This is a genomic window from Marinomonas sp. 63XJN7_9_ISO-PGPR-S23-217 (assembly GCF_056173515.1).
This window is the reverse complement of sequence record NZ_CM149678.1, coordinates 4,600,276-4,657,946: the sequence shown is the minus strand read 5'-3', so window position 1 is coordinate 4,657,946 and position 57,671 is coordinate 4,600,276. Positions and strand designations below refer to the sequence as shown.

Below are 57,671 nucleotides of genomic sequence, written 5' to 3'. Positions count from 1 at the left end.
TTTATCCTGATCTTCGGCAAAAACCGGATTGCTAACCATCATCATGGATGCACCAGCAATAATGGATATTAACGTGAGTTGCTTAAACATACGGATCTCCTTAAATAGGTAAAAAAACCGTGTCGCCTAAGCGTTGCCTGCGATACGACATAAGGCTTAATATCGCGGATACTCCACGAATTAACCCTTAGCTCCATCATAGAAGCTTGTGTCGTCTAGGTTAGTGCGCTAAATCACGTTATGGCAATTTAAAACAAAAAAGCTCGCAACTTAGTGAAAAGGTCTCTTACTGGCTGACGCAAAAGTTTTTAGGGTCTCGTTAAAAATGAGACTGATGAGGCTTCTTATCCCAAGTCATGTCACTTTAATCCAGTTGTACTTTTCGATCTAAGAGAATCGGGCCTGTGCCTTCGGTGGCGAGTTTGTCTTGGTCGTTGTAGATGGGACACTGAGTTAAGGATAAGCAACCACAGCCAATACAGCTTGTTAGTGAGTCGCGAAGATTTTCTAGATATGCAATTCGGGCGTTTAATTCTTCATTCCAGTTTGATGCGAGAAGTTGCCAATCTTCTTTCGTCGGTGTGCGGTTCTCCGGTAGTGAGTCAAGGGCCTTCTTAATGTTATCTAACGTGATGCCGACCTTCTGAGCGGCTTTGATAACTGACACTCGGCGTAAGGTGTCTCTATGATAACGGCGCTGGTTACCTTGATTACGCCAACTCTTAATTAAGCCTTTTTCTTCATAAAAATGCAGTGTTGAGACATTAACACCGCAGCGTTTTGCCATGTAGCCTACGGTTAGTTCCTCTTTGTTCATAATCTTTCCAGTTTTAAAAATAAATGGGAAAAAGTCTAAAAAACACTTTACCTCAATATAACTTGAGGTTCTATAGTAAAGACTCTTCTACACAGAAGGCTGCTACGGTGTGTTTTTGCCTTCGTTCATTCCAACTTTATAAGGTAATTAAGGAGAAAAAGTATGAGACTGGAACATCTTAACTTAGTTGTTAAAGACATGGATGCAACATTAACCTTTTACAAAGCCGTATTTCCTCATTGGCGAATTCGTGCTCAAGGCACATCGGATTGGTATGGCGTCCAGCGCAATTGGATGCACTTTGGTGATGATTATCAATTTCTTACCTTTAACGATAATGGTGCTGGAGAAAATCGCGACCTTAAGGGTCATCGAGTTGGACTGGCTCACTTTGCTTATGTCACTAATAACCTAGAGGCTGTTATCAATCGTATAAGACAGGCGGGTTTTCAGGAGTCACACAGAGGACCAGAAAATCCACACCGGAAAAATGTCTATTTTATCGACCCATCGGGCTATGAAGTGGAGTTTGTTGAGTATTTATCTGACCTGCCTGAAGAGCGTAACAACTGTCATGATCTTGAATAAGGGGATTTTATCTGGCTGATACGAATGCATTAAAGAAAATAGAAAGCCGCAAGACAAATAGTTTGCGGCTTTTAAATACCTATAGTTGAGGAAGTCGAGCGCCTAGTACTGAGAGTCTTTTAGGACTCGTTCGCCATAGATTCCATTCTTTGGAATCGGTTTATAGCTAGAATTGGCTGCACGCATAACGCGAATGCCTTCCGCACCCGCATTACGTGCCGAAATGATATCGCCATTAGCATCACCATAATAAATCTTGATATCATGCTGTTTTATGTATTTCGTTTTTGTATATTCAGTACGACTAGATCCTGCAAAAATGACATCATGCATATTTTTGATATCAAAGGTTTTTTTCAAATACTCTGTCGTAAAATGGCACTTCGAGCCAGTACGACCCGTAATAAAGTAGATGCTATCACCACGTTGCTGGTGCATGGCAATTAACTCTTTTGCAATGTGTTTGGGCATACTGAATTTGTCCCATCCACAGTTTGCCTTATCCCAAAATTTTTGATTGCTTAAATAAGAGTAACCATTTGGTGAGAATTCTTGTTGGCCACGATAAAAGACGGGAGAGCTAAACAAGGTTGTATCATCGATATCAAAGCCAACAGCAAAAGGGGCTTTGCCTTGGAGTTCCTGTTTGAGATCCGCAACAGAAATCATGTTCACATCCTTTGGCATGCCAGCAGTGGTCATATCAATGGTGGAATAGCCTTTATGAGTACCTGGTGTTTTCGGATCAGCATTAGCCGATAGGCTAGCTATACAAGTCAGCACTAAAGTCATTGAGCGTAAAGTATGGTTCACAGTGTTCCCTCAGCATTATTGTCATAATAGGGACCTTTGCATGACTGCTGTGCATTCCAATACCGTGTTAAAAATAGACTTAAAAGGCTCGTTTATAGGGCATAAACGCTGTTTTTTGTCTATTTTGTCCCGTCTAAGTTTTACTCGCGATGTCGTGCAAAGGTCTCTAACGATTCTTATTCTATAGATAAAAAATGTGACCTTCTATCATCCTGTTTTGATTTGACTAAAGCGGAGCCAGCGGCATGGCTCCGCCTAGCATCCTTTAACGTGATTTCACATCGCTCCAAATTTGTTGGAAAAGTTGCAACTGCTTACCGTCTAGGCTAGGGGTGAACTCCAAGCGCTTCATTTGCTCCGGCGTTGGCAGGGCAGGTGGCTTACGCAGAAGAGGGTCTAGGTACTGTACAGACGCTTTATTGGGTGTTGAATACATATTGTAATTAGACAACTGAGCCCCAATCTTTGGGTTAAGGATGAAATTGATAAATTCATGAGCTAGTTTTGGATGGGGAGCGCGACGGGGAATCATCATGGAATCTACCCATACTTCAGCTCCTTCTTTCGGGATCATAAACTCTAGATCTTTGAATCCCTCAGGATTGGACTCTTTATCGGCTAGGAAATCTCCGTTGTAGGTCATCCCTACTTGAGTTACTCCTCGGGCTACCTGTTGTAGAACCGGGGTCCCATCGATAAAGCCCGTAAAGTTGCTGCGTTGCTTGGTTTTCAAAACCAACTTAGCGGCATCCACCCAGTTCTGCTGGCCAGTACAATTATAACCTTTGCCTAGATAAGCGCAGGCCGCACCAAACAGGACTTGACCATCAGAAATCATAGAAAATGGCTGGCCCTTGTTTTCTTTAGGGTCAAACAGCAGAGACCAACTGTCCGGAGCATGGGGGAAGACCTTGGCATTGTAAACAATACCCGTGATACCCCACTGATAGGGGGCTGTGTACTTCTCGCCTGGATCGTAGGAAGGGTCTTTGAAGCGGTCCATGACATTGTCTAGATTAGGAAGTTCGGCCTTATTAAGGGGCTGCACCAGACCAGCCTTGACCAGACGTGGCACGAAATAGTTAGACGGTACTATGATGTCGTATTGTGAATCGCCGCCAGCCTGCAGCTTGGCGTACATCTCATCGAGAGAACCGTAATAGCTCTGTACCACGTCAACATGGTATTTTTGCTCGAACGCCTTGATGATATCCGGATCCATATACTGGCTCCAGTTGAACAAAAATAGCTTTTGCTCTGCGGCATGCACTGTGGTTGACAGCAAGAGCGCGCTACCGAGCCCGACCAGCCATCGTTTTGCCTGATTATTCATATTAATGCTCCTACCACACTCTGTGGATGTTTGACTAAACTAAGACTCCTACGAGTCCTGACGAGGCCGGCGATGTGTCACCAGCAAGCTAATTACTGCGGCCACAATGACCGCACCAATCATAAGTGCTCCTACTGCATTGATTTCCGGTGTTATTCCTTTTTTGACGGCTCCCCAGATATAAATTGGTAGGGTCGAACTTTGTGGCCCTGCGGTAAAAAAGCTGATCACGAAATCATCGATCGATAGGGTGAACGAGAGGAAAAAGGCCGAGATTAACGCTGGCTTAATGGCCGGAATAATAAAATGCAGAGTACGCTTAAGCGGTGAGGCGTATAGATCCTTAGCCGCATCGAACAAGGTGGCATCAAGCCCTACAAAACGGGAATAGACAATCAGTGCCACAAAGGGAATCTCGAAGGTAACATGGGAGAGGACCATGGTATCAAGTCCGGGAGACAGCCATCCGGTGAGGCTGTTGAGGCGCACAAAGAAAGTCATGTCAGCGATCCCAAATACAATATCTGGCATCACAATTGGCAGGTAGATAAGGATAATTAGCCAGCCAAGTTTACGATGGCGGTGGCGGTATAGTCCATAGCCAATCAGCGAGCCAAACAGCAGGGCAATCACCGAAGAAGAGATCGCCAGTATCAGGCTGTTACTAAGGGCACTCAGTACCTGACTGTCGGAGAATAATTCCCGATACCAGCGCAGGGAAAAGGACTCAAAGGTGGCGGCACTATTGATTGAGTTAAAGGAGAATAGCACCACTACTGCGAGCGGTAGATACAGAAAAAACAGCAGTAGCCACCAGTAGATAGTCAGAGAAGCTTTAAAGGAACGTCGACTCATATGACCACCTCCTCACCACCGCCAACCCGTTTGCCGAGTCTACGCAGCAGGAAAATACCCACTAGAGTGGCTACTAGCATGAGGAGGGCACCAGCGGCGCCGTAGGGCCAGTTTGAGGCACCAGTAAACTGGGTGGCGACCAGGTTGCCTATCATCGTGGAGCGCCCACCGCCCAGCAACTCAGGTACCACGTACATGCCAAAGGCTGGCACGGCGACCAGCACGACTCCGGCCAGCAGGCCGGGCAGGGTCTGCGGAAAAACTGCTGTCCAGAAGGCCTTGACTGGTGAGGCATAAAGATCCCGCGCCGCTTCAACCAGATGGACATCGAGTTTTTCAAAGGCAGAGTAAAGGGGCAATATCATGAAGGGGAGAAAGTTATAAACTAGGCCGATGGTTACAGCAAAGTTAGACGGGAATAGTCCTAAATGGGGCGGAATCCACCCCATCCACTGGGCAAAATTGGACAATGGGGTTTCTGGGGCGAGCAGGTTCATCCAGCCAAACGCTCGGATAACCTGATTAGTCCAGGACGGCAGCACCACCGCCAGCAGCATAATAGGGCGCAAGGAGACTCGGCAGGTGGTGATGTAGTAGGCCAGCGGATAAGACAGTATTACCACAAGGCCAGTGGCCACCAAAGTCTGCCATAGAGAGCGTAGTAAAGTGTAAATATTCCCTGGGCTCCAACCCAGAAAACCGAAACCAGCCAACTGACGGAACGAGTCCAGAGTCAGCGGCATGCCGGGCTGACCGTAGGTACCGTTGGTCATGAAAGCCATACTCACTAGATACAGACTGGGCAGCACTAGAAAGATGATGATCCATAACGCACCCGGTGCCGTAGTCCATAAAAGGTGTAGCGTTTCGCGAAGCTGTAGGCGGCGTTGGGAGATAGTGAATGACGATTGAGACATGATTACTCCTCGCTGGCTACGGTGACAATATCTTCGGGACAAACACTGATCAGTACTTGTTCCCCGACATTGTAAAGCTTCTGGCCCTGGTTACTGCTCAGCGCCACCAGAGAGACTTCACCGATCTGTAAACGATATTCGATAAAGCTGCCTCGGTAGAAATGCTCTTTTACCAGTGCTGTAAACTGGTTGGCGTACTGGGCGGCATCGGGGCCTATTTCAATGGTCTCAGGGCGGATCAACACCTTGTTGCCTTGAGTTTGGGTTTCAACTTCAAGGGTTCCCAGTGGGGTTTCCAGTTTATTTGCTTGCCGAGCGGTGATATCGAACAGATTTGTATGTCCCATAAAACGTGCCACAAAGGTATTGGTGGGGCGTTCGAAAATCTCCCTGGGTGTACTCAACTGCTGAATCTTGCCAGCATTGAGTACCGCAATTCTGTCCGACATGACCATGGCTTCCTGCTGATCGTGGGTGACGAATACAAAGGTCATTCCCAGACGGCGTTGTATGCGCTGCAGCTCGACTTGCAACTGGCCGCGTAGGCCAGCATCTAGGGCCGAAAGTGGTTCGTCGAGCAGTAATACATCTGGCTCACAGACTAGGGCTCGGGCCAGGGCTATACGTTGGCGTTGACCGCCGGAGAGCTGTTCAATGCGGCGTCCCAGCAGGGGGCTTAACTTGATAAACTCCGCCATGTCTCGCACTCGGCGATCCCGCTCGGCCTTGGCCACACCCTGCATTTTAAGGCCAAAGGCAATGTTGTCTTCAACGTTCAGGTGAGGAAATAGGGCGTAAGACTGAAACACCGTATTGATGCTGCGTTTGTGGGAGGGTATTTCGGTGACATCCTTGCCGCCGATTTTTACTACGCCACTGTTGGCAGTATCCAGACCAGCCAGAATGCGCAGCAGAGTGGTCTTGCCACACCCCGATGGCCCAAGTAGGGTAAAGAATTCACCGGGTCGAATCGTTAGATCAACACCATCTAGTGCAATGTCGTGACGGTTAAAAAATTTTTTGACACCTTCTAAGGTAATGGATGAGGCTTCCCGTGCGGGGGCACCGGTTGCTAGTTCTTGCTCTTGCTTTGATGTAGTGGGGGACGCCGTTCGCTCTGTTGCCAATGTTTGTGTCATAATAAAGGGCCTATCAAATTCGCAAAACACTTAGTCTGACAACGTCAGACCTCCAAGGTGAATACTAATCTTTAAGCTTAAAAATGCAGATCCTCGTCCTACAGGAAATACCAGATAACAAATTACAGCGTTGGCCGTTGCCGAATCGCCTTACTAATTAATTTGGCTGTGGGCCCAGTGTTTGCCATGCTGTGACCAAAGCCGCCATCGGCTCACGCTTACCGGCGGGATGCTCTGACTCCATATTGTAAAAATACTACCATTCACTTTTACAGATAAGATGTACCCACTTGGGGGTATAGTTTGAGTCCCCTACCAACACTGAAAAACAGGATTTTATTGCTCCATACATTGCTAGGCCCTCTTCCTGTGGTTAAAGGATTCTGTCAAACAAAGACATAAGATTTGTTTAATGACACCCTAATCAATCCAGTTTAGTTTACAGTTATCGAATAATGGCAAAACTATGCAAGTAGAGCTATCAAATAATGGCAAAAATATGAACGCATGGCTATCTGCTAGCGATAAACACTTGAAAAGCTTGTTTTTCAACTGTCCGGCTAATTTTTTTTCGGGCACTTTTGAGTAAGTTGGTTTGTGATAGGGAGCCGAGATGTCTGTCCATATTGTAAGCGCACCAAATATGGGCGAAATCAATAGCGTTAGAGTGTGATGTTTCATCGACCCATAGGTGAGAAGATATGCCCATAGGTCGATGAAGTCTGATTCATATTGATTACTAGTTGCTTAAATCAACCATGGCTTTAACCATGCCCAAATCCGTCACTAAGGGGGGAATCGTCTCAGATAAACTTGTAAAACACAGTTTATCTGCCAAGGTTTCCGTCTTGATGTCATCAAGGTATTGCTGACACCAATGAGCCAGTTCGTCACTCGCTTCGATGCTAATGTCGATACGATTCAATACCTTGTAGCCCTGTTGTTTACGCATTTTCTGAATATGGCTGACAATCTCTCGCATGGCGCCTTCTGCCACCAGTTCTTCTGTCAGTTCTGGGTCGATGCTGATCGACACAAAACGGTTGGATGTGGTGTGCGTACCTGCTTTGGCCTGACGATAGACGTGAATCTCCTCTTGGTTAAATACCTGCCCGTCCACCTCGATTTGCCCGTGGATTTCTAGGTGCTCCAGCTCTTGCTCATTGAGTTGCGCAATGCGTGCTGCATAGTATTTCATTTGCTTGCCAAGACGTTTGCCTAAAACAGGGAAATTCGCTTTAGCGTAGAAGTCGATGTAGTCATTTTCTTGTTGGCTAAAGAATACGTCTTTGATGTTCAGCTCTGTTTGAATGTAATCCGTCAAACGGGCGATGTCGTTTAGTACCTGAGCCTCTTTATGCAATACGGTCAGCGATTTGAGCGGGGTTTTTAATTTAATTTTCAAATCGTTACGCAGTTGGCGGCCCATTACCAAGATGTGCTGAACACGAGCGACACTAGCTTCTAAGTCTTCGTGTTTTAACGCCGTATTCGCTGTGGGGTAGTCACACAAATGCACAGACTCTGGCCTATCGTTAGCTGAAAAAGGCAGCAGCTCTTGGTATAGATGTTCCGCAAGGAAGGGCGTAAAAGGTGCCATTAACGTACCAAATGTATCCAAACAAGAGTACAAAGTGTCATAAGCCTGTTGTTTGTCTTCATTCAATTCTTTTTGCCAAAATCGGGCTCGATTCAAACGGATATAGCCATTGGTGAGATCTTCGATAAACTCAAATAGCGCAGGCACCACGTTGTAGAGATGGTAGGCTTGCATCTCCCGATTGACCTTGGTTGTTAAGGTTTGCAGGCGAGACAATATCCATTGGTCTAAGATGTTATCAGAGGGTTTGTCCGATCCAGTGTCTTGCCATTGGTCGATCTCGGCGTAAGTCGAGAAGAAGCGAAAACCATTGAGCCAAGGCAACAAGACCTGACGCACCATATCTTGTACGCCAGCATCAGAAAAACGTTGCTCTTCTGCCTTTACCAAGCCTGAGTTGATCAAATAGAGACGCAAAGCATCCGCTCCGTAATGCTCCATCAGAGTATCAGGGGGCGTGTAGTTTTTGAGGCGTTTGGACATTTTCTTGCCATCTTCTGCCATCACAATGCCATTGACGATAACGTTTTTAAACGCTGGTCGCCCGAACAAACATTGGCTGAGAACTTGTAAGGTGTAAAACCAGCCTCGTGTTTGGTCCACCCCTTCTGCGATAAACGCTGCTGGGAAGTTTTGCTCAAATTGTTCTTTATTTTCAAAGGGGTAGTGCACTTGTGCATAAGGCATGGCGCCGGATTCAAACCAGCAGTCGAATACTTCCGCAATGCGTCGATAGGTGCCTGGTTCCTCTGGAAGGGAGAAAGTCAGCTCATCAACATGATCACGATGCAAATCGTCGACAGTGACGCCGGTGTAGTTTTTTAACTCTTCCATAGAGCCAAGGCATAAGTGTTTTCCTGTTGTATCGTTTACCCAGATTGGCAGTGGAGTACCCCAATAGCGGTTACGCGATACCGACCAGTCGATCGCCCCTTCTAACCATTTTCCCATTCGGCCTTGTTGGATATGCTCTGGCACCCAATTGATCTGTTCGTTGTTGGCTTGTAGCTCAGCGCGCATCTGCTCTACCTTGATGTACCAAGAGGGCACAGAGCGATAGATGATGGGCGTATCGGAGCGAGGGCAAAAAGGATAACTATGGGTGATGGTTTCCTGACGGTACAAAAGATCACGCGCTTTTAATGTTTGTATGATGGCTTTATCTGCATCTTTCACATACAAGCTCTCGAAGTCCGTCACTTCATGGGTGAAGCGGCCACGACTGTCCAAAGGGCAAACGGAGGCGTGTAGACCATTGGCTTTGCAGACGCGGTTATCGTCTTCACCAAAGGCGGGTGCCATGTGGACAATGCCCGTACCACTGCCAGTCGAGACAAAATCATCGGCAAATACTTGGAACGCGCCAGACGCGTTTAAGTGGCTAAAATAGGGGAAAAGCGGTTCATAGCGTTTACCACTCAAGTCTGCTCCCTCAACTCTATCAAGCACCTCTACATCATGGCCTTTGCACACAGACTCCAATTGCGCCTCGGCGAGCCAAAGGGTTTTGTTGATAGTGGCATCATGCACTTTGACATAAGGGATATCTGGGCCAACGCACAGGGCAAGATTTGAAGGCAATGTCCAAGGAGTCGTCGTCCATGCGGCAAAATAGGCGTCTTCCTCTACGAGTTTAAACAACACAGTGACCGCAGGATCTTGAACTTCTTTGTAGTTAGAACTGGCTTCAAAGTTGGATAATACGGTTTCCAGCTCAGTGGAGTAGGCAATGACCTTGTCGCCTTGGTAGACGAGCCCTTTATCCCACAACTGTTTGAAGACCCACCAAACGGATTCCATATACCAAGGCTCCATGGTGCGATAATCGTTGTCAAAATCTACCCATCGGCCAAGGCGCGTTATGGTCTTTTCCCATTCGCTGGCATAACGCTGAACAATGCCACGGCATTCCGCGTTGTAACGGGCGATACCCAGAGATTCAACTGCATCTTTGGCGGACATACCAAGGGATTTATCGATTTCATGCTCGATGGGCAAACCATGACAATCCCAACCAAAACGGCGCTCTACATGGAATCCTTTCATCGTAAAGTAGCGCGGGATGATGTCTTTGATGGTCGATGCCACCAGATGACCATGATGGGGCAACCCAGTTGCAAACGGCGGCCCATCGTAAAACACATAGTCAGGCTTATGTTTCGACGCGGCAAGAGAACGCTTAAAAATCTGTTTGTCCTGCCAAAATGTCAGCACAGCCTGTTCAGCATCCACGAACGAAAAACGCTCGGATGTAGAGGGATTGTCAGCCTCGGGGGCTAAATGCGAAGGGGAGTCTTGAGTGCTCATATCTGCTTCCTGTTAACACCCAAGAAGCCGAAAAAAGAAACCCGCCTCTTGGGCGGGTTTGCTTTATTTACTCAACAACGAACCCACCACTCCTAGGAATGATGATAATAATTCGTTGTTGAGTAAGGGATACGTTTTTCATAACGCTATTTTTACCTTTGATCAGAAGAATCGTCAAGGGGCTAGTTGTTTTTCTTCAACCCCAAGTAGTTCTCTATCCCTTTAATCTGGTCTTCCGCGTGGTGGTTTACGTACAGCACGGTGGTTTCTTTTCCTTCACAAATTTTCTCAATAAGAGCGAGAACGAGCTGGCGGTTCATGTCGTCTAGGCCGAGACAAGGCTCGTCTAGGATCAATAATGGTGGGTGTTTCACCATGGCGCGGGCGATAAGTAATAAACGTTGGTCGCCGTAGGAGAGTTTGTTAAAGGGTTGGTCGGCGCGGTCTTCCATGCCCAATAGTGCAAGCCATTGATCGGCGATTTTCTTTTGGTTATCGGTGGATTTGCTGTACATGCCGATGCTGTCGTAGAAGCCGGAAATAATGACGTTTTTGCAGCTGGTGCTGACGCGGTACTCCCACTGTAGTGCCGTGGAAACGTAGCCGATAAATTGCTTGATCTGCCAGATGCTTTCGCCGTTACCGCGTTGAAAACCAAAGACAAAAATATCGTTGGTATAGCATTGTGGGTGATCGCCGGTGATCAATGACAAGACGCCTGTTTTGCCGCTGCCATTGGGGCCGCTGAGTTGCCAATGTTGGCCTTGTTCTATGGTCCAATCTAGCTTATCGACAATCACAGTATCGCCGTATTTGATGGTGGCTTGCTTGAGTCTGACCAGTGGCTGGTTTGGATCGAGTTCTGGCAGTTTATTCGCTGGGTCGGCGTCTGGCACACTGAGATCGGTGGTTTTCAGATGCAGTAATTGATAAAGCTCGTTAAAAGCATTTTCGTCTTTTTTATCTACTGTTAGTTCCACTCGTCCTTTATCAACATAAGCTACATGAGTAATAAAGTCTGGCATTTCATCAAATCGGTTAAGTACCATCACCATGGGTATGGTATCGACTATGCTTGCCAAATGTTCTTGTAGCATGGTAAGCGTATTGGCGTCTAAGCCGTCGAAGGGCTCATCGAGAATTAATAAATCTGGTTTGCTGGACAAAGCGCGAATCAGCATGACTTTACGCGTTTCGCCTGTGGAAAGTTTACGAAAGGCACGGTCAAGCAATTGCTTTAAACCGAACTTTTCTACCAGTGCGTGTGCCAGCTCTGGGTCTTTGCAGTTATCGAAAATCATTTCATGAACGGGCGTGCCGAGGGAAATCACGTCCATGATGTCGGCGTCGTCTTTTTTTAGCTCTTTGGCAATCAGTTCGGCTTGGGCTTCAAAAGACACCAATCCCACATTTTGCGGAAGGCCTGTTATCGTGCCATTTTCAATCTCACCAACGCCTGCCAGCACGGCCGCCAAGGCCGATTTACCTGCGCCGTTTGTACCGGTAATTACCCAGTGCTGGCCGGGCTCAATGGTCCAGTTAATCTCGCTTAGCGTAAAGCGATCATCAAAGTTCACCGTTACCTTGTTGAAGAGAATATTGTCTAAGCGGATGCTGCCCATGGTATTTCCTAATGTTTTGTTGAGAACAAGAAAGACAAAAAAGCCGAGTTCTGAAGCTCGGCTTTTTAAATGAAAATGACGATGTTATGAGCGAAGCCAATACGAGTCTATTGTTAACAAAGTATTGGCGAGCGCAATAATCGTATTAAACGATTTTTTTCATGTCCGCCATATGACCACGTAAAACAGAGCCTACCGCTTCAACTGGATGAGAGCGAAGCGCTGTGTTTACTTCTATCAAACGAGCGTTGTCTACGCCATTGTCTTCTACAGAAAGCCCTTTACCGATGACGTCAGATTTGATGCCTTTCATGAAATCAGCCAATAGAGGCACACAAGCATGGTTGTATAGGTAACAACCGTATTCTGCTGTATCAGAGATCGTCGCGTTCATTTCGTACAGTTTCTTACGAGCGATGGTGTTCGCGATGAGTGGGGTTTCATGTAGAGACTCATAGTAAGCCGATTCTGCAATGATGCCCGCAGCCGTCATGGTTTCAAATGCTAGCTCAACACCTGCTTTCACCATAGCCACCATCAAGATACCGTTGTCGAAGTACTCTTGTTCAGAGATTTCTACGTCGCCAGCAGGAGTTTTCTCGAAGTTGGTTTCAGCGGTATCTGCACGCCATTGAAGCAAGTTTTTGTCGTCGTTTGCCCAGTCTTCCATCATGGTTTTAGAGAAATGACCGCTCATGATGTCGTCTTGGTGTTTGTTGTACAAAGGACGCATGATTTGCTTAAGTTCTTCAGCCAGATCAAATGCTTTGATTTTAGCTGGGTTAGAAAGACGATCTAGCATGTTGGTCACGCCGCCGTATTTCAATGCTTCAGTTACAGTTTCCCAACCGTATTGGATCAATTTAGAGGCGTAACCTGGATCGATGCCTTCTTCAACCATTTTGTCGAAGCAAAGGATAGAGCCAGTTTGCAACATACCACAAAGGATAGTTTGCTCACCCATCAAGTCAGATTTCACTTCGGCGATGAAAGAAGACATCAAAACGCCTGCTTTATGACCGCCAGTACCCACTGCGTAAGCTTTTGCTAGGGCTAGACCTTCGCCTTTAGGATCGTTGTCTTCGTGAACAGCGATCAGTGTTGGAACACCAAAGCCACGAACGTATTCAGCACGTACTTCAGAACCTGGGCACTTAGGCGCTACCATGATAACCGTTAGGTCTTCACGGATTTTCATACCTTCTTCTACGATGTTGAAACCATGAGAGTAAGATAGACAAGCCCCTTCTTTCATAAGTGGCATAACCGCGTTAACAACTGCAGTGTGTTGTTTATCTGGTGTTAGGTTAAGAACCACATCAGCCGTTGGGATCAAGTCTTCGTAAGTACCAACGGTAAAGCCGTTCTCTGTGGCGTTTTTCCAAGACTGACGTTTTTGAGCGATGGCTTCAGGACGCAATGCGTAAGAGACATCAAGGCCAGAGTCGCGTAGGTTCAAGCCTTGGTTAAGACCTTGTGCACCACAACCGATGACAACCATTTTTTTGCCTTTTAGCGCTTCTACGCCATCCGCAAATTCTGACATGTCCATGAAACGGCATTTGCCCAGTTGTTCTAGTTGCTCGCGTAGCGGCAATGTATTGAAGTAGTTAGCCATGGTAAACATTTCCTAGTTTTTATGTTTAATGTATCGGCCATAACAGCATGCCGATATTAAAAATGGATGACACAGCCGCCAAGCAAGATTCTGATGACGTTCTGCGAGTAGAGCTAATCTATCCTAGTAACATTTTTTCGTAAATTGATATATTCGCAATATAGTGTCCCACTTTTTGCAAACATGGTTTATGATGAGTAGTTCGTAGGCGAAGGTGTGTTATGAAGATTAGAACGATCAAGCAATTTCTTGCGTTAGCAGAAGCATTGAATTTCGGGCGCGCTAGCGACGAATGTCATATCAGTATTTCGGCCTTGTCGCGAAACATTCGACACTTAGAAGATGAGCTAGGCGTTGTGTTGTTTAATCGTGATAATCGCACGGTCGTATTGACGAAAGAAGGACAAAAGTTTCTCAAATACGCCCGTGATACCAGCCGACAATGGAATTTGATCCGTCATGAGCTGACGGACAATCCCGATGAGCTGAGTGGTGAAATCAGTCTCTATGGTTCGGTCACCGCCAGTTATAGTTTCTTGTATGAATTACTGCGCCGTTTTCGTATTGCTTATCCGGCGATTGAGATTAAGCTACGTACTGGTGATCCGGAGCATGCGATCGGGCACATTCTGGATGGTAAAGAAGACATTACCATTGCTGCGCGGCCTGCGAATTTACCCCGTGGTATGGCCTTTAAGCCCATTGCCATTTCACCTTTGTTATTTATTGCGCCACTAGATCAGCAAGTACCGAATGTACCTACCAATCCACCTACTAGGCCAGAGGCGTGGGCGAACATTCCGATGATCCTGTCGGAAAGTGGCGTGTCTCGAACCCGTGTCGATGAGTGGTTTCGTCAACATGACATTACGCCACGGATTTATGCGCAGGTAACGGGTAACGAGGCCATCGTAAGTATGGTGAGTTTAGGTTTTGGCATTGGCGTGGTGCCCAAAATTGTCCTAGATAACAGTCCTCTAGTGGATCGAATTAAAGTACTAGAGGTAAAGCCTGAGTTAGCGCCTTACGACATTGGTTTGTTTACCTTGAAGAAAAACTTAAAAAACCCGCTAGTCGAAGCATTTTGGAATTTGATGTAAAGCCTATTTTCCAATATCTCGTTAGAGAGTAATTAGAAAGAGTTATATATGTTTAAGTGGTTTAATGCCTCCATTACGAGAAAAGTGAGTAGTCTTTCTTTTGTTCTGTTGTCTTTTTTGTTTATTGTGATTCTTTATTCTGTCTTAAAGTTGCAGAAAATCAATTATGAAATGCGAGAAGTGGCTCAGATTGATGTGCCTTTATCAGACGTTGTTTCAGAGATTGAGCTTATACAACTTAAGCAACATTTATTGATGGAAACCATCCGTCAACAAAAACAAGCTCTTTTCGACCATCCATCACTGAAAAAGAAAGCCTTGCTCGGATTCAATGACTATAGCCAGTCATTGTCTAAACAATTAGTTAAAGCCACACAGGTCATTCAAAATGGTCTGAAGCGTGGTGGTGTACGAATACAAGTGGCGGACCACCAAACACTGATGAAACAGATTCGTGCATTGCATGTTGAGCGAGAGACTTTTGATCATCTAGTAAACCAGTTTTTTTTATATGGAGATACTGATTTCTCTCTCCATTGGGGCAACATAGAAAAACACTGTCAAAAACTCGATGCTCAGTCGGATATGTTATTAAAAAATATCGATCAACTAACCCTCAAGGCGTCTCTTTATACTGAAAGACAAGAGCAAGAGTTGATGATAGTGAACGCGATCTTAGGTATCGCGGCATTGTTCATCGGGACGTACTTGACCCTATATATTGTGCAGTCGGTACGGAGCCGAGTGGGTTCTATTCGTTGGAAAATTGAATCTTTACATCGAACAATAGGGGAAGACTCTGATGAAGTGGGTCGCACTGCCTATCAAGATTTAGATGAGTTTAGTGTGCTTGAAGCGGATTTGAATATTTTGACGAATCGACTTTCTAAAGAGCGTAACAATCGCTATGAAGTAGAGCGTCAATTGATTGAACTTGCCACCCGAGATAAGTTAACAGGCGCCTATAATCGTCATAAATGGGATGAGCTATTAAAAGAAGAGTTAGCGTTAGCTAATCGTGGCGGTCGATTTAGTCTTGCGCTGATCGATGTTGATTACTTTAAAAAAATTAATGACATGCATGGTCACGGTGTGGGAGACAAAGTGTTGCAATTTCTGGTGACGGAGTTAAGCAAACTCATCCGCGAGACTGACATATTGTTCCGAATTGGTGGGGAAGAGTTTGCCATTCTCCTAAAAAATACAGGTCTGGATGAGGCTGGTAAGCTTGCCGAAACACTACGCTTGAAAGTTGAAACATTCAACACACCTTCTCTTCCTAGATTTACGATCAGCCTAGGTGTAACAGGCAGCCAAGAAAACGACGATCAAGTTAGTATTTTAAAACGTGTGGACACGCTGCTGTACGAAGCGAAAGGGGCAGGGCGAAATCAGGTGAAAATAGGTTAGTTCCCCCATGCCCTATCAGGGGAGTATCAATGAGAGACTTTTGCACGACTACTGCGCTTGCCAATACTTTGTTAAAAACAGACTCAAAATGCTCATTTATAGCGATAAACTCCGCTTTCTCGTCTGTTTTTGCCGCGTCTTGGCGTCGCTCGTGACATAGTGCAAAGGACTCAATGAGAATTTCAGTTCTAGCGTTTCAAGTTGATAACAAGCCGCTTCGGTAAAGCTTTGAGCATCAAACTCTGTCCAATGATGTTGAAAGTGGCCTGCCATTTTTCTAATAACAGTGTCATTGAAGAGGTTTTTAAAAGGTTCAGACATTGGTTTCGTTTCCTTCAGCGGTATGATCTTAAATTCCACCTACATATGCCGCTATATTTGCACATACCTGTATCAGTTTCTGTCAGTATAAAAAACACTTTTTGTTGGCCACGTTGATATTCTGACAGACTGCGGTATATACTTTCTAGATCCCATTCACTCGTCAGATAAAGGAGGCCACCCATGCAAGAAATTGCATATCAATGTGAATTAGATTTCGCATTTCATCTTGGTGATCCACGCACAGCGCAAATTTGTCGTTAACGCACAGATTTCGCTGATATTACTATTCTGAACTGATACAAAACGTCTGAACATTATCAGTGCTCATCTGTGCCTATCTTTTGATATGTTGCGCATAGGTGATTTATGTCTTTAATTTCTGTTATCGAATTATCTTATCAAGCGGGTAGTAAGCACCTGTTTGACTCTTTGTCTTTTTCTATTGAATCTGGCGATCGTATTGGCCTTGTGGGTCACAATGGTTGCGGTAAATCAACGCTATTAAAACTTCTTCTTGGCGAGCTGACGCTAGACAGTGGTCAGTTGCATCGTCAGCGGGGGCTTAAGATTGGCTTGGTTGAGCAATTTTTATCCCCAGAGTTAGAAGCCATTTCGGCCCATCAATCGGTACTGGATAATATTCCGGCGGATGAACAGGTCGTTCGTGGTTATCAAGTTGATACCTTGTTACAGCAGCTTGGCTTTGACGAGGCGACCCTGCAAAGACCCTTAAACACTCTCAGTGGCGGTCAGAAAAACCTCGTATTATTTGCTCGTAGCATCATTCAAGAGCCAGAATTACTGTTGTTGGATGAACCAGGCAACCATATGGACAGTCAGGCGATGTATTGCTTAAAACGTTATTTGAGCTTGCCGGATACGCCGTCGTTTCTGATGATTTCCCATGACCGTGATTTATTGGACTCAGTGACACAACGGACTTTGTGGCTACGTGATGGGCGTTGTTATGCCTTTCATCTTCCTTATTCACAAGCCAAGGTCGCGCTTGCTGAGTCGGATGAAGCGGCCCGAAAAACGCGGGAAGCGGAAGAAAAAGAAATCGATAAGCTAAAAGCCAGTGCCAAGCGATTGGCTACCTGGGGGAAAGTGTACGACAACGAAGACTTAGCACGAAAAGCCAAGTCCATGGAAAAACGCATCGATAAGTTGGAAATCAATAAAACCTTTGTCACTCAAGGGTCAGGGTTATCGTTAAAAGTGGACAGTGAGTTTTTAAAAACCAAGCAAGTCTTTGTTTTTGAAAATGAAACCATTAGCAGTCCGGATGGTCGACCACTGTTTAGCATTGCCGATCTTAACTTTCGCCCCGGTGATCGTATTGCTCTACTGGGTGTCAATGGGAGTGGTAAATCCAGCTGTATTGAGCACTTGATAAAGGTACATCAACAAAATGTTGGTGAGCAGAGTGCCACCCGTTTTAACCCTAATGTGCGCATTGGCTATTTTGACCAAGAGCTTGAGCAGTTCAATGTTGAACTGGGAATCGCGGATTGGATCCGGCAAAACTGTACTGCCAGCCAAGAAGAGATTCGTCGTGTGCTGATCCAATGGGGCTTTCCCTACCTTGATCATGGCCGACGTGTCAATGTGCTCAGTGGTGGAGAACGGGCACGTATTTTGCTGCTAACCTTTCTGTTGGAGCAACCGAACCTGTTAATCATGGATGAACCGACCAACCATATTGATTTACAAGGTAAGGAAGAGTTGGAGTCTGACCTGACGCAAGAGGGCATCTCTTTGCTGTTTACTTCCCATGACCAGCGGTTTATTGAAAATATCGCGACGCGGTTTTGGTGGATCCACAATGGTCAGCTGGTGGAACTGCACGATAGCGATGTTTATTTCACTTCTCAGGGAGGTGACACCGGTAGTAAACCAAGAGCACTCACTGATGTGTCTCCTTTATTTCCAGAAGAGTCGGTTGCTACAGCGGCCATGGCGGAAGATGAGCGAATATTGGAACGTATTTGCGAATTGGAGCGGTTGCTAGAGGAGGATCTGGCTCGTAAACCCAAACGCCAGAAGCCCGCTAAGCAACAACAATGGCAGAAGGAATTGAATGTCTTAAACCAACAACTTGAATAGAGTCGCTTTTATTGCTGATGTAAGCAGGGCTTTTCGAGCATGGAATACCCTGCTTTAGTCGTCTAAAAACAGGATAAATGACCGTTAAGGAATACCAAGTCATTTGTGGTATCGTCCTTTGAAATGTGTCGATTGAGCGCCATATTTGTTCAACCGTCCTAACAAAAAAGGTGAGCTAAATGAGTAAATTGGCGAAAAAATCTATTGAAACGGCCTTTTCGGGCTTGGAATATCTGCCGAATCGCACACCAGAAATGGCCTTTTCTGGTGGTGCGAGTAAGGCCTTTCTTGAATTATCCCAATACCGAGATGGTGCCATTTATGTGGGGCATTACTCTGGTAACAGTGAGTGGGAGCGGCATTCCGTTGGCGATGAAATTGTCATGGCTTTAGAGGGAACGACCACGCTGGTGTTATTAATCGAAGGTCAGGAAGAAAAGCATCTGCTTAACGAGCAGGAACTATTCGTTGTCCCTAAGAATGTATGGCATAGATTTGAATCATCGACCCACCTCAAGGTGATGACTGTGACACCACAACCCACTGACCACTCTTTAGAGAGACCAACAGACTCATAACGGTATTTGGTTATCAGACGTGACAGGAGCGAATTAACATAATATAAGACCTGTATAGTGCGTATTGTTTTCAGTCCGATCTTTTTCATTTAACCCATCATAAGGTGAGCAGGTTATGTTTTCAGTGACGGATTCTTCCCATGAAGATTCTCATAACGGTTTGGCTTCTTATCAAAGTATGAAAGACAGTATTTTGCATCATTTGCGTTATACCTTGGTGCATTTGCCTCAGCAAGCTACCCCAAGAGACTGGTGGCTGGCCTTGTCTCTCGCAATCCGTGATCGTATTACAGATGACATGGTAGAAACGCAGGTGTCGCATACGCGAGAGAATGTGCGACGGGTGTATTACCTATCAATGGAATATTTGATGGGCCGAATGCTGATCAATAATGCTCATAATGTTGGTGTGTATCACGAAGCGAAACAAGCCATTGAAGAACTGGGCTTGGATTGGGAGCAAATTTGTGATGAAGAAATGGACATGGGTCTGGGAAACGGAGGGCTTGGGCGCTTAGCCGCCTGTTTTCTGGACTCGTTAGCGACCTTAGACTTACCCGCGATTGGCTATGGCATTTATTATGAATTTGGTTTGTTCAAACAAGAGTTCTTACAGGGGAAACAGGTAGAGCATCCGGATACTTGGATCAAATATGGCACCCCTTGGGATGTCATGCGTCCGGAGTATTCGCAAACCATTCAGTTTTATGGCCGCGTGGAAGTCTCCTTCGATAGCGCTGGTAACTGTCGGCCGAATTGGGTGGATACACGAAGTGTTATGGGCGTACCGTTTGATATTCCGGTCGCCGGCTATGACACGAAAACCGTCAACTTTTTGCGATTGTGGTCTTCCCATTCCACAGAAGATTTTGACTTGGAAGAATTCAACAAGGGCGATTATGTAGAAGCAGTGCATTCTAAAGTCCTTGGGGAAACGATTTCCAAGGTATTGTATCCGAATGACCAAAATGCCAATGGTAAAGAGCTGCGTTTAATACAACAGTACTTTTTTGTAGCATGCTCTTTAGCGGATATTTTACGACGGTTTGAGGTGATGAATTCGGATTGGTCGATGTTACCAGAAAAAGCCGCCATCCAATTGAATGATACGCATCCCGCCATTGCCGTTGTCGAATTGACTAGGACGTTACTGGACGACAAACATTTAAGCTGGGAGGCCACCTGGGATATTGTCACTCGTACTTTCGCTTATACCAATCATACTTTACTGCCTGAAGCGTTAGAAAAATGGGGGGTGGAATTATTCGAAAGGGTACTACCACGACATTTGCAGTTAATTTATGAAATCAACTATCGCTTTCTAAGTGACGTTGAGCAGCACTGGCCTGGTAGGGATGATATCAAACGGGCGATGTCCATCATCGAAGAAGGGGATCATAAAATGATCCGCATGGCCCACTTGGCGGTGATTGCGAGCCATAAGGTCAATGGCGTGGCAGAACTGCACTCACAATTACTCAAAAGTGAGTTGTTCCCTTATTTTGATCAGCTTTACCCTCATAAATTCACTAACAAAACCAATGGCATCACTCCACGCCGCTGGTTATTGAACTGTAATGAAGGGCTAGTGCAACTCTTTGACCAATATGGTATCGAAAACGACTGGCCAAAGAACTTAGATAGGCTGCGTCAGTTAGAAACCTTACAGGATGACGAGGACTTTTTGACCGCTTTTATGGACGTCAAACATCAAAATAAAGTCCATCTTGCCCAGATTATTAAAAGAGAATGTCATATCGACGTGGATCCCCATGCTTTGTTTGATGTGCAAATCAAACGCTTGCACGAATATAAACGTCAGCATTTAACGCTATTAAATATTCTGACGCTCTACCATCGATTATTAAATTCCCCCGAGTTAGATATGGTCCCGAGGGTCTTTATTTTTGGCGCCAAAGCGGCTCCGGGGTACGCATTAGCCAAAACCATTATCCATGCCATCAATTCCGTTGCGGATGTGATCAATAATGACACACGTATTAATGGGAAATTGAAAGTGGCCTTTCTGCCCAATTATCGAGTTTCCTTGGCATCACATATTATTCCAGCGGCCGATTTGTCCGAGCAAATCTCCACTGCTGGGAAAGAAGCCTCTGGAACAGGGAACATGAAATTGGCATTGAATGGCGCGGTGACGATTGGCACCTTGGATGGGGCGAATGTGGAAATATTGGAAGAAGTGGGACCAGAGAACATTTTTATCTTCGGGCTCAATGTCGACCAAGTCCAAGAACTGGATCGCCATGGCTACCAGCCTTATCAATATTACCAACAAGATGAAGAGCTGAAAGGTGCCTTAGATTGGCTCTGTTCTGGGCATTTCTCGCCAAACAACCCCCATGCCTTTGATGATATTCGAAATAGCCTCCTTCAAGGTGGGGATCCTTATAAAGTCATGGCAGATTATCGAGCTTACGTTGATTGCCAACAACGCGTCTCAGAAGCCTATCAAGACAAAATTCGTTGGGCAAAAATGGCGGTGATGAATACCGCTCGGGTGGGCAAATTCTCATCGGATCGTACCATCCAAGAATACGCTGATGAGATTTGGAAATTACCACCTTATTCTGTTTAAAGCGTATTGGCTGCTCTTAGAACCATTAGAAAAAGAGAAAAAACATATGAAACAAGACATTGTACATATTGCCCTAGTGGTTCGAGACTATGATGAAGCCATTGATTTTTATGTAAATAAGCTAAAGTTTGAACTGTTGGAAGACACCTACCAGCCAGAGCAAGATAAACGCTGGGTGGTCGTGTCGCCGCCAGGTTCAAAGGGGGTGACTTTATTGTTGGCAAAAGCCTCTAAACCGGAACAAATGGACTTTATCGGCCACCAAGCGGGTGGTCGTGTCTTCCTATTTTTAAATACTGACGATTTTTGGCGAGACTACGAACGTATGCTCGCCGAAGGAATTCACTTTATCCGACCGCCTGCCGAGCAGGAATACGGTACAGTGGCGGTATTTGAAGATTTATACGGCAACCTATGGGACTTACTGCAACTCAAAGACGACCATCCTATTTCTAGCCGAGTAAAAGCGCTAACCTGATATGTCGTTTTATCAGATTATTCCTCCCCCTTTTGTCTTCCAAGGTTAGGATGGGGGGGCTGGTTGGTCGTGCTTTAGCGCGACATTTGGTGGTGGTTGTCTTATCGTTGTGCCGAAGGCTGAGGATGGGGAGGAGCAACCGTGATCTGTAGAATAACTTACGATAAGACAATATAACGAAGGAGATATGGATGGACAGTTATGCTTTATTTTTAATCATTGCAATAGCAACCGTTTTAAGCCCAGGCCCAGGTGTGATTTTGACGCTTACTAATTCAATTCGCTATGGTATGTCGGGCGCTATCGGTGGGATTCTCGGGATTTCCTGCGGAACATTTATTGTTGCGGGTGTATCCGCTACCAGCCTTGGACTTTTATTAGCAACATCAACGCTGGCGTTCAGTATCATGAAATTTGTTGGCGCGGTTTATCTTGTTTATCTTGGTATTAAGTTGTGGCGTTCGCCTGTGAAAAAAATTGAAGGTAACGGTTCTGCTATAAGAAGCAAAAAACGACAGTTTATTGAAGGCTTAACCATTCAACTGACAAACCCAAAAGCGGTTTTCTTCTTTATGTCAGTGTTTCCGCAGTTTGTCGATTTCACCTCGAATTACGTTGGGCAATTTACACTCTTAGTTGTCACGTACAGCAGTCTCGTTGTGATCATTCATTTGCTTTACGCGTATCTAGCAAAATCAGCACGCAGTTGGCTTTCTTCTGAGAAAGGCGGCCGTATGGTGAATCGCATTGGTGGTGGTACTTTTATCGGCTTTGGTGTGGCACTTGCGTCTGCTAGTAAGTAACAAGCTGATGCAGCATGACTCTTTTTCTGTTCCTCCTTAAGGCTTTATATCGCCATGATCGAACTTAAATCCACCAAAGACCTAGCCCGTCTGCGTCGCCTTGCTTTGGCATCCCAAGGTTTGTTACAGGCCAGTCCGTTTGGCTCGGGGTTGGCTGGGGCGCGAAGGGCAGTGGCGCATTTAGGTTACGTGCAGATCGATACTATTTCTGTGGTGGAGCGAGCGCACCATCATGTGCTGTATTCAAGAGTGCCTAAGTTCGAGCCTTCGATGATCAATAAACTGTTGCAGGATGGCGATGTGTTTGAGTATTGGTCACACGCGGCGGCGTTTTTGCCCATGGACGATTTTCGTTTTTCCTTACCTTACAAGCAGGCTCTAAAAAGTGGTCAAACCCATTGGTACAAAGATCCAGATAAAAAGTTGATGGCAGAGCTGTTGGCTCGCATTGAGTCTGATGGACCGTTACGTTCTCGAGATATCGAAGCCAAATCCAGCAATAACGCGGCTGGCTGGTGGGATTGGAAGCCAGCGAAGAAAGCCCTTGAGCAACTTTATATGCAAGGGGATCTGATGGTTTGTGATCGCGAGGGCTTTCAGAAAGTCTATGATTTAACCGAGCGAGTTTTGCCCTCCTATGTGAATACAACATTCCCTAATTTGGAAGAGTTTGGCAATCATTTAATCGATCAGCAGTTGCGTTGTCATGGGCTTGCTTCTTTAAAGGGATTGACCTATCTACGCCGTAATACAGGGCTGCGCAAGGTAGTAAAAAATTTAGTAGACGAGCGCTTGGCGCAAGGATTGTTGGAGCAGATAAAGATTCCTAGTGGCGAAGTGTTTGTCATCGAGCCAGATGCGCTAGAGCGTCGCTTGCCTCGATTAAATAATCGACTGCTGATTTTGTCACCCTTTGATAACAGCGTAATTCAGCGCGACCGACTTAGAAGTCTGTTTCAATACGATTATCAGATCGAATGCTATGTCCCAGAGCCTAAACGCCAATATGGTTACTTTTGTCTGCCGCTACTGTTTCGAGGGGAATTTATCGGTCGCATGGATTGCAAAGCCCATCGTAAAGAGCGCCGTCTAGAAATCAAATCGCTATACCTAGAAAAACAGAGCTTTGATAACGATATGGTGATTAGTGCCTTCGTTGAAGCCATTAAACTATTCAGTCAATTCCAGCAATGTGATTCTGTGACGTTAACATCCGTTGAGCCTAAGGCTTTCATGCAATCTTTACGAGATGCGTTAGAGCTACAGGTTTAAAGGTTACTCCGCGTTATCTAATCTCGTACTGTCGTTTTTACCTATCAACAAGAACGATGATTTCCATGACTTTTATTGATAATGTTGCTTTACTAAAAATGCTTGTTTTCTACGGTTTGTCCCAGTGTCCTGTGATGGTGATCATGGCAAGCATTTTTAGGGTGTTACCAAAGTAGTCTTCATTTTCGATGGGCTTGTCTTTGATATTTTCCCAGAGGGCGTTTAGCCAAGTTTGGTTGGATGGATCTATCGTTGCTGACACCGCAAACATGGATACAAATGCCATGGCGTCAAAGCCACTGTTTTTTGAATAGGTCCCATCGAGCGCATAGGTGTCGGCGATTTTTTGAGGATCGGCATGGGTGGTGTTGATGATCCATTGATTGAGAGGTGCTAAAGCAGATAACGCTCTTTTATCACCGTATAGTCGATAGTCCAGTGCGACACGCCATGGATAACGGGCCGCATTCCAAGAATAGACGCCATCGTCTTCGCTTTCCAGAAACATGGCCTTGGCGGGTTGTGGATGATTGGGTAGACCGACGATAAAGTCAGGCATGAGTCCGGTTTTGGGGCTGTCCGTTTGGCGAATGCTTGCCATGATAGCGTAAGTGGTATCCCTTACTTTGTTCCAACTTTTGTCGCCAGTTGCGTCTGCGTAGGCTTTCAGATGAGAGACCATAAAATCAGAGGATCGGGTAGTGTTAGCATATTGGCCGTCATCGATGTCCTCGACCCAATCCCCTAGGCGAATAAAATGGTTTTCAGGGTCAATCTCATGTTGCTTAATGGCTGTAATGACGTTTATGGCTTCGCGTTTATAGTTTATTTTTCCGGAACTGCCCCATTTTTTGTCGGCTAGTAAAAAGGCATAGGCAATATCCATATCGCCGTCGCTGGCGCTATTACTACCCCCGACTTTATCTCCCGCGTTTTTGCAGTTTTTTAACTGGTTCCAAGCCATCAATCCAGGCGTTGATTGGGCGGGGTGATCATGAAAAAAGTCTACCATGCCATCAAAAATGCGCCTTGCCCGTGGGTCAAAGTCTGCCATCATCACGGTAATTAACATACCGTAGCCATGAGCTTCTGATGTCGTTAACGTAGACGCCGCTGTGCCTCCTTCCACTGTCTTTCCATCCGCTGCCATGTCCACTAAATAGCGACTCTCGCCACACTGTTGACGCAGGTAAGTTGCTTTCCAATGTTGGTAGAAGTTAAGGAGAGCTGTATCAAGTTCGGATTGGCTGTATCTAGATGGTTTTATCACGGATGCTGGCTGATTCGCTTGGGTCGAGCTGGCGCAAAAAATGAGCAATGAATAAGCCAATAACTTGATTAAAGGTTTTTGAAAACGATTCATAATGGGCTAGCCATACGCGATAAGGAGTAAGTAGTGTATTGAATCATAGGTTGGCGATGAAACGTTTTATTGAGCCCTTCTCTCTTTTTTGTCCGTTGAAGTCAGTTCTTAAAATACATGGCCCCTTGATTTTCATAAAATCGCTTAGACATAGCTAAGTAGTAATGCAGGCTCGTGATGGTGGTTGCCTGTTTGTTGCTTTGTTCTTTCGCTTGATTCTTTAGTGGCTTTTTACGGTGGGGGTGTTTATGTCTGGTCAAGGCTCTGGGGGCAATGTGCTTGCCGCTCTTTGTAGCGTTTTTATTCCAGGATTAGGTCAACTGGTGCAGGGGCGCCTTTTTATGGCACTGTTCTTTTTTGTGACGGTTTTTGTGTGCTATGCATTAGGGGCAACAGTGATCCTATTCTTTATGTGGGTGGTTGGCGGAATATTGCGTCTTTGGTCAATTATTGATGCAGCTCGCTTTTCTCGACAACGCTCAGTTTTATGATGCTTAGTTAAGGTATTAACTGGTAAAGAGTAAGAGATTATCTTGTGTATTTTTATAATGTTAATTAGTGGTTGAAGGTAAGAAAAATATTATTAAGAAAAGAGAACTGACTGTACCAGAAGACCAAGTGTTTGTACTAAATAATTAGAAATATAACGGTAATGATAGACATTACTATTATCAGATCATGAGTCAAATGATATTAGTAAAGTACTCAATGTTGATCTAAAGGCGTTAGTTGATTGACGCGAGAAGTTAGATGGTCGTTTTAGATACAAATATAAACTGTATTAATGTATCTTTTAGTGCTTAATTATAGTTGTTAAGAAAGAAATTATCATTGATACAGTAGGTTTGTTATGGCAAGTGTCTCTCTAAAGAATAAGTTGTTACTCATTAGTATCGGCTCTGTTTTATTTATCTCTTTGTTATTCACGTGGCAAACTTATGCAAAAATTTCTTCCTTAAGTGATCAATTAAAACAAGATGCTGTTACTGACCTCAAAGATTCGGCTATATCTAAACTTGAGCTGAATACTCGTATTGCGGGTGAGAAAATCCAAGCTTACATTGAGCAAAACCTTGATGTAGTGAATGTTTTGGCAATGCAATTGTCTAATAATTTGAATCTTTCGACGCCTTTGTCTAGAGAGCAAGTCTTGCCTCTTATAACGGCGGCAAAAAAAGAAGCACCCAACGCCAGCGTTCTGTATACCTTTTTTGAGCCCAATGCGTTTGATAATAAAGACAGCGAATACGTAGGTAAAGACACCCATGTCAGTGCTAAAGATGATGGTTCCTTTAGCATAACAGTGGGTGTAGGTGAAAATGGAAAGGTTATTTATTATCCAGTTGATAGCGCAAAAATAAAATACAATACCGATAAAGATCCTAACGGACAGCGTATTTCTGAGTGGTATTTATGCCCGCGTGATACGAAATCTACTTGTCTTGTTGAACCTTACTTATTCGATTTGCCTGATGGCACTAAAGCTCTCATGACAAGTTTAACTGTGCCCGTTATGGATGGTGGTGTGTTTAAAGGCATTGTCGGTGCGGATCTTGATTTGCCTGTTATACAAGTGTTTGCTAATGAATTATCTAAGGGCCTTTATGATGGGCAGGGCTCCGTCACTATCGTTAGTAAGAAAGGGCTGATTGTTGCCTCAAGCAAATATAAGGAGAGCTTAGGTAAACCATTTAAAGCAGTCGATACCAAAAACGGTCAAGCGTTGTTAGCACTGGCTAATAAGGGGGGCGTATTGGAACAAGATGGTCAATTGATTGTTGCTCAGCCTTTAAATCTTGAAAGTACGAATACTAAGTGGCATTTTTTGATTAGCTTGCCCATGTCGGTTGCTATGGCGAAGCTGGATAAAAAATTAGCGCTGATGGCAAGCGTTAAACAAAGAGCACTCATTGAACAGTTAACATTAGCCGTGATTATTTCTATCGTCGCGACACTGCTAATGTTGTTGATTGTTCGTTCCATTATCCGCCCATTGCAATTACTGAATGAACAAGTGGCTCAGCTGTCTGGTAACGATGGAGATCTAACACAAACGTTAGATTTACATTCACACGCCGAATTGAACGAATTAAGCGCCAGCTTTAATGTGTTTCTACAAAAACTTCGTGACATGGTGAACTCATTAAAATCCATTGGGGTAACAGTAAGGGCATCTTCAAATGAGAACGTGACTGCGAGTAATAGTTCTTTAGCAGAAACCGCACAGCAAAAAACAGAGATTGCCAATGTTGTTTTGTCGACTCAAGAAATGTCTAACACGGCCCATGAAGTCGCTGGAATTACCGCTGAATTAGCAGGGAAAATGAAAGAAATGAATCATATGGTTAGTGACTCTCAGCGTAGTATCGTGAGTTCAACGAATACGGTTCAAGAGCTTAGCAGCAGTATGGAAAGTGCAAAAGAGTCCATCGATAAAGTCTCTGCACGTTCGAATGATATTAATCAAATTCTAGAAGTGATTCGTAGTGTGGCTGAGCAAACGAATTTGTTAGCTCTGAATGCTGCGATTGAGGCGGCTCGTGCGGGTGAGCAAGGTCGAGGTTTTGCGGTGGTTGCGGACGAAGTACGCAGCCTTGCCTCTAAAACACAAAACTCTACGGAAGAAATTGATAATTTAATCAGTAACTTGCAGCAAGAAGTGAAAATGGCGGTCAGTAGCATCGCTAATAGTGGTGAAAAAGTTGCATTATCCGTTAAGTCTACTCAAGAGGTGAACGATAGTCTCGCAGCAGTGGTGAATGAAATAGAACTGATAAATGATCACATTCAACAAGTGGCTGCGGCGGCGGAAGAGCAAAGCCAAGTGAGTATTGATATCACTGGTATGTTGAAAAAAATCGAAGACGCGGCCGAAGTGTTAGCGCACTTTGCGCATCAAACCAATGACAGTAGTGAGCAAGTGACTCACCAGTTGGATGAGTTGGATAGCCAATTGAATAAACTGAAGAGTTAATAGTCTCAGAAAGCGTCATTGTCTGTTGGTAAAAGAAAACGGGTAGGCTCAGCCTACCCGTTTTCTTTTGTAAGCATGTTAATATCTTTTCTCCATCCATAAGTGACGAAATAATCGCAATCGAATCAACATCATTACCCTCACTTAAATCTTATGATTAATGTGAGTTTGTAGAACGTATTCCAATGAATGTTTGAGCATCCCCCTAGATATGATGCAATTTGCGATGATAAATAAGCCCAAAAATCACTAAGGTGCCCATCAAACACACTTCGGCGCATAAGGTGGTGGATATGGCGATTTTGTGGCTTTGGGTAATATCAAAGATTTGATAGGCGACGGAGCCGAGTAGAGCGGACCCTAGACCAAAAGCGGCTTGTTGTATGGTCGTCAGCATGGCACTGCCTGCTCCAGCATCTTTCGAAGCCACTTCGGACAAACCAATGCGGAAAAAGCTACCGACGATAAAAGACTGCCCTAGCCCGATAAATAAGGTGGTTGGTAGTAAGGTCGTAATGCCGATATTTGGCCAAAAATGATAGAAAGTCCATGCTAAGCCAAGCAGGCCAGGTATTTGTAACGCACAACCTAAAAACAGCGTATTGAGCTTACCAATACGGTTGGATATTTTTGCCGTGAAAAGTGAGCCTACAAAATACGCCATACCCAGCATGATAAACGCATTCCCGGATTCCAGTGGAGACTTGCCTAAGCCAGATTGAAAAGTGAGGGCGACCGAGAACATAAAACCGCTCCAACTGGCGAACATAAAGATCGCCAGAATAAAGCCAAATTGAATGGAATGAAGACGTAATAGTCTCGGTGGCATTAGCGGGAAGCGCTGACGATTTTCTTGGTGCTTTTCAATGTTCCAAAATGCATACAAAAGAGGGATAACACCTAAGAGCATAACAATAAATGGCCATGTCCAATGGTATTCTGGTCCAAGCGAGACAGGAATCAGCAGACAAAGCAGTGCTGCCGCAAGAACAAAGGTACCGGGCCAGTCCACATTGGCAGGGTGCTCTGAACGACTTTCAGGTACCCAAACACGAGCAAAAATAAGAATGCCGAGACAAACGGGAATATTGATCAAAAAGACACTGCGCCAGCCCAATCCTGCCACATCACCAGAGACTAAAAAACCACCGAGAACCTGCCCTAAGACAAACGCCAAACCACCAATAGCGCCATAGAGGCCGATTGCAAAAGAGTGACGTCTGCCCGTTAGTGTGACATGCAGAGTGGCGAGAATTTGCGGCACGATCATGGCTGCGCCGACACCTTGAACGGCGCGAGCGAACAAGAGTCCATTGATGGAAGAGGCAATCCCGCAAGCGAGAGAGGCGATACCAAAGACCCAGACGCCGAGAATAAACAAACGGCGGCGTCCAAAGTTATCGCCTAGTCGTCCGCCCATAGCCAAGCAAACGGCGAAGCTAACGCCATAGGCGGCCACCATTAACTCGAGTTGAATATGGCTGGCATGGAGGGACTCAGCGATGGAAGCGAGCGCTACGTTGACGATGGAAAAATCAATTAACGGCAGTAGCTGGCCTGCCATCAGGATGATCAAACCAGCTCGGCTTAGTGTCTTTGCTGTAGTGGTCATTTTATTCGGATTCTCTTGATTTATCATTGAATGGTCGACAGTATGTAAAAACCGTTAAACAGGTACCAGTGTTTAGTTATCCTAGTATTAGAACTACCTGCTTGGCTTTTTATTCAGCAAACCTAGTGATAGAAGAGAGAGTATGACAACCGCCTTGCTTGATTCCCATCAACCGCAACGTGCGAACAGCGTTGGCTTTATTGCTCAAGATAACCGTAAAGAGCTCGGGTTGTATTTACGTCGGCGCCGGGAAAGTTTAGACCCATCGCGCCTTGGTATTTTACACAGTGGTCGGCGACGAACGCCCGGTTTACGACGTGAAGAAGTGGCCATGCTGGCAGACGTAAGTACCACTTGGTACACCTGGTTGGAACAAGGTCGAGAAGTGAATGCCTCTGTTGCAACCTTAAGTGCGATAGCCAAGGCATTGCAATGTAGTGAGGTAGAAACCGCCCATGTGTTTACCTTGTCTGGATTGTCCCGACCAGCTGAATACCAGCGACAATGTCAGAAGCTATCGTCAGTGAATCAAATGATTCTAGACCAACTGAATCCCATGCCAGCGATAGTGCAAAATGCTCGTTTTGATATTTTGGGCTTTAATCAAGCTTATCGAGCGTTAATGGGGGTGGATTTAGCGTCGTTACCGGATGAACATCGTAACTGCATGTATTTGGCCTTTACTAATGATGAGTGGCTTATACGAATGGACGATAAGGAGGTGATTTTGTCACGTATTGCGGGGAGTTTCCGGGCAGCGATGGCAAAGCATATGGATGATCCTCGCTGGCAAGCTAGATTGGGCATGATGCAGGCTGCTTCTGCGGAGTTTAACCGCTACTGGGAGCAATATGAAATTCTCGACGTTGAAAATCATACGAAGAAGTTTCTTATTCCAGACCTTGGTAAGATGGCTTTTCATCAGGTTAACTGGTGGTCTGCTCCGCAAAATGGTGAACGCCTAATGGTGTATGTGCCGGATGATGAGGACACCAAAGTCAAACTGGAGCGTTTGGTGATTGGCTAAAGCTATCCTATTAATTGATACTCTATTGATACTGGAAAGCTTTGCTATTCATGCATATTCTCTAACAACACTCATAATAAGGAAAAAGAGATGGATTATACTGTGACGCTACAGGCCGACAAAAGAATGCTTTCAGGTGTTGGCAGGAAACCTATTCATCAGGAGGGCAGTATTGGTATAACGGCTTGTCAATTTGGTGAAGTGCCTGCACCGGAAGGGTCTTACGAGTTGTATACCAGTAACGTGGCAGCAAATAGTGAAGATATGGAAGTATTTGCTTTTGATATGCCTCAATCGATACCTGAAGAGGCGCATGTTCGTTTTAACCTAGCAATACAAATTGATACCAATAATGTTGTTAACGTCCAAATCCGAATCAATCCAGATAAGACAATAGAGTGGCGCTGGCTAGCCTATATCGGAGAGTTTTCTGATTGGAGTTCAAATAGTACTGACTCAAGTTGGCAAGACAATGGGCATGAATATCGGATCTATATGGTTAATCAGCAAGACGAAAAAAACTTTTGGGTATACGTAGGACGCGTTCCAATGGTAGACAATTTGCCTTCTGCTTTTTTCCCACCAGGTGTGCCCATTCCCAAACCGTTGCAATCGATGCTTGATACTGATGAGCGAAAATTTTAATCGCCATGAACGTTCTTTAACGACTAAGCAAAAGTAACTCAGCGTCTAACTAATAGACGGCATGATAAATGGTATTGTGCTGTTACTCCTCTTCTTTTCTTCCCTTCCCTTTGTCAATAAGACAACTGACACCAAACTGATACTGCTAAAAATGCCCCCGCCTGTTTTACTGAAACGGTAATGGAAACACCCCCCATTTTAGCTTGAGTAACAGGAGCAAGATATGACACTTTCAATTCACCCTTCCGTTGGTGTGGCTCGATTGGGCAATGCAGAAGGTAATAATTTTGTTTTAAACCCCACGAAAATTGGTGGTTTGCCCCATGAACACGATGAGAACATGCAACCAACGACGGAAGTTATCAACTTTAAAGATGAAGCGGGCCGTATTCGTCGCCAAGGACAGGTATTTAAAGTCTTTGATGAGTCTGGTGAAGAGTTAACACTGCAATCGCCTAATGTTGAGCGTATTGAGTGGACGGTGCATTTAGCCAATAAAAAAGCCGCATGGTACGAATTTAGTGAACTTAATGGCAACCTGCTTTATGGTCAAGAGCTAATAGCTACACCAATCGAAAAATTCAGTTTCGTAACAAGTCGGTTGGTCTTATCGGTTTAGATGATTATGATCTGGCAGAAAGACAGAAGCTGATTATAGATCTTGGGCCGCGTACCATTGCGGGTTATTTGTCTGAGATTGAAATTAGTATTCATAATATTCCTAGTGATTACACGCACGCATCGTACCCTAAAGGTGAAATGAAACAAGGATCCAAAACGTTTGAAAGCTTAGGAACCCTACGTACGGATAATCAAGGCCGCTTAATTGTATTAGGCGGTTATGGCTTTGCTGGTGGCAATACCAATTTAGAAGGTTACGGTGGGGGTGATGACTGGTACGACGATATCTCAGATGGCTCAGTGACGTGTGTAGTGACCTATAAAAACGCTTCTCAGAAGACAACGAATGCTTGGATGGTGGTAGGCTCACCTGATTTTGCTCCTGAAATTGTCAATATTTCTACCTTAAACGATACCTTTTTTGATGTCGGCGTACGGTATTTTAACCTGGTGCCAGATATGTATGGTGAGAGCAATTCTACGGGGAGCGGCTTTAATCATAATTATATTGCTAACTTCGATAGAGATATTCTTCCTATTATTCAACGTATTAGCCAATATCAATGGGTAGCGAATGTACAATCCATGAGCGGTTTCTTTTCTTATCAGTTTGATTATCGTGATAACAGTGAGGCAAGAAAGCCTGAACGAATGAAGTACTATAACTATTTCCGTCAGCTGGATAAGAAAGTCATTGGTGATTATGATCAGCCCCAGCAGCAGCTTATGAGTGGGGATTCTGATGGAAATAGATTCCCCATGATGCCGCTGAACTCGGGCAGTAACTCAGTAAAAAGCGCTAATGCGTATGATCTAACTAACAATGTAGTGGAAAAATTTCTCGCCTTAGATGCCACGCAAATGTTTTTGTTAAAGCAGTGGGCTGGAGGAAAATTCAATGTTGGAGACTGCCAAGCTTTCCCTGTTAACCCTATGGATGCTGCCAGTATTGGTAATTGTGTGGGCTTACCTATGTGTCCAGGCATTGAAGTGACATGGAACCTGCAAAATCCAGCTCTGTATGAAGACGCATATAAAATTAAACATCGTGACAAGGTTAATTATAGCCAAACAGGTTTATCACCTAGTCGAGATGAATGTGCATATGAAGGTGACAGCGGCGGCTGTGAGCCAGGGGATTTAACCAAACGCATGGCGTGTCCTTGGCAGGCGGACTTCTTCAACTGCACCGTTCAGACGATTAACTTCAGTGAACCTAAGGTCAATAAAGCCACACAGATAGAAACGACATTAACGGTAACCAATCATACTTGGAAAGATTTACCCGATGGTGTGACTGTACCTGAGGATAATTACTTTTCAGGTACTCAAGACAAGGAGGAGAAAACACCACTCCCACCTGCTTATTATAGTTATTGGTGGCCGCCACAAAGTCCTTGGGATGTGCTAACGGGTGAGTTGGATGCTGCAGGTCAGCTTCAGAGCCACCTTCCTGCTGGACAGCAAATCAACTATGCCCGTGGTATCAATAGTTATGGACAAATGGTAGGGCACTGGTTTGCACTGGCTTTTATTCGAGATCAAAACTCGAAAAATGAAGGCTTCCCCTATTTCACTGAATCCGAAAGAAACCACGAATTGTTTGAATACAGAGAAATAGGTGTGGGGCAAATCAGTGGTAACCCTGATGATAATGAGACCTCCTTGCCAGTATTTTTTATCAACCCTCACAAAGTCTCTTCCGATAAGTTAAAAGAGGGATTAGCTGAAATTAGTCGTGGTGAAACGGAAAGAGGTAGACGCATTGCTGAATATCTGGAAGAGCGAGCCTTCAAGCCTGTTCGCTCGACAAATATTCTTCATCGTTCAGGCACTCGGGTGAGGGGTTAGTGATGCAAACTTATGATGCCATTATCATAGGAGGCGGCCCCGCTGGGGCCGCTTGTGCGCTTTCCTTGATGTTGTTCCACGATAAAAAAGTGTTGTTGCTTGAGCGTGGCGATTTCACACAACCGCGTATTGGTGAGCAGGTTTCTCACAGTATCTTTGATTTTTTAGAGTATCTGGACATACCACGAGAGGCGTTTGGAGCAGGGTGTTTTACACCAAATTATGGCAAAGAGAGCTATTGGGGCAGTGATGTGAAAACTCATCATTTCAGCCTGTTCACGGCACAAGGTAAAACCTATCAACTGGATCGCGCGCGTTTTGATGAGACCTTGTTGATGACAATCTCAGAACGAGGAGGCACGATTATTCCTCGCTGTAAACAAATTAGCATTGCGCAACAAGAAGGCTGTTGGCAAGTTCAGTGTGTTCATCCTGAACAAGGTACACTGCACTATCAAAGTGAGTATTTGATCGATGCCTCTGGTCGACAGACAAAAATAGGTCAATCGCTAGGAATTGAACGTGTCGTGACCGATCAGCTTGTGGGCATTGGGGCCTTTGTCGAGCATCCCGAGCATGTCTTTGAGCAACAACAGAAAATTGAAAGTTGCGAATATGGCTGGTGGTATATGGCAGGCTTGTCGAAAGACCTTGCTGTGGTAACCTGTTTTACCGATATGGATATCATGAAAGAGAAACAGCTTAACCGTCAGGAGGTTTGGAATCAATGTCTTGCTAAGACAACTGCTATTGGTAACTCTTTGCAGGGCTGTATCTCTACGCAGCCAAAGCTTTGGGTAAAACAAGCCAACAGTCAGTATTATGCTTCAGATTTCCCAGAAAAGTTTGTTGCCGTTGGTGATGCAGTCGCCTCTTTTGACCCGATTTCTTCCATGGGAATAGGGTTTGCAATGCTCAGTGGTTGCCATGGTGCTTATGCGCTAATGCATGAACAAAAAACAGCCGTTCGGGATTATCAACAAGATGCCATACTGACTTTTGATGAGTACTGCGAAACCAAATGGGACTTTTATCAAAAAGAGCAACGTTGGCCTAATCACCCTTTTTGGCAGCGTCGCCTGATTAAGCCTAGTAAACAACAACATAGAGTAAGCGCCTAGTTTGTTAGCGTTTGCTTGGAGAGAAGTGATTGTAGCCACGTTGCGTGGCTTCCATTGCGTATCTTGATCTAATACATACTGTACGAATGCGATTAAATCACAGTCTTAAACACTATGCTCTACTATGGGATTCGATCTTTTGTTGTGAGTAAGTGAAGGCCGTAAGTTTGCTTCTGAATTGTGTTCCATGATGGTGGATTCAATAAATAACCGAATATCTGATTGAAACGTCGATTTTAGCTTGGTACATAGACACTGGATTCGTTTATACACCTGCGTGTCATTTTCACTGATATGCCAATCGATTGTTATATAATTACCTTGTTGGTGGCAGTGTTTCTGTGTGCCATCTAACATAGAATGAATTTTTGTTTTGTGTGTTGGGTTTTTCATTTCGATAACAATGGCTAAGATATTCTTATTTTGAGTATGAGAACCTGATAATACCGCTGGTGAGGTTGCAGGCTCGTTATCAATTAAGAGTAATTCAACCGAAATGCCATAAAACGTAGCGAGTTGTGTGGCTGTGCGATAGAGGACATTCATCCCCAGCTCCGCTCGCTTAATGGAAGAAACAGATACAAGAAGGCTTTGCTCTAAGCACGCTTCAGCGACTTTCTCTTGGCTTAAACCTCGTTGTTTTCTTTGGGCTTTTAACACATCAACATTTAATGAAATACGTCCATCCTTGTTGTTCATGATTCTCTCCAAAAGTCTTTGCTAAGTAACCAATAGCCTTTTTATTTTATGGATGGCAGCCGTTCCGCTTGTCATCAACAGTTGAACGCTTAAGTTAGTAAGGTTTCTTTCAAAGGGCAATTACACAGGATTACACAAGCGGTTTTTGCGTCGCTCATGGCATTACGTTACATAGAAGCTATTGTCATGGCCCGTTATGACTGCTGGGTTGTATTAACGTCCTCCCAGCGACTTGAATAAGTGAAAAAGTGTGATGTTGTCCGCAATATTCATATTTTTATTGCTTTTGTTTTGTCTCAGACAGTGGACAATACGTCTTGTAAAAACACGCTGACATATGGTTACTTAAAAACACTATGGGCGGCTTTTTTGTGGTAATAAAGAGGGAGATGACGTTGTTCGCGTTGATAAAAAAAGAATGGTTTTTAGCGGGGATGTTGCTAGCAATTGCCTTGGCGGCGTTGTTGCCTAAGGTGGGGTCAAGTGGTGGTGTGCTGCACTTGGACCAAGTGACACAATGGGGGATTGCCCTCGTTTTCTTTTTACATGGTATTGGTCTCTCGCCCCGTGATATACGCAAAGGCTTAAGTAACTGGCGACTTCACCTGTTTATTCAATCCGCTACCTTCATCATTTACCCTCTGGTTTGGCTTGCATTGGGACATTGGTTTGAGAGCTTTTTACCCAAAGCTTTGGCGTTTGGCTTTTGTTATTTACTGGTTTTGCCAAGTACCATTTCTTCTTCTGTCGCGATGACAGCGATTGCGGGTGGTAATGTACCTGGGGCGATTTTTAATGCTTCTTTATCCAGTGTGTTAGGTATTTTTCTCACGCCACTTTATGTTCAGTTATTTATGGGCTTTACCAGTAGTCATGCAGACTTTGGTGGCACCGTTGCTCACATTGCCTTGTTATTATTTGCCCCAATGGTAGCAGGCCAACTGCTGCGTCCGCTAATCGGTCAGTGGGTGAGTCGCCATAAAGCGATCACTGGGAAACTGGATAAATGGGTGATCTTGCTGATTGTCTATAATGCATTTTGTGATTCGGTTGTGCGTGGTATCTGGCATGATTTTACCCTAGTCACTTTGTTGTACGCGGTGGGGCTATGCGCCTTGATATTGCTTTTCATCATCGCACTCATGTCTTTCTTCGGTCATCGTTTTCAATTCAGTGAAGAAGATCAATCCGCCGCCTTATTTTGTGGTACGAAAAAAAGCCTTGCTGCGGGTGTGCCTATGGCAAAAGTGATTTTTGGTGCAAACCCTATGCTAGGTATGCTGTTACTGCCTATTATGATTTATCATCCGCTGCAAATCTTTGTGTGTGCGTTATTGGCAAATCGATTTTCAAAGCGCAAAGCGGCGAGAACATCCGTCGGATAACATCGAATGTTCTATATATCTTGTTGTTTAAAAAGGGATACTTTTTTATCTCATTATTTTGCAGGTCAAAATGAATTTGGATTCTATTGAGGTTGATAACACCTCTAAAAAGACGCAGTACTTGCGTGTGATCTTAATGGGGGTTGCTGCATTTATTGTCAATACCACAGAGTTTGTGCCTGTGGGATTGTTATCGTCTATTGCTCAAGATTTTTCGATAACACCCGCTCATGCCGGTTGGATGCTGACCGTGTATGCGTGGATTGTGGCGTTGATGTCACTGCCCTTAATGCTGCTAACGGGGAAAATGGATCGTAAGACCCTGTTGATCGCAAGTTTTGTGTTGTTCTTTATCAGCCATATTTTGTCTGTCTTCGCTTGGTGTTTTGAGGTCTTATTGATCAGTCGTATTGGTATTGCTTTTGCTCATGCCGTATTTTGGTCTATTACGGCTTCCATTGCGATTCGGGTGGCCCCTTGGGGGAAGAAAAACTTTGCCTTGAGTGTGCTGGCGACGGGAACAGGACTCGCTATGGTACTGGGTGTGCCATTAGGTCGTTTGATTGGTGAGTCGTTAGGGTGGCGCATGACGTTTGCGACAATTGCTGTGGCGTCTTTTGTGATGATTATCGCGCTATTTCGGTTACTGCCAAGTTTACCGAGTTTGTTTTCTGGCAGCTTGAGTAAAGTGTCTGAGTTGATGAAAAAGCCCATTTTGTTGAGCATGTACTTTTTTATCTTTTTGATGTTCACTGCCCATTACACCGCTTACAGTTATATCGAGCCTTTTTTAAAAGTCGTCGGGCATAATTCGGCAGGGTTCACCACATTGATTCTGCTCTTGTTCGGTGGTGCAGGCATCATCGGCAGTGTGGTATTTGGTTATCTTGGTGAGCGAGCCAATAAGCAATTGTTGATCGGTAGTACCGTGATCGTGACCTGTTCTACGGCTCTTCTGTATTTTGCTGCTCAGCATAGTAGCTATATGATCGCTTTGATTATCCTATGGGGCGCGGCCATGATGACCATTGGTCTTGCCATGCAAGTGCGCGTGTTTAATGTGGATGCTAACGCCTCTGACATTATTATGTCGTTGTTTTCCGGCATTATTAATTTGGGTATTGGTGCGGGGGCTTTATTTGGCAACCAAGTAATACAACGGATTAATTTGCAAAGTGTTGGCGCGGCGGGTGCGGTATTTGGTGTTATTGGTTTAGTGGTGCTTTTCTTCTTGTTGCGTCGGGTCGCCAGAGAGGCACAAGCATCAGCTGAAATGTGTTAATCGATTCAGAAACAAGGTTGAAAAAGGCACTAATAAAATCATTTATTAGTGCCTTTTTTGCATTGCTAAAATAGCAATGATCTCTTCTAAAAATTCATCTTTTGCGATGCCTGAGTGTGACGTTACCATTTGTTTATTCAAATAAATGACCGTGATAACTCACTAAGAAGGTATGGATGGAAGCATGTGATCTTAACGCAGCTGAAGCGCGCCGTTTAATGGCACAAAAGTCATTGTCTGTTATGGAATTAGCGCAAAGCTGCATTGCTCGAATGAATTTGGTCAATCATGCGGTGAATGCAATTGTTGCTTGTGATCCTGACGATTTTATGGCCCAAGCCAAGCAAGCCCAACAAGCCATTGATAAAGGGGAACCCTTGGGGGTATTGCATGGTCTGCCATTGAGCGTGAAAGACATGGTTGACCTAACGGGGTTCCCAACGACGTTCGGCAGTACTATTTACAAAGACAATATGGCGACCTCCGACGATCCTATGGTGGCGCAATTACGCCAAGCAGGGGCTTTGCCACTGGGCAAAGCCAATAACCCAGAATGGAGTGCTGGTGGTAATACACGCAATGCGGTGTATGGCGCAACGGCGAATCCATTTGATGTTACCCGCTCGGCGGCGGGATCTTCTGGCGGTTCAGCGGTGGCGTTGGCCTGCGGCATCACCCCATTAGCAACAGGATCCGACACGGGGGGCAGCTTGCGTAATCCAGCGGCTTTTTGTGGTGTGGTTGGCTTTCGTCCGTCACCGGGTGTGGTGCCGGGGCACAGTCGGCCGATTGGTTTAATTCCATTGCCAACCAATGGGCCAATGGCGCGTTCTGTCGAAGATGTGGGGTTGATGTTATCACAAATGATTCGTCCTGATCGCCGTGACCCTTGGGTGTCTGTGGTGGAAGGGGTTGGGCAGCACAATGGGGATGCTTATCGACACTTGCCTGACTTTGATTTGAGCAGCGCTAAGGTGGCTGTTACCCATAATTTTGGTTTTGCTATGACGGAAAAGCTAATTAAAGAATCCTTTCAAGAAAAAATCGATCAGTTTGGCTCGGTCTTTGCGAAATGTGACCAGGCCCACCCTAACTGTGACAATGCAGATCATATTTTTGCGGTGCTAAGGGCGCTTAACTTTTCCGGTCATCACCGAGAATTGTCCCATCAATATCCAGATCAAATGGGCCCAAATATTCTGATGAATATTAAAGAGGGCGAGTCATACAGCGCATTAGACGTAGTGAGTGCGCTAAACAAACAAACGCTTATGTATCGTGCATGGCAGATATTTTTTGAAGAGTATGATTTTATTCTGGCGCCCACGACGACCATTAGCCCAAGAGACTGGCACGAGCTTTACCCTGAGCAGATTGATGGTAAGCCGACACAAAGCTATTATCACTGGCTTGCGATGGCGTATGCTTCGACTTTAACGGGGCATCCATCTGTGACCCTGCCTGTTGGTCGAGATAAAAACCATATGCCGTTTGGGTTACAGATTATTGGCCGACGAGGCGACGATTTATCTACCTTGGCGTTTGCCAAGTCGTTAGAAGCCCTGTTAGAGAAAACACCCGATTTGGCGCGTCCAAGAGTCGATATCGCCATGTTATCCCGTTTACCTGCGCTGAAACATGCCGAGGGTTTTATGGGGTTTTAATTTTCTATAGATCTTTAATGGAGTCTGTAAGTGACTGACTATATTTATACCCCTGTTGTGCAGTCGCTTATTGCGTTGCAGGAAATCACTTGGTTCAACCCGAAAAAAGCGCGCTTTGCAGAGGTGCAATCTACGTTGTCACTGCATAGGCCAGACATGCTCGATGCTTCCGATAGACTAATGCGTTTTGCACCTTACCTCGCGCAAGTCTTTCCCGAAACGGCTGCCACGAATGGCATTATCGAGTCCGAATTGAGAGCCGTGCCGGCTCTGCAACTTGCCTTGTCTGATGTGATGAATCTAGACATACCGGGTCGCTTATGGATGAAATGCGACAACCAATTGCCGATTGCTGGTTCCATTAAGGCGCGTGGTGGCATTTATGAAGTCTTGTTGCATGCCGAGCGTTTAGCGTTAGCGAATGGCTTGTTACATACTGGAGATGACTATCGTCTTTTTGACTCAGAAGGTTTTCGTGCCTTATTTTCAAAGCATCAAATTATTGTTGGATCGACTGGTAACCTTGGCTTAAGCATCGGTATTATGAGCGCTAAATTGGGCTTTGAAGTCACGGTTCATATGTCGTCGGATGCCCGAGAATGGAAAAAAGTGTTGTTGAGGAGCAAAGGCGTCAATGTCGTTGAACATACTGCCGATTATGGTGTGGCAGTGGAGCAAGGACGACAAGAAGCCATGCGACAAGATACGGCATATTTTATTGATGATGAAGATTCCAAGTCATTGTTTTTGGGTTACAGTGTGGCCGCGTTACGATTGCAAAAACAGCTGGTCGAGCAGGGGATTATGGTTGATGAAAACCATCCCTTATTTGTCTACTTGCCTTGTGGTGTGGGTGGCGCGCCTGGTGGTATTACCTTTGGTTTAAAGCAGGTATTTGGCGATCATGTACATTGTTTTTTTGCTGAGCCGACCCATTCTCCTTGCATGGTGTTAGGTATGGAAACGGGTCTGCATAATGCTATTTCCGTACAAGAGTTGGGCATCGATAACCAAACCTGTGCCGATGGGTTAGCCGTTGGCCGACCTTCTGCCTTTGTGGGCCCCATGATGGATACACTGCTCAGTGGTGTTTATACCGTTGCCGACGACAACCTATATCGTCACTTGGCTATGCTGGTGGACACTGAAAACATGCCAGTAGAGCCATCAGGTGCTGCGGGGGTAAGCGGTGTACTGCGTATATTAACCGCCGGACGTGGCTATCTTACTGATCACCAGCTGGATGATAAACTGCCACAAGCGACGCACATTATATGGGCCACTGGTGGAGATATGGTGCCGCAAGAAGAGAGAAAAACCTACTACCAAAAAGGCCAAGCTCTGTTGCTTTGACGTGTATGACTGGCTCGACTAGGCTCTTTAAGGCGTGGTTAGTCTATTGTTGGCTCTATGTTTTCTTCAAACTGCATCTTTTCGATCATGTAATCCAAAAAGACTCTTACGGCAGCGGGTAAGGTGCGTCCTGATAAGGTTTGTACTTCAATGTTGCGGATGTCCATACCACGGTCTCGAATGGGGATGGCAACTAATTCGTTACCCGCCAGTTGATGGCGCATGGAGATCTCGCCAGCGAGATGGATGCCGCCCTCGTAGGTTGTAAAGCGGTTTAATGTCGCCATGTTGTTGGAGACCAATACTGGGTCGAATAACAGGTTTAAGCGGCTACAGCAGATATCAAATAACTGTCTGACGGTGGTGTTTTCTTCTGGTAAGGCAATTGGGTAGGGGTGTAGCTGGGCTAGGGTGACGGTTTTTCTGTGGGCCAGAGGGTGAGAGGGATGAAAGACGGCAACTACTGGAGAAGGTTGTCGGTAAGCCACTTTAATGTCTTTAGCAGGAGATAAATTTAGCGTGACTCCGATGTCGGCATCCCCGTGACTGACGCGTCGTGATACTTCTGCGGGTGAGCTGACATTGATGTGAAAATGAATGCCTTGGTGCTTTTTGCGAAAATTTGCAATGTTACGAGGTAAAAATTCCATGGCAAAACCCTCCGAGCAAGAGATTTTCACATGACCTCGGTTTAGGCCCTCTAATGCAGCAATCTCCGATACGACCCTGTCCGATTCTAGTGCATTTTTACGCGCATACACGGCGAGCATTTCCCCAGCAGCACTCAATTCCATCCCTCGAGGACGGCGTTCGAAAAGGGTTGTACCAAGAATATCTTCTAGACTATTTATTTGTCTGCTTATCGCACTGGCTGCCACATTTAGGTGCAAAGAAGCCTCACTGATCGATCCGTATCTCGCCACCTCTAAAAAATAGCGAAGAGCTGTGTCCTGTAAACGTAATGCCGCTTTCATCTTGATTTTCCTGAATTTTATGGATTTTACCGACTTTTTAGAAGATTTAATGCTTTTTCTATTTCGCCATAGCCATGCCTTTTTGGCAACGATTCCTTGCATTTTTTTTTATTGTGGCAACGATTTTTTTTACTTAATGTGAATGAAAGTTGCATACGATCAGATTAAGTTAAGCCGTCCAAAAGGAATAAAACCGATGAAAAAATCAGCTCTTTTTAAGTCCTTCTCGCGTTTTTCGTTGCTCAGCTCAGTATTTATTTGTTCGCTCGTTGTATTGCCCACTACTGCCCTGGCAAATAAAGCGGATGATACTCTTGTTTATGCCTCTGACACGGAGCCGGAGAACGTCAGTCCTTACCACAATAACGTGCGGGAAGGGGTTATTCTTTCCCATTTAGCTTGGGATACACTGATTTATCGGGATCCAAAAACGGGTGAATACGAAGGGGATTTGGCAACAAGTTGGAAATGGCAGGACAGCACGCATCTGTTGCTGAATTTACGTAAAGGTGTGACATTCCAGAATGGTGACCCTTTTACCGCTGATGATGTGGTATTTACTTTTGATTATATGAATTCCCCGCAAGCAAAAGCTGTCACCGCCCAAAATATTAGTTGGATAGACCATGTCAAAAAAATCGACGATTACACCGTTGTTTTAGTCCTTAAAAAGCCCTTTCCTGCGGCACTAGAATATTTATCTGGTCCGACGCCTATTTATCCTGAAAAGTATTATAAAAAAGTCGGCTTAAAGGGTTACTCAAAAGCGCCTATCGGTACTGGCCCGTATAAAATTACTGCAATATTAAGCGGTCAAGGTGTCAATTTAGAACGCAATGATCACTACTTTACTGGCGGGCCCATTAAAAAACCCGCTATCAAGTATATTAAATTTAGGGTCATCCCAGATCCTGATGCACGTATTGCACAGCTTTTAACAGGCTCTGTGGACTGGGTATGGCGAGTACCTTCTGACCAAGCAGATAAGATGAAAGGCATGCCAAATATCCAGATAAAAAGTGGTGAAACCATGCGTATCGGTTATTTGGCAATGGATACCACAAGCGACTCATTAAAAGATTCGCCATTTAGGAAAAAATTGGTTCGTGAAGCCGTGAATTATGCCATTGATCGTAAGGCGTTTGCTGATCAACTTATTCGCGGTGGTAGTCGTCCTTTGTATACACCTTGTTTTCCTAGTCAATTTGGTTGTGATGTGTCTGCGGCCACAAAATACCCTTATGACCCCGCTAAGGCCAAAGCCTTGCTGGCTAAAGCTGGGTATCCCAATGGCTTTACCACCGATTTTTATGCCTATCGTGAACGCGGTTTAGCTGAAGCCATGCAGGGCTATTTACTTGCTGTTGGCATTAAAGCGAAGTTGCATTTTATGACCTACGCCGCACTACGAACTGCCCAACGTGCAGGACAGGTTCCCATTGCATTCCAAACCTGGGGATCTTACTCAGTGAATGACATCTCGGCGTCTACCAGTGTGTTTTTTGAAGGTGGTGCGGATGATATTAATAAAGACCCCAAAGTGATCAGCTTGTTAAAAAAGGGTGATACAACGGTTGATCCTGCCATGCGTAAAAAGGACTACAGTGCCGCAATAAAACGCATTACAGACGAAGCTTATTGGGCACCCATGTTTACCTATTCTAGTAATTATGCGTTTGATAGTGACCTGAATTTCACCCCTTATCCTGATGAATTACCACGCTTTTATGAGTCAACTTGGAAATAAGATGGGGGGCGCTCATTTTACTTTTTGATGGGCGCAACCATTTCATCCAATCACGTCGTTTATGGCAATTCCTGTAATGGCATGGTTTATCTAAGTGGTTTGTTATTTATGAGGAGTTTCTATGTGGGTGTTTGTGACGCGTCGTTTGTTGGTTGCTTTAAGTGTCGCTTTGACTGTCTCCATCGTGAGTTTTTTATTGCTGCATTTCTCTGGCGATTTAGCGACGTCTATTGCTGGCCCAGATGCCACGGCTGAGCAGGTAGAAAAAATTCGTGTCGAGTTTGGTTTAGATCAACCGATTGTGGAGCAGTATTTTCACTGGTTGGTTTCGGCTGTGCAGCTGAATTTCGGCCGCTCTTATTACTTCCAAGATTCGGTGATGTCTTTGATTAGCGAACGTTTGCCGATCACTCTAACATTAGGTGGGTTGGCGTTGGGCTTAGCTATTTTGGTGGCTATTCCGCTTGGGGTCATTGCTGCGATTAAACAAAATACTTGGATTGACCGTCTTGCTTTAAGTTTCGCGGTGGTAGGTCAAGCCATGCCCAGCTTTTGGTTCGGTCTGACCTTGATCATTGTGTTTGCGGTGAATTTACACTGGCTGCCAGCTGGTGGGAACTTATCATGGCAACATTTTGTGTTACCTGCGATTTGCCTTGGTTACTACGCCATGCCAGCCATGATGCGTTTGACCCGAACAGGCATGTTAGAAGTATTGAATTCTGATTATATCCGCACCGCACGTTCTAAAGGGTTGAACGAATCGACGGTGGTGTTAAAGCATGCGCTCAGAAATGCGGTCATTCCTGTTGTTGCTTTGGCGGCGGTTGAATTGGGTTTTATGCTTGGTGGTTCCGTGATTGTAGAGTCCGTGTTTTCTTTAAGAGGGTTAGGACAACTGGCCTGGGATTCTATTTCCCGCAATGACTATCCTGTTGTGCAAGCGGTGGTTCTGATCATTGCGGTGTTTTATATCGCGTTAACTTTTTTTGCAGATGTGCTCAACGCTTTGCTTGATCCACGTCTACGTGTTCGCTAAGGGGGTCTCTATGTCCAACCTGACACTTACTGCCAACTCGTCAATAACATCGTTACCCGCTGTGCCGGAGTGGCGGCGCATTATGAATCGCTTTTTGGGACATCGTGGGCTAATGATTGGTTCCGTCATTCTTGCCGTGATTATTTTGGCGGCGCTCTTTGCCCCTTGGTTAGCCCCCCATGATCCTTATGTGCAAAATGTTTCGCAACGTATGATTCCCCCCATTTGGCATGACAAAGGAACTTGGAACCATATTCTTGGTACCGATAAATTGGGGCGGGACTATCTCAGTCGCCTTTTATATGGCGCTCGTATTTCGTTGACGATAGGGATTTCTGCAGCGGTTATATCTGGTCTGATTGGCACCACACTTGGTGTGTTGGCAGGGTATTTTGGTGGCCGTGTGGACGCGGTAATCAGTTATATCATCACCACTCGTTTGGCGTTACCAGTGGTATTGGTCGCACTGGCGATGGCCTCTTTGGTTGGTGGTTCTTTGCAAACAGTAATTGTCCTTTTAGGGTTGCTTTTATGGGACCGTTTTGCGGTTGTAGCGCGCTCTACGACACAACAATTACGCGATGCGGAGTTTATTGCCTCGGCGAAAGTATTGGGAGCGTCGACCCCTTATATTCTTATTCGTGAGCTGCTACCGAATATTCTCAGTGCCTTAATTGTGGTGATGACCTTAGAAATGGCCCATGCCATTTTATTAGAAGCGGCCTTGTCATTCTTAGGCATTGGCGTGCAACCGCCTTCGCCCTCTTGGGGACTGATGGTGGCAGAAGGCAAATCCTATATGTTTTTCCAGCCTTGGGTGATTGCCATTCCTGGTGTGGCCTTGATGGTGTTGGTATTGGCGATCAATCTCGTGGGTGATGGCTTGCGGGATATGAATGCACCGGAAGGCCGTAGCTAAGAGACGAGGAGTCAATCATGAAACGAATACTAGAGGTTAAAAATCTGCAAGTAGATTTACCAACGGCAAACGGCACATTACGGGCGGTGCGTGGTATTGATCTACATGTCAATCAAGGTGAAATGCTGTGTATTGTCGGGGAATCTGGCTGTGGTAAATCCATGACATCGATGGCGTTGATGGGATTGTTGCCCAAGCGCGCCGCGATCACGGCAGAAGCAATGCAATTCGATGGTATGGACTTGTTGTCTTTGTCGAAAAAAGAGCGCAACCAAGTACGTGGTATGCGGATGTCGATGATTTTTCAAGAGCCGATGACGTCTTTAAACCCTTCTTACACCTTAGGCAATCAATTGTGCGAAGGCATCATTAAGCACAAGGGGTTGAGTAGAGAGAAAGCAAAAGAGAGGGCAGTTTATTTACTAGAAAGGGCAGGTGTGCCTTATCCAGAGAAGCGATTGAACCAATACCCACATCAGCTGTCTGGAGGCCTACGTCAGCGGGTGATGATTGCTATGGCACTGATGTGCGAGCCCGATTTGATCATTGCCGACGAGCCAACCACGGCGCTAGACGTGACGATTCAAGCGCAAATATTACGTTTGATTCGTGAGCTTCAACAAGAGTTTGGAACAGCGGTTATCTTTATTACTCATGATCTGGGAGTGGTTGCACGCATTGCAGATCGTGTGGCGGTGATGTACGCCGGACAAGTGGTGGAAACGGCCAGCGCTGAAGCGTTGTTTGCTAATCCATTACACCCTTACACACAGGGATTACTAAATTGCATTCCTATTCCAGGGAAAACCAAACCGGGCAGTCATTTGGTCTCGATCCCTGGGGTGGTACCGAGTTTGATAGGGGAGCTTAAAGGCTGTGCTTTTGAGAATCGTTGTTCTGTATCAACCAGTGAGTGCCGGCGTCGAACCCCTAATTTAGCCATTAAGCCGAGTTCAGCAGACCATCAGGTGCGTTGTCCTGAGGTTAGCTTGTCATTTCAGGAGGCTGTGTGATGCCAGATTATGCATTGGAATTGTCGAATCTGTCGCGCCATTTTTATCTGAAAAATGGCGCTTTTAAAGAACCAACCTTGCTCAAGGCGGTGGATGGTATTTCGCTACGTATTCGCCCCGGTGAAACGCTAGGATTGGTAGGAGAATCTGGCTGCGGCAAAAGCACCTTGGCAAAAATGATTCTAGGATTATTGGAACCAACCGATGGTGATGTATTGGTGAATGATAAGGTCAGAGGGGCAAGTTCTCGACTCGCCATGGCGCGTCAGCTACAACCTATTTTTCAAGACCCTTATTCGTCACTGAATCCCCGTAAAACCATTGAAAAAATCATACGTCTACCGTTACAGCTCCATAAAGTGGGTGACAGTAATAGTCAGAGAAAAGCTGTAAAAGAGATCAGCGACCTGGTTGGGTTGCCAGAACGTTTACTAAAGCAATATCCAGGTCAGTTATCTGGCGGACAGCGACAACGGGTTGCCATCGCGCGTGCACTCATTTTAAGACCCAGTATTTTAGTTTGCGATGAACCGACCTCGGCGCTGGATGTCTCGGTACAGGCGCAAATCCTTAACTTGTTGATGGATTTGAAAAAAGAATTGAATTTAACCTATTTATTTATCAGTCATAACTTGGGAGTCGTGGAACATTTAGTCGATCGAGTCGCTGTTATGTACCGTGGAAAGCTGGTTGAACAAGGCACTCGAGAGGAAATATTTCATCATGCCAAACATCCTTATACTCAAGCCTTGCTGTCTTCTGTATTAACCCCAGAGCCTGCTTTAGGCGTCCCCGAGGTGTTGGACTCCAGTTCATGGGATAAAGCCTCATAATTTTTATTGCTATGGTCATTTTTGAGTCCGCTTTATTGCGTGCTTTTGAGTTGCGCTTTTAGTGTTTTTATTTTACCCAAGGAGAGAGCATGAGCCGTCAATCCACTATTCAAGGAGCGGAATCTTATTTTGATTCAGGAGCGTTTTTCACGGCGTTAGAACAACGTGTTAGTGTGCACAGTGAAAGCCAAAATCCGGACGCTTTTGATCAGTTACATGTCTATTTACAAGATATGATTATGCCCGAATTGGCCTCGCTGGGTTTTCAATCTCGTATTGTTGCCAACCCCGTTACCGACGCAAAACAACCCGGTTCCTGGCCTTTTATCATTGCTGAGCGAATAGAGGATCCAGACCAACTGACGTTACTGACTTATGGTCATGGGGACGTCGTACGTGGTTACGATGATCAATGGAAAGCGGGGTTGTCGCCTTGGAAAATAGTAGTAGAGGGTGATCGTTGGTATGGACGTGGAACGGCGGACAATAAAGGCCAACACACCATTAACTTTGCGGCTTTAAAACAGGTAATAGAGGCGAAAAAAGGCAAGCTGGGCTTTAACGTCAAAGTCATTTTAGAAATGGGGGAAGAGGCCGGTTCTCCGGGCTTGGCGGAATTGTGTGATATCCATAAAGAAACTCTTGCTGCGGATCTATTTATTGCCTCCGATGGTCCGAGACTAAGCGCGGATCATCCGACCATTTTTCTTGGGTCCCGAGGTGGGTTTAATTTTGATTTGCAAGTGACGTTGCGTGATGGGGCGCATCATTCCGGCAATTGGGGGGGATTATTGAGTAACGCGGGGACGCGTTTGGCCCATGCTTGGGCGTCCATGGTGGATGCCAAAGGTAAAATTTTGGTTAAAGGTTTGTTACCGGCCCGTTTACCCGAATCGGTGCGCCAAGCGCTTAAAGATATTCCTGTGGGCGAGGGCGCGAACAGCCCGGTGATTGATACAAATTGGGGAGAGCCAGATTTAACGCCAGCCGAGCGCGTGTTTGCTTGGAATACGTTGGAAATGTTGGCATGCAAAACGGGTAATCCTGATATGCCTGTGAATGCCATTCCAGGTTACGCCAGTGCCCATTGTCAGTTGCGCTTTGTGGTAGAAAGCGACAGTAAAAACTTTCTAAAGCACATCCGTGAGCATCTTGATCATCACGGTTTTTCAGATGTGGAGGTTATTGCCAGCAAGGATATTATGGAAGCCACACGCCTTGACCCTGAAGATCCTTGGGTGGATTGGGCGTTGGGGTCGCTGGCTCAGACGACGGGTAAGAAGCCTGTGTTATTACCTAACTTAGGCGGTTCATTACCAAACGATGTTTTTGCCAATATTCTTAACTTACCAACCGTGTGGGTGCCTCATTCCTACCCCGCCTGTAGTCAACACGCGCCGAATGAACATGTGCTGGCGCCAGTGTGCCGTGAAGCCTTACAGATTATGACCGGGCTGTTTTGGGATTTATCCGAGCAAGGTGCATCGATTCATGCAAAACGTTAAGGAGAACAAAATGATCACAGATAAGGCGCTGCTACCTTATGCGGATCTCTTGTGTGAATGGCTAGCCACACAAGAGGAGAAGATGATTCATTGTTTGCAAGCATTGGTAGAGATCGATTCGAATAGCTATGACAAAGAGGGGGTTGATGCCGCAGGCCGTTTGATCGCTTCTTGGTTGGAAGCGGACGGTATTGAATGTCGTTGGCATACATCGGTGAACTCAGGGGATGTTTTAGAAGCGCGTATTGACTCAGGTTGCGATAAGAACGATCCGTTACCCGCTATTTATCTTATGGGTCACCGAGATACAGTGTTTCCAAAAGGTACCGTTGCAACGCGAGGTTTTAGTCGAGAGGGGATGACCGCGTTTGGTCCTGGGGTGGCCGATATGAAGTCTGGTTTGGTGCTGAACTGCTTTGTCTTAAAAGGGTTGCAGTATTTATTGACTCACTCTGATATTGGCGAGCTGCCTTGCCCTGTCATCGGCTTATTTACGGGAGATGAAGAGATTGGCTCGCCAGAAGGTCACCATGTGATTCAGCGGATGGTGAAGGGAGCGAAAGCGGTGTTCAATGCCGAACCTGGTCGAATCAGCGGTAATGTGGTATCCGCCCGAAAAGGCGGTGCGAGCTTTGACATCTTAGTCAAAGGCAAAGCCGCGCATTCTGGTGTTAACCATGCCGATGGTGCCAGTGCCATTGCCGGCTTGGCTTTGATTATCACCGATCTTCATGGACTGACGGATTATGACTGTGGCGTGACGACAAACGTAGGATTAATCAGCGGTGGTATCTCCTCTAACACCGTTGCCCCCGAAGCAAGTGCGCGCCTAGATCTACGCTACATAACCAAAGAGCAAATGACAGAAGCCATAGCGGCGATTCAGGAGATTGTCGATAGACCTAGACTCCAAGGGGTGACCGCATCCATGCGTTTGTTAGCCGCATTTCATCCGTTTGAAGCAAGGATGAGTGAAGCGTTATTAGCGCATTATCAACAACAAGCAGAAACCTTAGGGTTTTCTGTTAAAGGGGAGTTTACTGGTGGGTGTTCTGATGCTGGATTTACTTCCTCAATGGGGGTTCCGACCTTATTTGGAACGGGCCCAGTGGGGGCCAAAATGCATACGGATGGAGAGCTGTGTTTATTAGACACATTTGTGCCTAGGGCTCAAGCGGTGGCGAAAAGTGTGTTGCTTTTACCCTAATGAATCACAGGCTACTATAGGAGAGACATAATGCTGCATTCAATTGAAACCAAGTTGGCCCCGTCGGAATCAAAGATCTGTTCCCAGGCGATAAAATCTGGCAGCTGGGTGTTCTTGTCAGGACAAATTCCATTGCTGGTTGAATCCAATACCTTACTAGACGGTTCGATCGCAGAACAAACCGCCCAAGTATTTCGTAACTTAGAGAATATTGCAAAGGCATCTGGTGGCTCGCTTAGCGATGTGGTGAAGCTCACCATTTACCTAAAAAACATGGCAAATTTAGCGGAATTTAACCGTGAGATGGTAAAGCACTTTCAAGATCCATTGCCTGCCAGAGCGGTGATTTCGGTAGCGGCTTTACCCATGAATGCCGAACTAGAAGTCGAGGCGATTATGATGATTGCGGATCCTGCTTGGGCTCTTGCTGTGACTTAATAGGTTAGCGCTTTAATCGCGTGTTTTGGAATGCCGTTAACGCATAAATAGGATGCGTTAACGGCATTTTTTTGTTCCGTCTATAGGAGGAAAAGTGGCTCAATGAGCCGTTTTTTAGGGGTGAGTTTTTAATGAAAGAATATTTCTATATTTTATGTTTTTATGAATTTATATCTCATTATTTCGATTTTTTAATGTTTTTAAGGTCAATAAAAATCAAAATTAGAAAGCACATTTCATCTTGGTTTCGGTAGTCTGGTTACAGCTTCACTCACTAAGGAATGACTATTATGAACTTACAAAAATTTGAACGTTACCCGCTGACATTTGGCCCTACGCCTATCGAAAAACTAAGCCGCCTTTCTGAACATCTCGGTAATATTGAGGTCTATGCTAAGCGCGAAGACTGTAATTCTGGTCTTGCCCTTGGAGGAAATAAACTGCGTAAATTGGAATACATCGTACCAGATGCGATAGCCTCGGGTGCGGATACACTAGTAAGTATTGGTGGTGTGCAATCGAATCATACTCGTTTGGTTACGGCGACAGCCGCCAAGATTGGTATGAAATGTCGTTTGGTCCAAGAAAGCTGGGTACCATTTGAAGATGCCGTGTATGACCGCGTTGGTAACATCTTGATGAGCCGTGTTATGGGGGCTGAGATTGACCTGGTGGATGAAGGTTTTGATATTGGTATTCGTGAGAGTTGGAAAAATGCCATTGAAGACGTGAAAGCCAAAGGCGGCGTTCCTTATCCTATTCCTGCCGGAGCGTCCGTTCATAAATACGGTGGTTTGGGTTATGTCGGTTTTGCTGAAGAGGTGCGTGAGCAGGAAAAAGAGCTTGGCTTTAAATTCGACTACATTGTGGTTTGTACGGTAACCGGGTCGACTCATGCGGGGATGGCGGTAGGTTTTGCCGAAGATGGTCGTTCACAAAAGGTGATTGGCATCGATGCATCAGGAACGCCCGCTCAAACTCGAGATCAGGTATTAACCATTGCTCAGCAAACAGCAGAGCTGGTGGAATTGGGCCGCGAAATAACAGCTGAAGACATCGTTATTAAAGAAGATTATGCCTACCCTGCTTATGGTGTACCATCCAATGAAACCAACGAGGCGATTCGTTTGGTTGCGCGTTTAGAAGGCATGATGACGGACCCTGTTTACGAGGGGAAATCCATGCAAGGTTTGATCGATTTGGCGCAAAAAGGCTTCTTCCCCGAGGGCTCAAAGGTGCTTTATGCGCATTTAGGCGGTGTGCCTGCTATCAATGGTTACAGTTATATTTATCGTAATGGTTAATTTCACGATTTCGTGAAAATGCCTAGATTTCCTTAATGGAATTTTGTTTATTGATAATCAAGGCATCCATGAGGTGCCTTTTTTGCGTCATGTCGCTGGCAAGGACAAGCCTAGAAATCTAAGGGGGCGTTGTCCCTGACTTCTTTCATCACAAAAAACGTACGCAACTGGCGCACGTTCGGTAAAGCGAGTAATTGCTCGCTATGCAGTTTATTGAAATCGGCAATGTCTTTTACGCGAACTTTGAGAAAGTAGTCAAAATCCCCAGCCACAAGATGACAGTCCAAAACAAAGGAAAGTGTCGCGACGGCGAGTTCGAAGGTGGCAAAGCTTTCTTGAGTCGAGCGATCTAATACCACACCAACTAAGACTAATGCACCGCGTTCGACTTTTTCCGGTTCAATCAAAGCCCTAACTTCGCTGATATAGCCGTCTTTAAACAGCTGATGGGTACGCCGATGGCAGGTTGCAGCACTCACATTCACTTTTTCAGCTAAATCAGCGTTGCTTAGACGGCCATCTTGTTGCAGTAAGCGCAGAATCTTTTTATCAATTTTATCCATTTAACGGTTCCGTTTTATGGGCCATGCGAATAACGGTCATTATAAACAAAAAATGCCCCTTACTGTGTTTTAGTAAGAGGCAGGGGAGCTAAAGGTTAACAATAGTGCTTTTTAGAATCGTCTATTTTAGATACGGAAACGATCTACTAAACCGCTGAGCTTACTAACATCTGCAATCAGACGTTTTTTAATGTCCACGGCTTTTTGAGTGTGTTCCACATTCGACGCTGCTGTTGCCGTCACGTCTCCGATTTGCTCGGAAATATCCCCAGCGTGTTGATTTTGTTCTTGAATGGATTGTGATATTTGTTGGTTGGTTTGGTTAAGCGTATTGATCGAGCCCATGATGGTGTTGAACATCTCGATGGTTTCTTGCGCTTGTGCTGCAACGCCTTCCGTGAGTTTTTGTGATGAGCGCATAACTTGTGCAGCATCTGCTGAGCCTTTTTGGATACGCTCAACGACGGTTTCTATTTCAAGAGTGGATTCATGGGTACGATTTGCAAGACTGCGCACTTCGTCTGCAACGACAGCAAAGCCGCGACCCGTTTCCCCAGCACGAGCGGCCTCAATAGCGGCGTTTAGTGCTAATAAGTTAGTTTGCTCTGCGATTTCTCGGATAACATTCAAGACATTGCCAATATTTTGTCCGTCGTTTTCGAGGGTGGAGACAACGGAAGAGGCCTTTTCCATTTCATCGACAACCGCATGGAGGGATTGCAATGTCTGGGAAAGGTTGGTTTGTCCTTTAGTTGAATTGCTCGTCGCTTCGACGGCCATTTCGCCACATTTGTTGGCATCGGCAGAGACTTCACCTAACGCCTGTGACATGGTGTTTACGGCATTGGATATTTCATTTGTGCCTTGCTGTTGGTGTTTCGATAGGCGATCCACTTGCTGTAAGGCGTTATCAATTTGCTCCGCAAAGTGTTGTGTTGAGGAGACGGTGGAGGACACTTGTTTAATAATGGAATGAACAAGGTCGATAAAGCCATTTAGATGTTTTGCTACTTCGGCTATTTCATCTTTGCCTGAACTGTTGAGACGCGTCGTTAGATTACCATCGGCGCTATTCAGGTCTTCTAAAACGGTTATCATTTGGCGCAAAGGTCGAATAATCAGGCGGTTTGCTGCCAGTGCAATGATAGCAGAAAGGATTAACATTATGGCTAAACTGATGTAGTTATTCAGTTCAACACCATGAATAACAGCATCTAAGCCAGCAGCACGTTTCTCAACTTGACTGTCTCCAGCTTCTTCCAATTTTCCAATAAAGTCGAGTAATGTTGTTACGTGCTGATCAAATTTTGTGAGTGTTTTTGAGATGACGTCTTTATCACCGGACAAAATTTGCGCTTTTAGGCCTTCTAGTGTGGCTAGATAGTCATCTAGGGTTTGTAGATCGTTAGGATCCATTAAACCGGATGCTTTCATTCTATCAAGGGCTTCTAAAGTGAACTTGTTGGTTTCAGAAACTTTATTTTTGGTTTCTTCGAGAGAGACTTCACCGGACATAAATGTATCAAGCGCAATGATTTGTGCTTGTATTCCGATTGTTCCTTCCATCGTCCCGTCAGCAGCATTCCAAGCATTCCCTGTGATGTACTTTATTTCTTTATTCAGTTTGTTAATCGATAAAAGCGCAATGACTGAGCTACTTAAAACAATGATCACGAACAAGAGTATACCAAAATAAACTTTTAGCTTTATCGACATTTCCTTCTCCCGAAATTCACTTGACACTACATAATAGTAGTAAACGGTAGGTATAGAGATCTTATTTATGTTTTAAAATAGTAATGAAGTGTAAGGCCATCAAAGCTTGTCATTGCTTATTGGTAGGACTTAGTGATGCTAGGCGCTGACATAGATGCATATGCTATAGATGTGCCTAGATCCTTAAGCGAACATTCGTTAACTTCCTATTGGCGTTATACAGTGATGGCCGTGATTATTGGATGGACCTATGAATAAGCTAGGTCCTGAAATTACCTAGGATAGCACTGTATTTTGTCGCGTCTCATTGTAAGGAAAACAGGAGAGAACCTGATTGCTAAAACAGCTTGGTGGAGAGGGCATTAAGAACTTGATGTAAAGACAAGACTCACATTTTTACCAAGGTGCGACCCTTGTCTTTTCTCGATCTTTCTATGGGTTTTTACACTTTCCTTGATGGCATTTCTCCAGGAATAAAGCGCAAAACTAAAGGGCTATTCAATAGCAACTCCCTATTAGATTTTAAGCGTAAAACCGATATCAAACTCAGTTTGTCGTTGATCAGTTTTAGAGCTAACGGACTCATTTTTAACGGCAATATAAGGAGAGAACCTTTTGGTTAATTTATAAGCGGCTTCTATCTCATGCTGATAGTCGTTTCGCTTTTTATCAAATAGATTTTGGTTGCCATGGTAGTAGGTGTAGGTGTAACCAAGTGTCACGTCCTCTATTTTGTGACTAACACCTAAATCGATACGATCTACTTTTTTAGTCTCTTTACCGCTTGCGTCCGTGATTTCCTTGCGATAACGAATGGAGGCGTGGGTATCGTCTGTAATGGCCGTTTTTAGTTTAAGTGACGGTTTGTATTTGTAGGCATTTTGTTTTCTGCTCCAAGAAACACCTGGCGTCAGCTGCCAATGATCATTCAACTGAATGCTATAGCTGGCGCTGATTTTACTTTCATGCCAGCGATCATCATGAAATGCTTTTCCACTGTCGCCATTGGCTTGTTCATGAGGCTTGAACTTGAGCGTTCCTGCTAATTTGAAACCAGAATCAAATTTGTGCGATAGCTCAATTTCATCGACATTGTCTTTGCTTACATCTTCGTACTGATGTTCATAGCTCAGCTCAGTGGCAGATGCGTGTTGGATAAAACCGATTGCACAGGCTGTGAATAAGATGTTCAGTCGTAAGTGTTTATTTTTCACGTTTAGGCTCTTTTTGGTTGGGGAATTTAGGCGCCAATGTAAGTGTTTGTAGTGACATTTTTACGACATTTTTTTTACTATTTTGAGACTTTTGCACGGTAAGACTTCACTCAAACCAAATTTCCTAACCGCGCGTTTTTGGGACATTTAAGCTTATATTTAAGCCTAAATGTCCCTAGATAAGTGAATATTTATCAATAATTCCCTATTTTAGGCGCCACTTTCCTGCTGTACAGATAACCCTCGTTTGATATTGTGGGCAACACACATTAGTTCAAAACGTGTGCGATTTCGAGCTATCCCAAGGTAACGCGCTTTTGCCATACCATAGTGTTGCTTTAATACACCAAAGACTCGTTCAACCGTACTGCGGACTCCGTTATGAAGTCGGTTAAACCGTTTTTCTTTTTCTGACAACGGTCGATTTCGATAAGCCCGTTTGGTTATACGATTTTCAATACCCTGGTCGTCCAGCCACCGTTCATGTTTTTCACTCTGATAAGCGCTGTCTGCATAAGCAGAGGATTCATCGCCAGTTAGCAACCCTATAAAGTGATTCGAATCGTGCGAGCTGCCTTTACTGTAATCTGTTGCTTTAATGAAGCCATCTTCATCCACACAGAGATGGGCTTTAAAGCCATAGGTACTTTTACGTTTTCCATCTGAGCCATTTTTGACGTTCCAATCTGCTTCAGAATCTTGAGTAGAACCACCTTCTTTTCCTTTATTTGGGCGATTTCGGTTGGCTTCAATCACACTGGCATCGACAATGCTGACCTCGCCCATTTTGATATATAAGCCTTGCTCACTCAGTTGCTGGTTAATCTCTGACAGCAGTGTCTCCATTAACTCCAACTTTTCAAGTGTTTGACGAAAACGCCAAAATGTACTGTGATCTGGAACGGATTCCGATAAATCTAACTCAACAAAACGTCTGAATAACAAGTCCCTCGCGAGCTGTTTTTCCAGTTGCGGATCACTCAGGTTGTACCAACACTGGAGCAAGAGAGCTTTAAACATAAATAAAGGCGGCCACGCTTTCTCGCCTTTAGGACTGGTGTGGATTTTCGATAAATGCTGTTCTACACGAGACCAATTAATGAGTTCGTTTAGTCCATCTAATTCTTTAATTGCGTCGTGTGTAACAAGCATCGCATCGGCTAAGCTACGCTGTTTAACATTTTTCCAAGCCATTGGGGTAGTCTATCGGTTGTGAGTGAGGGTTAATGTTCTCATATTTAAGAGCGTTTCGTGCAAAGGTCTCTATTTTATTTTTTGTAATGTTTGACTTTTATTAACAATAAATAATTTTCTTATATATCAATG

Annotated in this window: 48 protein-coding genes (1 of these 48 running past the window's edge); 29 read left to right on the top strand and 19 right to left on the bottom strand. The window is 45.0% G+C overall.

What is annotated here, in order from left to right; genetic code table 11:
• Both AC0VYI_RS21695 and soxR read right to left on the bottom strand, forming a co-directional pair.
• Nucleotides 1–90: the 5' portion of a hypothetical protein gene (locus AC0VYI_RS21695; RefSeq protein WP_475445522.1), read on the bottom strand. 357 nt of this gene lie to the left of the window's left edge; the window shows 90 of its 447 coding nt (coding positions 1–90); it begins with the start codon at nt 88–90; its stop codon lies off the left edge, out of view.
• Nucleotides 91–364: 274 nt separating this feature from the next.
• Nucleotides 365–817, bottom strand: a complete 453-nt coding sequence (soxR, locus tag AC0VYI_RS21690) for a redox-sensitive transcriptional activator SoxR (RefSeq protein ID WP_475445520.1) — start codon at nt 815–817, stop codon at nt 365–367.
• Between the two features lie 162 nt (nt 818–979).
• On the opposite strand from soxR, the gene AC0VYI_RS21685 reads away from it, so the two are divergent.
• On the top strand, nt 980–1,405 hold the full coding sequence (locus AC0VYI_RS21685) for a VOC family protein (RefSeq protein WP_475445518.1): 426 nt from the start codon (nt 980–982) through the stop codon (nt 1,403–1,405).
• Between the two features lie 102 nt (nt 1,406–1,507).
• On the opposite strand, the gene aphA is transcribed toward AC0VYI_RS21685, so the two are convergent.
• The 8 genes from aphA to ilvC all read right to left on the bottom strand — a co-directional run bounded on the left by aphA (nt 1,508) and on the right by ilvC (nt 13,609).
• Nucleotides 1,508–2,218 (bottom strand): acid phosphatase AphA, encoded by a 711-nt coding sequence (aphA, locus tag AC0VYI_RS21680; RefSeq protein WP_475445516.1) that lies wholly within the window; start codon nt 2,216–2,218, stop codon nt 1,508–1,510.
• A gap of 265 nt (nt 2,219–2,483) precedes the next feature.
• Complete coding sequence (locus AC0VYI_RS21675) at nt 2,484–3,440, bottom strand: ABC transporter substrate-binding protein (protein ID WP_475445514.1); 957 nt, start codon at nt 3,438–3,440, stop codon at nt 2,484–2,486.
• Between the two features lie 159 nt (nt 3,441–3,599).
• On the bottom strand, nt 3,600–4,406 hold the full coding sequence (locus AC0VYI_RS21670) for an ABC transporter permease (RefSeq protein ID WP_199478685.1): 807 nt from the start codon (nt 4,404–4,406) through the stop codon (nt 3,600–3,602).
• Entirely contained in the window at nt 4,403–5,323 is a 921-nt protein-coding gene (locus AC0VYI_RS21665) for an ABC transporter permease (protein WP_199478686.1), read from the bottom strand. The genes AC0VYI_RS21670 and AC0VYI_RS21665 overlap by 4 nt, the downstream gene beginning before the upstream one ends.
• A gap of 2 nt (nt 5,324–5,325) precedes the next feature.
• Nucleotides 5,326–6,462: an ABC transporter ATP-binding protein gene (locus AC0VYI_RS21660; protein ID WP_475445512.1), complete on the bottom strand. Its 1,137-nt coding sequence runs from the start codon at nt 6,460–6,462 to the stop codon at nt 5,326–5,328.
• Nucleotides 6,463–7,201: 739 nt separating this feature from the next.
• On the bottom strand, nt 7,202–10,369 hold the full coding sequence (ileS, locus tag AC0VYI_RS21655; protein WP_475445511.1) for an isoleucine--tRNA ligase: 3,168 nt from the start codon (nt 10,367–10,369) through the stop codon (nt 7,202–7,204).
• Nucleotides 10,370–10,551: 182 nt separating this feature from the next.
• Complete coding sequence (gene modF / locus AC0VYI_RS21650; RefSeq protein ID WP_475445509.1) at nt 10,552–11,991, bottom strand: molybdate ABC transporter ATP-binding protein ModF; 1,440 nt, start codon at nt 11,989–11,991, stop codon at nt 10,552–10,554.
• A gap of 145 nt (nt 11,992–12,136) precedes the next feature.
• Complete coding sequence (gene ilvC, locus AC0VYI_RS21645) at nt 12,137–13,609, bottom strand: ketol-acid reductoisomerase (protein ID WP_475445507.1); 1,473 nt, start codon at nt 13,607–13,609, stop codon at nt 12,137–12,139.
• A gap of 221 nt (nt 13,610–13,830) precedes the next feature.
• On the opposite strand from ilvC, the gene ilvY reads away from it, so the two are divergent.
• Both ilvY and AC0VYI_RS21635 read left to right on the top strand, forming a co-directional pair.
• Nucleotides 13,831–14,709, top strand: a complete 879-nt coding sequence (gene ilvY / locus AC0VYI_RS21640; protein ID WP_067342041.1) for an HTH-type transcriptional activator IlvY — start codon at nt 13,831–13,833, stop codon at nt 14,707–14,709.
• Between the two features lie 48 nt (nt 14,710–14,757).
• On the top strand, nt 14,758–16,119 hold the full coding sequence (locus AC0VYI_RS21635) for a GGDEF domain-containing protein (RefSeq protein WP_475445505.1): 1,362 nt from the start codon (nt 14,758–14,760) through the stop codon (nt 16,117–16,119).
• Nucleotides 16,120–16,215: 96 nt separating this feature from the next.
• Here the strand turns inward: AC0VYI_RS21635 and AC0VYI_RS21630 are convergent, their stop codons facing one another.
• On the bottom strand, nt 16,216–16,440 hold the full coding sequence (locus tag AC0VYI_RS21630; protein ID WP_475445503.1) for a hypothetical protein: 225 nt from the start codon (nt 16,438–16,440) through the stop codon (nt 16,216–16,218).
• Nucleotides 16,441–16,809: 369 nt separating this feature from the next.
• On the opposite strand from AC0VYI_RS21630, the gene AC0VYI_RS21625 reads away from it, so the two are divergent.
• The 6 genes from AC0VYI_RS21625 to AC0VYI_RS21600 all read left to right on the top strand — a co-directional run bounded on the left by AC0VYI_RS21625 (nt 16,810) and on the right by AC0VYI_RS21600 (nt 24,276).
• Complete coding sequence (locus AC0VYI_RS21625) at nt 16,810–18,549, top strand: ABC-F family ATP-binding cassette domain-containing protein (RefSeq protein WP_475445502.1); 1,740 nt, start codon at nt 16,810–16,812, stop codon at nt 18,547–18,549.
• Nucleotides 18,550–18,728: 179 nt separating this feature from the next.
• Entirely contained in the window at nt 18,729–19,127 is a 399-nt protein-coding gene (locus AC0VYI_RS21620) for a cupin domain-containing protein (RefSeq protein ID WP_475445500.1), read from the top strand.
• Between the two features lie 115 nt (nt 19,128–19,242).
• Complete coding sequence (locus AC0VYI_RS21615) at nt 19,243–21,723, top strand: glycogen/starch/alpha-glucan phosphorylase (RefSeq protein WP_475445498.1); 2,481 nt, start codon at nt 19,243–19,245, stop codon at nt 21,721–21,723.
• Nucleotides 21,724–21,769: 46 nt separating this feature from the next.
• Entirely contained in the window at nt 21,770–22,201 is a 432-nt protein-coding gene (locus tag AC0VYI_RS21610) for a VOC family protein (protein ID WP_199478696.1), read from the top strand.
• A 191-nt stretch (nt 22,202–22,392) separates the two neighbouring features.
• Entirely contained in the window at nt 22,393–23,004 is a 612-nt protein-coding gene (locus tag AC0VYI_RS21605) for a LysE family translocator (RefSeq protein ID WP_475445497.1), read from the top strand.
• A 54-nt stretch (nt 23,005–23,058) separates the two neighbouring features.
• The gene (locus AC0VYI_RS21600; RefSeq protein ID WP_475445495.1) at nt 23,059–24,276 is read left to right on the top strand and encodes a winged helix-turn-helix domain-containing protein; all 1,218 of its coding nucleotides are present in this window, start codon (nt 23,059–23,061) and stop codon (nt 24,274–24,276) included.
• A 109-nt stretch (nt 24,277–24,385) separates the two neighbouring features.
• Here AC0VYI_RS21600 and AC0VYI_RS21595 read toward each other — a convergent pair whose 3' ends face one another.
• Nucleotides 24,386–25,639: a family 8 glycosyl hydrolase gene (locus AC0VYI_RS21595; protein ID WP_475445493.1), complete on the bottom strand. Its 1,254-nt coding sequence runs from the start codon at nt 25,637–25,639 to the stop codon at nt 24,386–24,388.
• 248 nt (nt 25,640–25,887) lie between these two features.
• Between AC0VYI_RS21595 and AC0VYI_RS21590 the strand changes: the two genes are divergently transcribed.
• Together AC0VYI_RS21590 and AC0VYI_RS21585 are read left to right on the top strand one after the other, a co-directional pair.
• Complete coding sequence (locus AC0VYI_RS21590) at nt 25,888–26,130, top strand: hypothetical protein (protein WP_475445492.1); 243 nt, start codon at nt 25,888–25,890, stop codon at nt 26,128–26,130.
• Nucleotides 26,131–26,489: 359 nt separating this feature from the next.
• Nucleotides 26,490–28,613 carry a methyl-accepting chemotaxis protein gene (locus tag AC0VYI_RS21585; protein WP_475445490.1) on the top strand — a complete coding sequence of 708 codons (2,124 nt, stop codon included), beginning with the start codon at nt 26,490–26,492 and terminating at the stop codon, nt 28,611–28,613.
• 205 nt (nt 28,614–28,818) lie between these two features.
• On the opposite strand, the gene AC0VYI_RS21580 is transcribed toward AC0VYI_RS21585, so the two are convergent.
• Entirely contained in the window at nt 28,819–30,225 is a 1,407-nt protein-coding gene (locus tag AC0VYI_RS21580; RefSeq protein ID WP_475445488.1) for an MFS transporter, read from the bottom strand.
• Nucleotides 30,226–30,367: 142 nt separating this feature from the next.
• Here AC0VYI_RS21580 and AC0VYI_RS21575 point away from each other — a divergent pair, with 142 nt between their 5' ends.
• The 5 genes from AC0VYI_RS21575 to lodB all read left to right on the top strand — a co-directional run bounded on the left by AC0VYI_RS21575 (nt 30,368) and on the right by lodB (nt 35,490).
• Nucleotides 30,368–31,252 carry a helix-turn-helix transcriptional regulator gene (locus AC0VYI_RS21575; protein ID WP_475445487.1) on the top strand — a complete coding sequence of 295 codons (885 nt, stop codon included), beginning with the start codon at nt 30,368–30,370 and terminating at the stop codon, nt 31,250–31,252.
• Between the two features lie 90 nt (nt 31,253–31,342).
• A complete protein-coding gene (locus tag AC0VYI_RS21570; RefSeq protein ID WP_475445486.1) occupies nt 31,343–31,897 on the top strand; it encodes a hypothetical protein in 555 nt (184 codons plus the stop codon).
• Between the two features lie 223 nt (nt 31,898–32,120).
• Nucleotides 32,121–32,516: a LodA/GoxA family CTQ-dependent oxidase gene (locus tag AC0VYI_RS21565; protein WP_475445485.1), complete on the top strand. Its 396-nt coding sequence runs from the start codon at nt 32,121–32,123 to the stop codon at nt 32,514–32,516.
• A complete protein-coding gene (gene lodA / locus AC0VYI_RS21560) occupies nt 32,477–34,369 on the top strand; it encodes a CTQ-dependent lysine 6-oxidase LodA (protein WP_475449841.1) in 1,893 nt (630 codons plus the stop codon). Before AC0VYI_RS21565 ends, lodA begins: the two co-directional genes overlap by 40 nt.
• 2 nt (nt 34,370–34,371) lie before the next feature.
• Entirely contained in the window at nt 34,372–35,490 is a 1,119-nt protein-coding gene (lodB, locus tag AC0VYI_RS21555; protein ID WP_475445484.1) for a lysine-epsilon-oxidase maturase LodB, read from the top strand.
• A gap of 105 nt (nt 35,491–35,595) precedes the next feature.
• Here the strand turns inward: lodB and AC0VYI_RS21550 are convergent, their stop codons facing one another.
• Nucleotides 35,596–36,189 carry a helix-turn-helix domain-containing protein gene (locus AC0VYI_RS21550; protein WP_475445483.1) on the bottom strand — a complete coding sequence of 198 codons (594 nt, stop codon included), beginning with the start codon at nt 36,187–36,189 and terminating at the stop codon, nt 35,596–35,598.
• A gap of 395 nt (nt 36,190–36,584) precedes the next feature.
• On the opposite strand from AC0VYI_RS21550, the gene AC0VYI_RS21545 reads away from it, so the two are divergent.
• From AC0VYI_RS21545 to AC0VYI_RS21530, 4 genes are all read left to right on the top strand, one after another.
• Entirely contained in the window at nt 36,585–37,574 is a 990-nt protein-coding gene (locus AC0VYI_RS21545) for a bile acid:sodium symporter family protein (RefSeq protein ID WP_475445481.1), read from the top strand.
• A 70-nt stretch (nt 37,575–37,644) separates the two neighbouring features.
• Nucleotides 37,645–38,856 (top strand): sugar transporter, encoded by a 1,212-nt coding sequence (locus AC0VYI_RS21540; protein ID WP_475445480.1) that lies wholly within the window; start codon nt 37,645–37,647, stop codon nt 38,854–38,856.
• 176 nt (nt 38,857–39,032) lie between these two features.
• Nucleotides 39,033–40,520: an amidase gene (locus AC0VYI_RS21535; RefSeq protein ID WP_475445478.1), complete on the top strand. Its 1,488-nt coding sequence runs from the start codon at nt 39,033–39,035 to the stop codon at nt 40,518–40,520.
• A gap of 30 nt (nt 40,521–40,550) precedes the next feature.
• Nucleotides 40,551–41,873 carry a D-serine ammonia-lyase gene (locus AC0VYI_RS21530; protein WP_475445476.1) on the top strand — a complete coding sequence of 441 codons (1,323 nt, stop codon included), beginning with the start codon at nt 40,551–40,553 and terminating at the stop codon, nt 41,871–41,873.
• A 38-nt stretch (nt 41,874–41,911) separates the two neighbouring features.
• On the opposite strand, the gene AC0VYI_RS21525 is transcribed toward AC0VYI_RS21530, so the two are convergent.
• Nucleotides 41,912–42,847: a LysR family transcriptional regulator gene (locus tag AC0VYI_RS21525; RefSeq protein WP_199477845.1), complete on the bottom strand. Its 936-nt coding sequence runs from the start codon at nt 42,845–42,847 to the stop codon at nt 41,912–41,914.
• A gap of 196 nt (nt 42,848–43,043) precedes the next feature.
• Between AC0VYI_RS21525 and AC0VYI_RS21520 the strand changes: the two genes are divergently transcribed.
• The 9 genes from AC0VYI_RS21520 (at nt 43,044) to AC0VYI_RS21480 (ending at nt 52,852) form a co-directional block, all read left to right on the top strand.
• Nucleotides 43,044–44,594 (top strand): ABC transporter substrate-binding protein, encoded by a 1,551-nt coding sequence (locus tag AC0VYI_RS21520; RefSeq protein WP_475445475.1) that lies wholly within the window; start codon nt 43,044–43,046, stop codon nt 44,592–44,594.
• Nucleotides 44,595–44,715: 121 nt separating this feature from the next.
• Entirely contained in the window at nt 44,716–45,633 is a 918-nt protein-coding gene (locus AC0VYI_RS21515) for an ABC transporter permease (RefSeq protein ID WP_475445473.1), read from the top strand.
• 10 nt (nt 45,634–45,643) lie between these two features.
• Nucleotides 45,644–46,552: an ABC transporter permease gene (locus AC0VYI_RS21510; protein WP_199477848.1), complete on the top strand. Its 909-nt coding sequence runs from the start codon at nt 45,644–45,646 to the stop codon at nt 46,550–46,552.
• A 17-nt stretch (nt 46,553–46,569) separates the two neighbouring features.
• A complete protein-coding gene (locus AC0VYI_RS21505; RefSeq protein ID WP_475445472.1) occupies nt 46,570–47,565 on the top strand; it encodes an ABC transporter ATP-binding protein in 996 nt (331 codons plus the stop codon).
• Nucleotides 47,565–48,398 carry an ATP-binding cassette domain-containing protein gene (locus tag AC0VYI_RS21500; protein WP_475445470.1) on the top strand — a complete coding sequence of 278 codons (834 nt, stop codon included), beginning with the start codon at nt 47,565–47,567 and terminating at the stop codon, nt 48,396–48,398. Before AC0VYI_RS21505 ends, AC0VYI_RS21500 begins: the two co-directional genes overlap by 1 nt.
• A gap of 89 nt (nt 48,399–48,487) precedes the next feature.
• Entirely contained in the window at nt 48,488–49,903 is a 1,416-nt protein-coding gene (locus AC0VYI_RS21495; protein WP_475445468.1) for a M20 family metallopeptidase, read from the top strand.
• Between the two features lie 10 nt (nt 49,904–49,913).
• Nucleotides 49,914–51,110, top strand: a complete 1,197-nt coding sequence (locus AC0VYI_RS21490) for a M20 family metallopeptidase (protein WP_475445466.1) — start codon at nt 49,914–49,916, stop codon at nt 51,108–51,110.
• Between the two features lie 30 nt (nt 51,111–51,140).
• Nucleotides 51,141–51,548, top strand: coding sequence for a Rid family detoxifying hydrolase (locus AC0VYI_RS21485; protein ID WP_475445465.1), 408 nt, complete (start codon nt 51,141–51,143; stop codon nt 51,546–51,548).
• Between the two features lie 290 nt (nt 51,549–51,838).
• Complete coding sequence (locus AC0VYI_RS21480; RefSeq protein ID WP_067019827.1) at nt 51,839–52,852, top strand: 1-aminocyclopropane-1-carboxylate deaminase; 1,014 nt, start codon at nt 51,839–51,841, stop codon at nt 52,850–52,852.
• A 110-nt stretch (nt 52,853–52,962) separates the two neighbouring features.
• On the opposite strand, the gene AC0VYI_RS21475 is transcribed toward AC0VYI_RS21480, so the two are convergent.
• The 4 genes from AC0VYI_RS21475 to AC0VYI_RS21460 form a co-directional block, all read right to left on the bottom strand.
• Nucleotides 52,963–53,415, bottom strand: a complete 453-nt coding sequence (locus AC0VYI_RS21475) for an Lrp/AsnC family transcriptional regulator (protein WP_475445463.1) — start codon at nt 53,413–53,415, stop codon at nt 52,963–52,965.
• A gap of 126 nt (nt 53,416–53,541) precedes the next feature.
• Nucleotides 53,542–55,131: a methyl-accepting chemotaxis protein gene (locus AC0VYI_RS21470; protein WP_475445462.1), complete on the bottom strand. Its 1,590-nt coding sequence runs from the start codon at nt 55,129–55,131 to the stop codon at nt 53,542–53,544.
• 515 nt (nt 55,132–55,646) lie between these two features.
• Nucleotides 55,647–56,345 carry an oligogalacturonate-specific porin KdgM family protein gene (locus AC0VYI_RS21465; protein WP_475445460.1) on the bottom strand — a complete coding sequence of 233 codons (699 nt, stop codon included), beginning with the start codon at nt 56,343–56,345 and terminating at the stop codon, nt 55,647–55,649.
• Between the two features lie 210 nt (nt 56,346–56,555).
• Nucleotides 56,556–57,539: an IS5 family transposase gene (locus AC0VYI_RS21460; protein WP_475445458.1), complete on the bottom strand. Its 984-nt coding sequence runs from the start codon at nt 57,537–57,539 to the stop codon at nt 56,556–56,558.
• Between the last annotated feature and the right edge of the window lie 132 nt (nt 57,540–57,671).

Bases quoted from the DNA above. Each gene is read 5' to 3' on its own strand.
- AC0VYI_RS21590 (WP_475445492.1), top strand. From the start codon at position 25,888: ATGTCTGGTCAAGGCTCTGGGGGCAATGTGCTTGCCGCTCTTTGTAGC.
- modF (WP_475445509.1), bottom strand. From the start codon at position 11,991: ATGGGCAGCATCCGCTTAGACAATATTCTCTTCAACAAGGTAACGGTG.
- AC0VYI_RS21525 (WP_199477845.1), bottom strand. From the start codon at position 42,847: ATGAAAGCGGCATTACGTTTACAGGACACAGCTCTTCGCTATTTTTTA.
- AC0VYI_RS21625 (WP_475445502.1), top strand. From the start codon at position 16,810: ATGTCTTTAATTTCTGTTATCGAATTATCTTATCAAGCGGGTAGTAAG.
- soxR (WP_475445520.1), bottom strand. From the start codon at position 817: ATGAACAAAGAGGAACTAACCGTAGGCTACATGGCAAAACGCTGCGGT.
- AC0VYI_RS21535 (WP_475445478.1), top strand. From the start codon at position 39,033: ATGGAAGCATGTGATCTTAACGCAGCTGAAGCGCGCCGTTTAATGGCA.
- AC0VYI_RS21515 (WP_475445473.1), top strand. From the start codon at position 44,716: ATGTGGGTGTTTGTGACGCGTCGTTTGTTGGTTGCTTTAAGTGTCGCT.
- AC0VYI_RS21460 (WP_475445458.1), bottom strand. From the start codon at position 57,539: ATGGCTTGGAAAAATGTTAAACAGCGTAGCTTAGCCGATGCGATGCTT.
- AC0VYI_RS21510 (WP_199477848.1), top strand. From the start codon at position 45,644: ATGTCCAACCTGACACTTACTGCCAACTCGTCAATAACATCGTTACCC.
- AC0VYI_RS21665 (WP_199478686.1), bottom strand. From the start codon at position 5,323: ATGTCTCAATCGTCATTCACTATCTCCCAACGCCGCCTACAGCTTCGC.
- AC0VYI_RS21635 (WP_475445505.1), top strand. From the start codon at position 14,758: ATGTTTAAGTGGTTTAATGCCTCCATTACGAGAAAAGTGAGTAGTCTT.
- AC0VYI_RS21485 (WP_475445465.1), top strand. From the start codon at position 51,141: ATGCTGCATTCAATTGAAACCAAGTTGGCCCCGTCGGAATCAAAGATC.
- AC0VYI_RS21565 (WP_475445485.1), top strand. From the start codon at position 32,121: ATGACACTTTCAATTCACCCTTCCGTTGGTGTGGCTCGATTGGGCAAT.
- AC0VYI_RS21605 (WP_475445497.1), top strand. From the start codon at position 22,393: ATGGACAGTTATGCTTTATTTTTAATCATTGCAATAGCAACCGTTTTA.
- AC0VYI_RS21490 (WP_475445466.1), top strand. From the start codon at position 49,914: ATGATCACAGATAAGGCGCTGCTACCTTATGCGGATCTCTTGTGTGAA.
- AC0VYI_RS21615 (WP_475445498.1), top strand. From the start codon at position 19,243: ATGTTTTCAGTGACGGATTCTTCCCATGAAGATTCTCATAACGGTTTG.
- AC0VYI_RS21570 (WP_475445486.1), top strand. From the start codon at position 31,343: ATGGATTATACTGTGACGCTACAGGCCGACAAAAGAATGCTTTCAGGT.
- ileS (WP_475445511.1), bottom strand. From the start codon at position 10,369: ATGAGCACTCAAGACTCCCCTTCGCATTTAGCCCCCGAGGCTGACAAT.
- AC0VYI_RS21480 (WP_067019827.1), top strand. From the start codon at position 51,839: ATGAACTTACAAAAATTTGAACGTTACCCGCTGACATTTGGCCCTACG.
- AC0VYI_RS21610 (WP_199478696.1), top strand. From the start codon at position 21,770: ATGAAACAAGACATTGTACATATTGCCCTAGTGGTTCGAGACTATGAT.
- AC0VYI_RS21595 (WP_475445493.1), bottom strand. From the start codon at position 25,639: ATGAATCGTTTTCAAAAACCTTTAATCAAGTTATTGGCTTATTCATTG.
- AC0VYI_RS21540 (WP_475445480.1), top strand. From the start codon at position 37,645: ATGAATTTGGATTCTATTGAGGTTGATAACACCTCTAAAAAGACGCAG.
- AC0VYI_RS21580 (WP_475445488.1), bottom strand. From the start codon at position 30,225: ATGACCACTACAGCAAAGACACTAAGCCGAGCTGGTTTGATCATCCTG.
- AC0VYI_RS21685 (WP_475445518.1), top strand. From the start codon at position 980: ATGAGACTGGAACATCTTAACTTAGTTGTTAAAGACATGGATGCAACA.
- AC0VYI_RS21585 (WP_475445490.1), top strand. From the start codon at position 26,490: ATGGCAAGTGTCTCTCTAAAGAATAAGTTGTTACTCATTAGTATCGGC.
- AC0VYI_RS21575 (WP_475445487.1), top strand. From the start codon at position 30,368: ATGACAACCGCCTTGCTTGATTCCCATCAACCGCAACGTGCGAACAGC.
- AC0VYI_RS21550 (WP_475445483.1), bottom strand. From the start codon at position 36,189: ATGAACAACAAGGATGGACGTATTTCATTAAATGTTGATGTGTTAAAA.
- AC0VYI_RS21630 (WP_475445503.1), bottom strand. From the start codon at position 16,440: ATGTCTGAACCTTTTAAAAACCTCTTCAATGACACTGTTATTAGAAAA.
- AC0VYI_RS21660 (WP_475445512.1), bottom strand. From the start codon at position 6,462: ATGACACAAACATTGGCAACAGAGCGAACGGCGTCCCCCACTACATCA.
- AC0VYI_RS21505 (WP_475445472.1), top strand. From the start codon at position 46,570: ATGAAACGAATACTAGAGGTTAAAAATCTGCAAGTAGATTTACCAACG.
- AC0VYI_RS21470 (WP_475445462.1), bottom strand. From the start codon at position 55,131: ATGTCGATAAAGCTAAAAGTTTATTTTGGTATACTCTTGTTCGTGATC.
- AC0VYI_RS21475 (WP_475445463.1), bottom strand. From the start codon at position 53,415: ATGGATAAAATTGATAAAAAGATTCTGCGCTTACTGCAACAAGATGGC.
- AC0VYI_RS21620 (WP_475445500.1), top strand. From the start codon at position 18,729: ATGAGTAAATTGGCGAAAAAATCTATTGAAACGGCCTTTTCGGGCTTG.
- ilvY (WP_067342041.1), top strand. From the start codon at position 13,831: ATGAAGATTAGAACGATCAAGCAATTTCTTGCGTTAGCAGAAGCATTG.
- AC0VYI_RS21495 (WP_475445468.1), top strand. From the start codon at position 48,488: ATGAGCCGTCAATCCACTATTCAAGGAGCGGAATCTTATTTTGATTCA.
- ilvC (WP_475445507.1), bottom strand. From the start codon at position 13,609: ATGGCTAACTACTTCAATACATTGCCGCTACGCGAGCAACTAGAACAA.
- AC0VYI_RS21600 (WP_475445495.1), top strand. From the start codon at position 23,059: ATGATCGAACTTAAATCCACCAAAGACCTAGCCCGTCTGCGTCGCCTT.
- AC0VYI_RS21670 (WP_199478685.1), bottom strand. From the start codon at position 4,406: ATGAGTCGACGTTCCTTTAAAGCTTCTCTGACTATCTACTGGTGGCTA.
- lodB (WP_475445484.1), top strand. From the start codon at position 34,372: ATGCAAACTTATGATGCCATTATCATAGGAGGCGGCCCCGCTGGGGCC.
- AC0VYI_RS21675 (WP_475445514.1), bottom strand. From the start codon at position 3,440: ATGGATCCGGATATCATCAAGGCGTTCGAGCAAAAATACCATGTTGAC.
- AC0VYI_RS21520 (WP_475445475.1), top strand. From the start codon at position 43,044: ATGAAAAAATCAGCTCTTTTTAAGTCCTTCTCGCGTTTTTCGTTGCTC.
- AC0VYI_RS21500 (WP_475445470.1), top strand. From the start codon at position 47,565: ATGCCAGATTATGCATTGGAATTGTCGAATCTGTCGCGCCATTTTTAT.